At 34.1% G+C, this 57,671-nt stretch carries 49 protein-coding genes, 2 pseudogenes and 1 riboswitch (1 of these 52 running past the window's edge); of the genes and pseudogenes, 8 read left to right on the top strand and 43 right to left on the bottom strand.

Annotated elements, in window-relative coordinates:
• From BM183_RS10960 to BM183_RS10940, 5 genes are all read right to left on the bottom strand, one after another.
• Positions 1–541, bottom strand: partial view of a LytR/AlgR family response regulator transcription factor gene (locus BM183_RS10960; protein ID WP_091686929.1) — the 5' portion only. 182 nt of this gene lie to the left of the window's left edge; only the first 541 of its 723 coding nucleotides appear in the window; its start codon is at positions 539–541; the stop codon falls past the left edge of the window.
• A 49-nt stretch (positions 542–590) separates the two neighbouring features.
• Positions 591–2,312, bottom strand: a complete 1,722-nt coding sequence (locus BM183_RS10955; protein ID WP_170847968.1) for a LytS/YhcK type 5TM receptor domain-containing protein — start codon at positions 2,310–2,312, stop codon at positions 591–593.
• Positions 2,313–2,580: 268 nt separating this feature from the next.
• Positions 2,581–3,714, bottom strand: a complete 1,134-nt coding sequence (gene wecB / locus BM183_RS10950; RefSeq protein WP_091686926.1) for a non-hydrolyzing UDP-N-acetylglucosamine 2-epimerase — start codon at positions 3,712–3,714, stop codon at positions 2,581–2,583.
• Positions 3,715–3,775: 61 nt separating this feature from the next.
• Positions 3,776–4,885: a polysaccharide biosynthesis C-terminal domain-containing protein gene (locus tag BM183_RS10945; protein WP_091686924.1), complete on the bottom strand. Its 1,110-nt coding sequence runs from the start codon at positions 4,883–4,885 to the stop codon at positions 3,776–3,778.
• Positions 4,882–5,904: a polysaccharide biosynthesis protein gene (locus tag BM183_RS10940; RefSeq protein ID WP_091686922.1), complete on the bottom strand. Its 1,023-nt coding sequence runs from the start codon at positions 5,902–5,904 to the stop codon at positions 4,882–4,884. Before BM183_RS10940 ends, BM183_RS10945 begins: the two co-directional genes overlap by 4 nt.
• A 328-nt stretch (positions 5,905–6,232) precedes the next feature.
• Between BM183_RS10940 and BM183_RS10935 the strand changes: the two genes are divergently transcribed.
• On the top strand, positions 6,233–6,559 hold the full coding sequence (locus BM183_RS10935) for a hypothetical protein (RefSeq protein WP_091686920.1): 327 nt from the start codon (positions 6,233–6,235) through the stop codon (positions 6,557–6,559).
• A 129-nt stretch (positions 6,560–6,688) separates the two neighbouring features.
• On the opposite strand, the gene BM183_RS20720 is transcribed toward BM183_RS10935, so the two are convergent.
• The 27 genes and pseudogenes from BM183_RS20720 to BM183_RS10805 form a co-directional block, all read right to left on the bottom strand.
• Positions 6,689–9,433 (bottom strand): glycoside hydrolase family 88 protein, encoded by a 2,745-nt coding sequence (locus BM183_RS20720; RefSeq protein WP_170847967.1) that lies wholly within the window; start codon positions 9,431–9,433, stop codon positions 6,689–6,691.
• Positions 9,434–9,486: 53 nt separating this feature from the next.
• A complete protein-coding gene (locus BM183_RS10925; RefSeq protein ID WP_091686918.1) occupies positions 9,487–10,632 on the bottom strand; it encodes a polysaccharide pyruvyl transferase family protein in 1,146 nt (381 codons plus the stop codon).
• Between the two features lie 177 nt (positions 10,633–10,809).
• Positions 10,810–11,790, bottom strand: coding sequence for a glycosyltransferase family 2 protein (locus tag BM183_RS10920; RefSeq protein WP_091686916.1), 981 nt, complete (start codon positions 11,788–11,790; stop codon positions 10,810–10,812).
• 38 nt (positions 11,791–11,828) lie between these two features.
• Complete coding sequence (locus BM183_RS10915) at positions 11,829–13,064, bottom strand: hypothetical protein (protein WP_091686914.1); 1,236 nt, start codon at positions 13,062–13,064, stop codon at positions 11,829–11,831.
• 312 nt (positions 13,065–13,376) lie between these two features.
• Positions 13,377–14,555, bottom strand: a complete 1,179-nt coding sequence (locus tag BM183_RS10910) for a glycosyltransferase (protein WP_091686913.1) — start codon at positions 14,553–14,555, stop codon at positions 13,377–13,379.
• 70 nt (positions 14,556–14,625) lie between these two features.
• A complete protein-coding gene (locus BM183_RS10905) occupies positions 14,626–15,735 on the bottom strand; it encodes a glycosyltransferase family 4 protein (RefSeq protein WP_091686911.1) in 1,110 nt (369 codons plus the stop codon).
• A complete protein-coding gene (locus BM183_RS10900; RefSeq protein WP_091686909.1) occupies positions 15,732–16,928 on the bottom strand; it encodes a glycosyltransferase in 1,197 nt (398 codons plus the stop codon). The genes BM183_RS10905 and BM183_RS10900 overlap by 4 nt, the downstream gene beginning before the upstream one ends.
• Positions 16,925–17,932 carry an acyltransferase family protein gene (locus BM183_RS10895; protein WP_091686907.1) on the bottom strand — a complete coding sequence of 336 codons (1,008 nt, stop codon included), beginning with the start codon at positions 17,930–17,932 and terminating at the stop codon, positions 16,925–16,927. Before BM183_RS10895 ends, BM183_RS10900 begins: the two co-directional genes overlap by 4 nt.
• A 12-nt stretch (positions 17,933–17,944) precedes the next feature.
• Complete coding sequence (locus BM183_RS10890; RefSeq protein ID WP_091686906.1) at positions 17,945–18,622, bottom strand: acyltransferase; 678 nt, start codon at positions 18,620–18,622, stop codon at positions 17,945–17,947.
• Between the two features lie 193 nt (positions 18,623–18,815).
• Positions 18,816–18,959: pseudogene (locus BM183_RS21685) on the bottom strand (DapH/DapD/GlmU-related protein); the annotation flags it as partial.
• Between the two features lie 462 nt (positions 18,960–19,421).
• Positions 19,422–20,036 (bottom strand): annotated as a pseudogene (locus tag BM183_RS21680) (glycosyltransferase); the annotation flags it as partial.
• Between the two features lie 508 nt (positions 20,037–20,544).
• Positions 20,545–21,522, bottom strand: a complete 978-nt coding sequence (locus tag BM183_RS10880) for a hypothetical protein (protein WP_091686903.1) — start codon at positions 21,520–21,522, stop codon at positions 20,545–20,547.
• Positions 21,512–22,210 (bottom strand): WbqC family protein, encoded by a 699-nt coding sequence (locus BM183_RS10875; RefSeq protein ID WP_091686901.1) that lies wholly within the window; start codon positions 22,208–22,210, stop codon positions 21,512–21,514. The genes BM183_RS10880 and BM183_RS10875 overlap by 11 nt, the downstream gene beginning before the upstream one ends.
• A 41-nt stretch (positions 22,211–22,251) precedes the next feature.
• Positions 22,252–22,878 carry a sugar transferase gene (locus tag BM183_RS10870; RefSeq protein ID WP_242960970.1) on the bottom strand — a complete coding sequence of 209 codons (627 nt, stop codon included), beginning with the start codon at positions 22,876–22,878 and terminating at the stop codon, positions 22,252–22,254.
• A gap of 172 nt (positions 22,879–23,050) precedes the next feature.
• The gene (locus tag BM183_RS10865) at positions 23,051–23,713 is read right to left on the bottom strand and encodes a PIG-L deacetylase family protein (RefSeq protein WP_170847966.1); all 663 of its coding nucleotides are present in this window, start codon (positions 23,711–23,713) and stop codon (positions 23,051–23,053) included.
• Between the two features lie 121 nt (positions 23,714–23,834).
• Positions 23,835–24,908 (bottom strand): lipid II:glycine glycyltransferase FemX, encoded by a 1,074-nt coding sequence (locus BM183_RS10860; protein ID WP_091686898.1) that lies wholly within the window; start codon positions 24,906–24,908, stop codon positions 23,835–23,837.
• The gene (locus BM183_RS10855) at positions 24,909–25,997 is read right to left on the bottom strand and encodes an aspartate aminotransferase family protein (protein ID WP_091686896.1); all 1,089 of its coding nucleotides are present in this window, start codon (positions 25,995–25,997) and stop codon (positions 24,909–24,911) included.
• On the bottom strand, positions 25,981–26,517 hold the full coding sequence (locus BM183_RS10850; RefSeq protein WP_091686894.1) for a GNAT family N-acetyltransferase: 537 nt from the start codon (positions 26,515–26,517) through the stop codon (positions 25,981–25,983). The genes BM183_RS10855 and BM183_RS10850 overlap by 17 nt, the downstream gene beginning before the upstream one ends.
• A 35-nt stretch (positions 26,518–26,552) precedes the next feature.
• Positions 26,553–27,680, bottom strand: a complete 1,128-nt coding sequence (locus tag BM183_RS10845) for a DegT/DnrJ/EryC1/StrS family aminotransferase (protein WP_091686893.1) — start codon at positions 27,678–27,680, stop codon at positions 26,553–26,555.
• 117 nt (positions 27,681–27,797) lie between these two features.
• Entirely contained in the window at positions 27,798–28,901 is a 1,104-nt protein-coding gene (locus BM183_RS10840) for a UDP-N-acetylglucosamine 4,6-dehydratase family protein (protein ID WP_242960969.1), read from the bottom strand.
• Positions 28,902–29,456: 555 nt separating this feature from the next.
• On the bottom strand, positions 29,457–30,230 hold the full coding sequence (locus BM183_RS10835; RefSeq protein ID WP_091686889.1) for a CpsB/CapC family capsule biosynthesis tyrosine phosphatase: 774 nt from the start codon (positions 30,228–30,230) through the stop codon (positions 29,457–29,459).
• Positions 30,160–31,602: a tyrosine-protein kinase domain-containing protein gene (locus BM183_RS10830; protein ID WP_170847965.1), complete on the bottom strand. Its 1,443-nt coding sequence runs from the start codon at positions 31,600–31,602 to the stop codon at positions 30,160–30,162. Before BM183_RS10830 ends, BM183_RS10835 begins: the two co-directional genes overlap by 71 nt.
• Positions 31,603–31,802: 200 nt before the next feature.
• The gene (gene gdhA, locus BM183_RS10825; protein WP_091686886.1) at positions 31,803–33,137 is read right to left on the bottom strand and encodes an NADP-specific glutamate dehydrogenase; all 1,335 of its coding nucleotides are present in this window, start codon (positions 33,135–33,137) and stop codon (positions 31,803–31,805) included.
• 203 nt (positions 33,138–33,340) lie between these two features.
• A complete protein-coding gene (locus BM183_RS10820) occupies positions 33,341–34,114 on the bottom strand; it encodes an N-acetylmuramoyl-L-alanine amidase (RefSeq protein WP_091686884.1) in 774 nt (257 codons plus the stop codon).
• A 53-nt stretch (positions 34,115–34,167) separates the two neighbouring features.
• On the bottom strand, positions 34,168–35,052 hold the full coding sequence (locus BM183_RS10815; protein ID WP_091686882.1) for a GNAT family N-acetyltransferase: 885 nt from the start codon (positions 35,050–35,052) through the stop codon (positions 34,168–34,170).
• A gap of 64 nt (positions 35,053–35,116) precedes the next feature.
• Positions 35,117–35,719 (bottom strand): LysO family transporter, encoded by a 603-nt coding sequence (locus BM183_RS10810; RefSeq protein WP_091686881.1) that lies wholly within the window; start codon positions 35,717–35,719, stop codon positions 35,117–35,119.
• 29 nt (positions 35,720–35,748) lie between these two features.
• Entirely contained in the window at positions 35,749–36,009 is a 261-nt protein-coding gene (locus BM183_RS10805) for a LysO family transporter (RefSeq protein ID WP_091686878.1), read from the bottom strand.
• Positions 36,010–36,575: 566 nt separating this feature from the next.
• On the opposite strand from BM183_RS10805, the gene BM183_RS10800 reads away from it, so the two are divergent.
• Both BM183_RS10800 and BM183_RS10795 read left to right on the top strand, forming a co-directional pair.
• A complete protein-coding gene (locus BM183_RS10800) occupies positions 36,576–38,114 on the top strand; it encodes a DUF1538 domain-containing protein (protein ID WP_091686877.1) in 1,539 nt (512 codons plus the stop codon).
• 2 nt (positions 38,115–38,116) lie between these two features.
• Positions 38,117–38,815, top strand: coding sequence for a P-II family nitrogen regulator (locus BM183_RS10795; protein WP_091686875.1), 699 nt, complete (start codon positions 38,117–38,119; stop codon positions 38,813–38,815).
• 148 nt (positions 38,816–38,963) lie between these two features.
• On the opposite strand, the gene BM183_RS10790 is transcribed toward BM183_RS10795, so the two are convergent.
• On the bottom strand, positions 38,964–41,405 hold the full coding sequence (locus tag BM183_RS10790; RefSeq protein WP_170847964.1) for an aryl-sulfate sulfotransferase: 2,442 nt from the start codon (positions 41,403–41,405) through the stop codon (positions 38,964–38,966).
• 282 nt (positions 41,406–41,687) lie between these two features.
• Here BM183_RS10790 and BM183_RS10785 point away from each other — a divergent pair, with 282 nt between their 5' ends.
• Positions 41,688–41,867, top strand: a complete 180-nt coding sequence (locus tag BM183_RS10785; RefSeq protein ID WP_091686871.1) for a hypothetical protein — start codon at positions 41,688–41,690, stop codon at positions 41,865–41,867.
• A gap of 183 nt (positions 41,868–42,050) precedes the next feature.
• Here BM183_RS10785 and BM183_RS20715 read toward each other — a convergent pair whose 3' ends face one another.
• The 5 genes from BM183_RS20715 to BM183_RS10765 all read right to left on the bottom strand — a co-directional run bounded on the left by BM183_RS20715 (position 42,051) and on the right by BM183_RS10765 (position 48,316).
• Positions 42,051–42,194, bottom strand: coding sequence for a hypothetical protein (locus BM183_RS20715; protein WP_170847963.1), 144 nt, complete (start codon positions 42,192–42,194; stop codon positions 42,051–42,053).
• Positions 42,194–42,877 (bottom strand): HDIG domain-containing metalloprotein, encoded by a 684-nt coding sequence (locus BM183_RS10780; protein WP_091686869.1) that lies wholly within the window; start codon positions 42,875–42,877, stop codon positions 42,194–42,196. The genes BM183_RS20715 and BM183_RS10780 overlap by 1 nt, the downstream gene beginning before the upstream one ends.
• Before the next feature lie 141 nt (positions 42,878–43,018).
• Positions 43,019–43,678: a hypothetical protein gene (locus tag BM183_RS10775; RefSeq protein ID WP_091686868.1), complete on the bottom strand. Its 660-nt coding sequence runs from the start codon at positions 43,676–43,678 to the stop codon at positions 43,019–43,021.
• A 193-nt stretch (positions 43,679–43,871) separates the two neighbouring features.
• Positions 43,872–43,955, bottom strand: a riboswitch (cyclic di-GMP riboswitch).
• Between the two features lie 330 nt (positions 43,956–44,285).
• Positions 44,286–46,751, bottom strand: coding sequence for a DsrE/DsrF/DrsH-like family protein (locus tag BM183_RS10770; protein ID WP_091686866.1), 2,466 nt, complete (start codon positions 46,749–46,751; stop codon positions 44,286–44,288).
• Positions 46,752–47,077: 326 nt separating this feature from the next.
• A complete protein-coding gene (locus tag BM183_RS10765; protein ID WP_091686864.1) occupies positions 47,078–48,316 on the bottom strand; it encodes a [Fe-Fe] hydrogenase large subunit C-terminal domain-containing protein in 1,239 nt (412 codons plus the stop codon).
• Positions 48,317–48,742: 426 nt separating this feature from the next.
• Between BM183_RS10765 and BM183_RS10760 the strand changes: the two genes are divergently transcribed.
• A complete protein-coding gene (locus BM183_RS10760) occupies positions 48,743–48,934 on the top strand; it encodes a ferredoxin (RefSeq protein ID WP_091686862.1) in 192 nt (63 codons plus the stop codon).
• Between the two features lie 555 nt (positions 48,935–49,489).
• On the opposite strand, the gene sufU is transcribed toward BM183_RS10760, so the two are convergent.
• Genes sufU through sufC form a run of 5 tightly spaced genes read right to left on the bottom strand, consistent with a single transcriptional unit; the run spans position 49,490 to position 54,579 of the window.
• Positions 49,490–49,921: a Fe-S cluster assembly sulfur transfer protein SufU gene (sufU, locus tag BM183_RS10755; protein ID WP_091686860.1), complete on the bottom strand. Its 432-nt coding sequence runs from the start codon at positions 49,919–49,921 to the stop codon at positions 49,490–49,492.
• Positions 49,911–51,143 carry a cysteine desulfurase gene (locus BM183_RS10750; RefSeq protein WP_139221513.1) on the bottom strand — a complete coding sequence of 411 codons (1,233 nt, stop codon included), beginning with the start codon at positions 51,141–51,143 and terminating at the stop codon, positions 49,911–49,913. The genes sufU and BM183_RS10750 overlap by 11 nt, the downstream gene beginning before the upstream one ends.
• Positions 51,124–52,368, bottom strand: coding sequence for a Fe-S cluster assembly protein SufD (gene sufD / locus BM183_RS10745; protein WP_091686856.1), 1,245 nt, complete (start codon positions 52,366–52,368; stop codon positions 51,124–51,126). Before sufD ends, BM183_RS10750 begins: the two co-directional genes overlap by 20 nt.
• A 16-nt stretch (positions 52,369–52,384) precedes the next feature.
• Positions 52,385–53,812: a Fe-S cluster assembly protein SufB gene (gene sufB / locus BM183_RS10740; protein WP_091686855.1), complete on the bottom strand. Its 1,428-nt coding sequence runs from the start codon at positions 53,810–53,812 to the stop codon at positions 52,385–52,387.
• Positions 53,813–53,823: 11 nt separating this feature from the next.
• Complete coding sequence (gene sufC, locus BM183_RS10735) at positions 53,824–54,579, bottom strand: Fe-S cluster assembly ATPase SufC (RefSeq protein WP_091686853.1); 756 nt, start codon at positions 54,577–54,579, stop codon at positions 53,824–53,826.
• Between the two features lie 290 nt (positions 54,580–54,869).
• On the opposite strand from sufC, the gene BM183_RS10730 reads away from it, so the two are divergent.
• The 3 genes from BM183_RS10730 to BM183_RS10720 form a co-directional block, all read left to right on the top strand.
• On the top strand, positions 54,870–55,394 hold the full coding sequence (locus BM183_RS10730) for a peptidylprolyl isomerase (RefSeq protein ID WP_091686851.1): 525 nt from the start codon (positions 54,870–54,872) through the stop codon (positions 55,392–55,394).
• A 134-nt stretch (positions 55,395–55,528) separates the two neighbouring features.
• The gene (locus BM183_RS10725) at positions 55,529–57,319 is read left to right on the top strand and encodes an aminopeptidase P family protein (protein WP_091686849.1); all 1,791 of its coding nucleotides are present in this window, start codon (positions 55,529–55,531) and stop codon (positions 57,317–57,319) included.
• A gap of 121 nt (positions 57,320–57,440) precedes the next feature.
• Positions 57,441–57,671, top strand: a 231-nt coding sequence (locus BM183_RS10720; RefSeq protein WP_170847962.1) for a transposase zinc-binding domain-containing protein, incomplete at its 3' end; no start/stop codon positions are given.

Below are 57,671 nucleotides of genomic sequence, written 5' to 3'. Positions count from 1 at the left end.
TTTCTTCAAAGTAATTCAGAGGATTATTATCTTTGTAGCTTTTTTCTTTCGTGTGAATGATACAGACCCTGTTTTGAGATTCAATGTAAACAATAGATGGAACCTCAACTAAGAGAATCCTTTTATCCACATTTAAAGGAATTTTGGATATATACAGATTATTGTAGTCATGGCAGCACTTCCCATGTTTTTGAATATATTTATCTAACATCTGCTTAACTTTTTCTTCTGAAAAAGGTTTTAATAAATAGTACAACGCATCTACTTCAAAAGCTTTATCCGCATAGTTATTGTAAGCTGTTGCAAATACAATTTCTACTTCCGGAATTAATTTACGAGCCGCCGCAGCAAGAGAGATACCGCTTATATCCCCTAAATTAATGTCGATACAAAGTAAATCAAACCGTTCTGCGGCAATGAGTTTCAAAGCTTCTTCTCCGCTTTCCATTTCCTGTATTACCGCATTTGGCACTATTTCCTTAATAAGGTACATTAATTCACTTCTTGCAGGTTTTTCGTCATCAATGATTCCTATTCTCATAGCTTTATCTCCAATTCTTAAAATTATTATATGAATAAAATTACAGGACTTAAACTACATTCTTATAGGCAGGCAAATTTTTTGGTTCCAGTTTATTCGAAATATCTTTCGGTATGGTTATGCTAACTATAGTGCCATTGGTTGATGTATCAATATCCAAGCCATTATTTTCTCCATAAATATAACATAATCTTTTTTGTACATTTATTAGTCCGATTCTGCCATTGTCAATGGTGTTATACTTTAACCCATGTACCACATTCTGTGGAATTCCTAACCCATTATCCATTACTGAAATTTTAATTGCTTTATCTGCTTCCTTAATTGTAATTTTAACTTCTCCCTGTTTCTTCTTCATAGCACCATGTTTAATTGCATTCTCTACAATAGGCTGTAAAATCAGACAGGGCATTTTACAATCAATATCTTCCGGCATATCAATAATGATATTCAACCGCTCATCAAACCTTGCTTTTTCAAGCTGTAAATAAGCCATAACATAATCCATTTCATCATAAATACTTACAAATCCATCTTTTGTTTGTATGGAATTTCTAAAATAGGTAGCAAGGGCAATTAAAAGTTCCCTTGCTTTATCCGGTTTTTCTCTGCAGAAAGCACTGATTGTATTTAGGGAGTTAAATATAAAATGAGGATTAATCTGTGTCTGTAAGGCTTTAAATTCTGCTTTCTGTAAAAGTGCCTGCTGCTTTTCCATTTCCGAAAGTTCAAACTGTACAGAGAATAATTTACTTAACCCTTCTGCAAACTGAACCTCCGAATGGTAAGAAATTTTAAATTTATTTGCAAATATAATTAGACATCCAAAAGGTTGTCCGTATTTCATTAACGGTGCACCTATAGCAACCATTTTTTCCAAAGATTTGTATAATACATCTTCTTCAGGTACCTGTTCAGCAATACACACTTTCTTCTTAGTTAGAACCTCATTGGCAAGGCCTGGCAAAAAGCGGTTTAGTCCTATACAATTTAAAGTTTTTCCTTTTACACAGATAATATTTTCTTTATCTGTAAAAATAACAGCTAAGTCTTTGGAATATTCTAAAATCACATCGCTGATTTTACTGCAATTCTCCTTATTGTAAATACCCGACTGTAAAAGTGGCAGACATTTTTTAGTTATTTCAAATATAAGATTTACTTTACTTCCCACCTCATATTCCATTTCTTTAAAAATATGATTAAAAACACTTACAAACAATACCATACCCATAGAGTTAAAAAATACCATAGGAACTGCAATCACTCTTACCAAGGTAACAGCTTCCTGATAAGGTTTGGCAAATATTAAAATAATAATCATCTGCAACAGCTCGGCAAAAAAAGTAATAGCAAATAAATCGGAACTTTTATACTTATTCTTTTTAACATATTTGGCAGTAACTGCACTAATGATTCCTTCTGCCAATGTTGAGATTGCACAGGCAAAAGCAGTAAAACCATTAATATCTATTATATATCTATGGATACTTCCAATTATAGCTGCACCAATGCCAACAATCGGCCCTCCAATAAATCCTCCTGCCATAACACCAATAACACGAGTATTAGCAATAGCCCCATTCACCCCATAACCTGTATAGGTTGAAATAACACTGATGATCCCAAAAATAGCAATTAGTATAATATATTCTTTTGTTTTGTGTTTTTCCCTAACAATATACTTTTTAACCAATTTCACCCTTGCTAAAATTTGAGCCAGAATAACAAGCAGTCCTATATTCAATACAATACTTTTTATAACTTCCACACACATTCTCCTCATAACAGGTATACCACTACCCTGATATCTTTTTATATTTCTACAATAAAAAAAGGCAGGGAACTCCATAGGAGCTCTCCACCCTAAAGCTCAAAACTTGAAACAGATAAAACTGCCAACCGGAAAAAACATATATATAATGTAATTTTGTAATAATAATTTATTACTATAATAGCTTAAAAATGTTGAAAAATCAATATTTCCTTAATCTTTCATTATAAATTTTTATTAAATATCACCAACTCTTTCAAATACTTTAAACGTCCTTACTCCCCCATACTACCCTGTTTACATAGTTGGTATAGGATAAAATAATTCTGAGTACTTTATCTGAAACATTTTCCATACTATAATCCCTTACGATTCTCAATGAATTTTTTTGCTGGTGTTCTAATATGGTAAGTCCCTGAAGGATTCTTTCTTTTGTAAGGCCTGTCATAATTACAGCTGCCTCTTCCATGGCTTCTGGTCTTTCATGAGACTGTCTGATATTAAGAGCCTTAAATCCAAGAATAGAGGATTCTTCACTGATTGTACCACTGTCGCTTAATACAGATTTTGCATTTACCTGAAGATTAACATAGTCATAGAATCCAAAAGGCTTCATAATTTTAACATAAGAATTTAATTCTATATTATCTTCATAAATTTTCTTTTTAGTTCTGGGATGTGTACTAATAATGATTGGAATATTATAAATTTCGCCAATAGCATTGATACTGTCTATTAAGTTTCTGAAATTTTCTTCTATGTTTATATTTTCTTCTCTGTGTGCAGATATTAAAAAATATTCTCCCATTTTAAGATTTAATTTTTTTAATATTTCTGAATTCTTAATTCCTTCTTTTCCAGAATGTAAAACTTCAAACATGGGGCTCCCTGTCTTAATAATCCGATCTGCCGGAATTCCTTCATTTAATAAATATTCCCTTGCTATATCACTATAAGGCAGGTTAATATCGGATATATGGTCAACAATCTTTCTGTTTGTTTCTTCAGGTACCCTTTGGTCAAAGCAACGATTACCAGCCTCCATGTGAAATATGGGAATATGCCTTCTCTTTGCAGCTATTGCCGACAAGCAGCTATTGGTGTCTCCAAGTATTAAAAATGCATCCGGTTTTCTTTCATCTAAAATAGGTTCTATTTTAATGAGTATATTTCCGATTGTTTCCACAGCCGAACTGGTAGCAGCTCCCAAAAAATAATCCGGCCTCTTTAACATAAAATCCTTAAAGAATATATCATTTAATTCATAATCGTAATTCTGTCCAGTATGTACCAGGATGTGTTCTATGGCATCTGATTTTTGTAATTTTTGAATAACCGCTGATAATCTTATTATTTCCGGGCGGGTTCCAACAACTGTCATTACTTTTAATTTTTTCATTTCTGCTCCCTGTTTTTCTAATTAAAGATCAATAAAAGATTCTTTAAACATGACTTCTATTCTATAACTCCATAAAGTAAGTATCCGGTTTCCGGGGATTAAAACTTTCATTTGCCCATATAATGGTCACCATATCTGTTTCACCAATATTTTCAATATGGTGGATATAGCCTACCGGTATATCAACTACTTCCAGTTTGTCTCCGCTTACATAGTATTCTATCACCCGGTCTGAATTCAGTTTTCGAAACCGTATTACACCTCTTCCGCTGACTACAAGAAATTTTTCATTTTTTGTGTGATGCCAATGGTTTCCTTTTATCATTCCAGGCTTGGATACATTTACTGAAATTTGTCCCTGTCCTGCGGTTTTAATGAACTCAGTAAAAGACCCTCTATGATCTGCATTCATTTTTAAGGGATAAGTAAGATTGTTCTCCGGCAGATAACTTAAGTAAGTACTGTATAGTTTTCTGGTAAAATCCTCAGACATATCAGGAATGGAACAGTTAATACGGCTATCCTTAAAAGACCTAAGTAAATTTACCACTTCTTTCAGTGTAATTTGATATACTACAGGTATTTCACAAAAATCACCTTTCTTATTGCCTTTATCCTTTAACAGACTTATTAATTCTTCTACAACATCATCAATATAAGCCAGATTTAAGACTGTTTCCGGATCTTTGACCGTAACAGGTAAATCTCTGGCAATATTATGAGCAAGGGTTGCTATAAAACTATTATAGTTGGGCCTGCACCATTTTCCGAATACATTTGGCAGCCGGTATACAAAAACTTTCGCCCCTGTCTCTCTGGAATAATTAAATACCGCATCTTCCCCTGCTTTTTTACTTATTCCATATGGATTATCAAAAACAGCCTGTATGGAGGATGATATGGTAACCGGGCAATTATTTTTATGTTTTTCTAAGGCATCCAAAAGAACCTTCGTAAATCCTAAATTCCCCTCCATATATTCCCTGTCCTCATTAGGGCGATTCACTCCTGCAAGATGATATACAAATTCAGCTTCCTCACAATATTGGTCTAACAAAGAGAGTTTTGTATTTTTATCAAACATTAAGATGTCCGTATAATTTAAATTTCTTAACTGGGCGATTAAATTTTCTCCGATAAATCCTCTTGCTCCTGTTACTAATATCTTCATTCATGACACCCGCCTTTTAATTCCTTCTGGACATAGTCAATAGTTAATAGAAGTTCTTTAATCTGTTCTATATTTAATCTTTCTGTATTATTGGAGTTGTATTCTTTGTAATCAGAAAGTATTTTGCTTCCCTGGTGATAATATTTATCATAATTCAAGTCCCGCTTGTCTGCAGGTACACGATAAAATTTCCCTTTATCCTGAGCTGCAAAATATTCTTCTTTTGTTAACAGGGTTTCATATAACTTTTCTCCATGGCGGGTACCTATAATATTTAGCTTGCTATCACTGCCAAATAATTGGATTAATGCCTGTGCCAGATCCCCTATTGAGGAGGCAGGTGATTTCTGTACCATAAGGTCCCCTGATTCTCCATTTAAAAATGCATAGATTACTAATTCCACAGCCTCTTCAAGGCTCATTAAAAACCGGGTCATGTCAGGATTTGTAACCGTTAAGGGTTTTCCAGCTTTAATTTGTTGTATAAAAAGCGGAATGACGGAGCCCCTGGAAGCCATTACATTTCCATAACGGGTACCGCAGATTGTTGTCCTGTCCGGGTCCACCGTCTTGGATTTTGATATAAATACCTTTTCCATCATGGCTTTGGAAATCCCCATTGCATTAATCGGATAAGCGGCTTTATCCGTAGACAGACAAATTACTTTCTTTACTCCAAATTCTATGGCTGAAGTTAAAACGTTATCCGTTCCTAAAACATTTGTCTTTACAGCCTCTAGTGGAAAGAACTCACAGGATGGAACTTGTTTTAAAGCAGCAGCATGGAAAATATAATCAACGCCGTACATGGCATTTTTTATGGATTGTATATCCCTGACATCGCCGATGTAAAATTTCACTTTATTATTTTTATAAAGGTTTCGCATCTCATCCTGTTTTTTTTCGTCTCTTGAAAATATTCGGATCTGATCAATTTCTGTATCTAAAAATCGTTTCAGCACAGCGTTTCCAAAACTGCCAGTACCCCCTGTTATCAAAAGCTTTTTATCTTTAAACATTTTTACTCCTATTTAAAGCCTCTATCTTTTTATTGTATGAATTTTATAATTAAGTAGAACAAAGAAATTTAAGGTATAGGGTGACACTATTATATATTATTCTTTTTGTTTTTTACTTTTACGACATTTTTTGTAACATTTTATAGGTTTGTTTCATAATATAATAATATAACTTTTTATCAGATGTCAGTTAGTCATAATACTACCATTTGGATAATGGTTATTAATGGCTGCTGCCTCAAAAGATAAGTTTAAATAAATTCCAATTCAGTTCAAAATACACCCGAATTGAAGTTTTACCTGATTTTATAATGAAAGGAGACGAATTATGGACTTTATCAGATTCTTTTTAATAATGTTAGTTCCTGGATTAATTGCAGCTAAGGTATATGGAAAAATAGGATGTGTAGATGGAGAACCCCGGATAACAACTGCTTTAATATTTGATTTATTTATTTTTTTAATCAATATTACGGGATTGTATTTTTTCAAAGGTATTTATACCATGACAGCTCTTCTTACGAGCTTTAATTGTTTAAGTTTTACTAGAAGGTATGGTCTTTTGAGCATATTTATCGGTATCCTGCTTGCAATAATGTCTGGTACTCTATACAGGATTTTTCATATCTGTCATATCTTTAAAAAACGCAAATAGAGTGAATCATAGTTTTATCCGGTATAAAGGCCGCATTTCAATTTACAGAGGAAAGGCGGCCTGATTACATGTTTTGCAAGAATACGTTCTTATTTTTTAAAATCCTTCCAACTACAGAAAAAGGTTCTGTTATTCATTATTTCTAATTGCATCCAGCGATAAAGCTGCTAACGCAGTGGTTGGACCTTGAGACCATGGAAATACATCATATCTTTGAGGGTACATGCTAAATCCCATACATTCTGCTGAAGAATTGGTTACCAGACCATCTATTACAGAATTCCGAAGAGCCTGAAGCCCTAAATTCGAATAATATAAATAAGTTTTATTCAGTATACCTATTTTAACTCCCCTATGAATGGCATAAGATATCATGGAAGTTGATGATGTATCAATGTGTCCCTCTAAAGCTGTTAACTGCCAGGAGTAGTACCCATTATCCTTCTGATACTTTATAGTGGTTTCAACAACTTTAATAAAAGTTCTAACTAAAAAATTATAGTTGGGGTTCATGGAATCAATATATTCAAGGCTGTCTACCATGCCTATCAATAACCATCCTACTCCTCTGCCCCATCCAATGATTCCTAATTTGCTGTCTTCTTTTAAATTGTACCCATGATATGGAAGAAATGTATTCCTATCAAATCCAAAATGAATAAAATTGATAATCTGTTTTACAGCTAAATTTATAGCCTTTTCATCATGATATATTTTTCCATAACGGCATAAGAAAGGACATATCATGCCTATACTATCGATATAAATATCATTAGGACTGTTTTTTCTATAGGGAAAACTATTCTTTTTATCTCTTGGATAATCATATAAATAATTGATAATTTTTTGAATGGCTTCTTTGTAAATATCTTTTTTCATTTTTTGATGTACATAAATTAAGGAATAACCATTTATGGCATGATCAGGATTTACAATAGGAATACCATTTTGAATCCATTTATCATAGTATTGTTTCAGTATATAAAAGTCCTGAATATCCTTGCTTGCATGGTAAGAGCATTCTAAAGCCGAAGCTAAAAGTCCATTGGGCCAGAAAAAATGATCTGCTCTGGTCAGCTTCCTTGTGAAAATAATACTGTAGATATTAGTTCTTATCATCTGCTTCGTACTAATCTCCGGATAAGTTAGAATCTGAATTCTTGTGTTTTTACGCAGATTGTTGAATATAGCAATCCACTCTTCTTCTATCTTGTTAGAATCAGAGGATAATGGAGCCTCTTCACTTTTATCCGTAATATCCTTTTTAACGTAAACTGTCTTTTTATTCTTAATGAATCTTATCTTATTTCCGGCCTTTAAGAGAGTATTGGAATAGAATTTATTAATATTATTAAACTTATCTGGATAGGATTTTAAAATTTCCTGCATATATACGAATTCCTCCCGTTTACGAAACAAGATGAAAAAAGACAAATTTGGTATTGTAATTACCAGTATAAATAAAACAAAAAGGCTTACTGGTGTTATGTTATTACAAAATGATTTCCTTACTAATTGGCAGATAAAAAACACCATGATGATGGTAATAAGGTAAAGAAAGGAATCCTTGTAATATTCATGGGCTTTTTTATTAAATATCATATTATATATAATAAAAGGCCTGGTAAAATTAGAAATTAAACCGGATACTATAGTTCCAATAAATACGCCATTTATTCCAATTAATTGAACCAGCAGTATGGAAATAATTAAGTTTACAATCCCTTGAATCAGAGCAATGTATTTATCCGCATCAAAAATACCAGCTGCTGTTTTATAATTATTTACCGCAATACGATGGGCTTTAAAATAGTAGTCCACCATAATTAATAGTATTGCTGTATTACTAATAACCATATCTTCTCCAATCCAAAGGGTAATAAAGGGAGTCAGCATAAAATATAAAATAATCAGGACCATTCCATAGATCCAGAAAGCAGAAAAACGATAAACTTTAAATAATTTGTATTGCTTTTCCTTACTGTCTAATGCAATCAAATTGCCGAACCCAGAGATCAGAGAATTAAAAATTATATTAATAAAGCTAATTACCGAAAAAATAATCAGATTATAATTGGATAATAATCCAACAAAAGTTACATTAACAAATGAAGAAAGAATAATATTATCCGTTTGATGTATCATAACATCTCCAAATTTATGATACATTAAAGCGGTCATGTTTTTTTTAATGGGTTTCATTTCTTCTTTGGATAAAGGAATATAATCTTTTTCTAAAAGATAGGGATATTGCTTATTCAAATATAAATGAACGAATACTTTTTGTATCACTCCAATAACCGCTCCAGCAATTAAATAGAGCATAAAGCTTTTAAATATTTTCAGGATAATAATCTGTGATATTAATACAGCCACTGAAGTAATGACTTGAATATTAGATTGTATATAATTCTTTTGCTCTGCATTTACTAAACTGTATTTATATGATACAAAATAGGTACTGACTGTGTTGAACAAAAATATGAAATAATATAGGAACAATTCATTTTGACTGATGTTTCCTGGGTCTTTTATGATGAATTTTAAAAAGGGCAGCAGAATTAATCCTGCCACTGTTATAATTATGGCAATAATACGATAAATCTTTTTATATAACTGCATCAGTGTCTTTATGGTCTCATAATTATTTTCTGCTACAGGTTTATAGAGACTATAATTCATTGCTGTACCAATACCAAGTTCTGCTAATGATAATACAGATAATATATTCGTATATAAGCCATTGACACCAAGATAGGTTACACTCAGGTTGTGAATAAAGACTGTCCTTGATATAAATCCCAGGATAAAGGATACAATATTTCCTAAGATACCAAAGAAAATATTCCGTTCTGCATTTTCGATTCTCCCCATATTGATACCACTTTCATAGAACTTTTCATATTAAATATAAAATTTGATCTTTATTAACTTAATGTACCTTTTAGATAATTAATTGCTTTGTTACGTTCATTTTCTAAAATAGGCGCAGTCTGTGAATAATCTAATTGAAAAATTTCATCCTTTCTTAAAACCTCCCATTTCCTTGTTTGTAACCGGAATGTACCAAGAAGCGTATCGATTCTGGAATTCATGGAAGTCCCGGTCCCAATTCTGTCAAATACAACAAATGGTTTTTCAAATAAAATGGCAAATACACATCCATGAAAAGAATCTGTAAAAATAACACTGGAAGATTGTATATACCCAATAAATTCGCCGGGATCAGCCGAATATCTTTTTGGATCCTTCATATCTGCTAGATTCACTACAATTAAACTATTCGCCCTTGCTATTTCTTTTATTTTTTTCTTTCTATCCAGTGTTTGTTCTCCCAAAAAGTAGGTTAACAGATAGCACCTTTTCGGTTTATAGACAGGTTCCTTAGATATTAAAAGCCAATTTTCTTTTGTTAATAAAAGAGTGGGGTCAATAAGAACCTCAGCCTCCCTCCCTGTTAAATTTCTTATAATATCTGCTCCGGCCTCTTCTCTTACAGATAAGCTGGCCATTTCAGAAAGCCATAGTTTATAAGCTTCTGAATATTCAGTGGGAATATGAGAGATACCAAAGCTAGGGGAATAAGCAATTCTTTTCTTCCCGGGAGCAAAGGTTAAAAAATAAATGGATGAATTATGAATATAGTCCGGATTCCATACCTGGTCACTCCCAGCAACAAAATAATCATAACAGTGTGCTAAATTCTCCGGTATATTTTCACTGGATATACAAAATTTCGTTTCTTTAATATACTTATTTGAAAAAGCTTTCAATCGTTTTATCCGCTGCATTCTGGACTTTACGATTTCCTTCTTATGAATTTGATTCCACAATATTGTAATAATCTTGTAAAGCACTTCAGAAAGTTCCATATCTTTTTTCTTTCTATTTTTAAAAAATATTCTATTCCTCATAGGAATCGGAGATGTATTTTCAGATTGATTTGTTGTATCAACTAATATGGTTTCCACTTGAAAACCCAAAGATTTTAATACTTCTTGTAAAGCATAATTTTGTAAGCGGTTTCCGTAATTAAAATAACCATTTAGGGTAATTATTCCAATTTTTTTCATTATACACCCATTGCGTATCACAACCGTTTGCAAATGTGGTACTCTGTTTGCAGATGTGATACCGCCACAAAAGATCAAGTTGAAAGAATTATGATGTGGCATTCTTTCTATACTTTATTTTCTTGCAACCTTCCCCGCATGATGTGGCTTTGCCACATCTCAAATCTGTCCCTGCTATTAACTCCTTCTATTCCTTGTCTGGATACCCTTTATAGTCCGGTATACCTTCCAAAAAATCCTGGCATCAATAACACATAAAATAATATAAATTTTCATTAAAAGTCTAATATTTCTCGATTTTATTGCATATAAGAGATATTTTCTTGCATTTTTTGTTATTGTTTTAAAGTATTTTTTATGGACAATTTCAGATTTTGATAAATAGCCTATAACAATTTGTAAAAAGACTGTATAAAGCTCTCTTGATTCTGCCTCATATTCCGGATAATTACTAATTATAAATCTGTTAACGTAAGGAGCTATTTTTAAGCATGACATTACTTTGTCATTGATTTGCTGATGATTGGCACTCTCATTCCTTTGACGGTAATAATACAATGGATAATCATAGATTGAAATTAATTTTGCCCTATCCAGTACCCGAAGCTGAAATTCAAAATCTTCCCAGTAATGGATTTCTTTATTCAGGTAAAGATTTTTAACTAAACTTCTTTCATATAGACCAGAACCCAAAGAAGTTGGAAAGTTCATTTGCAGCAATTCCATAATAGCCTCTTTGTTTGTAATCTGGTTTTTTCCAATATTTGAATTTTTTAATATTCGGTCATGAAAGATATGCTTTGTGCATACGCACATCTGTGAATGATGGACATGTATGGTTTTTAGCATCTCTTCATACATGCTGGGGACAATTTTATCATCTCCATCCACAAAACCGATGTAATCACCGGAAGCCCGTTTTAATCCAGAGTTTCTTGCAGATGAGACACCTTTGTTTTTTTGATGAATGACAACAATTCTACTATCACTTTTTGCATATCTGTCACATGTTTCTCCGCTGCTGTCTGTAGAGCCATCATCAACCAGGATGATTTCCAATAAATTGTGAGTCTGGTCCTGTATGGATTCAATACACTCACTTATATATTCCTCCACATTATAAACCGGTACAATAACACTTATTAAATCTTTATTCATAATGATCTCGCTTCTTTTTTATGGCTTTTAATCAGTTTTTAGCTGTCTCTGGCTTCCAGATATTTTTGACTGGATGAACATGCAACTAACAGCATTACAATACCCATCATTTTTATTTCTCCAAGGAGGATATTAACAGTAAAGCCTATTAATATAGACAGCACCCAGATATATTGTTTCAGACCGGTTCTTTTTCTTTTTCGAAAGATTAAATACATAAATAGAACGTATGAAATAAATCCATATCCAAGAATCCAGTAAAAATGTCCATTGTGAGGAGAAAATTTACTTCCATCCACTAATGTAACTCCACCTTTACCCCAAAATATATATTCCAGGAAATTAACTTTCTCAATTATAAACTGCCATATTCTAATACGGGAATCTCCTGAATTTCTGTCAATCCGCTCTAATGCCTCCAGAGCAACTCCAGTTTCTAAATACTTTGGTATCTGCGGAATGATATAGATCAGTGATAATACCGTAATCAGAAACAAAAACAAAGAAGTGGGGGTAATGTGAAACTTTAACTTATATTTTCCTTTTAGTAACTGGATTAGCTCTACAATAATAAATACAATAATATTAAAAACAAAAACTAAGAATCCTCCGTTGCTCATGCAGGATATCAGCACAAACAGTAAGGATAATAAGGAAAATGTTTTGGTAAAAAAACTGGTTTTCTCATTACACCATAAATACAATACAATTGCATTCATCATATATCCTATGTTATTGGCATCCATCCATATAAAAGAATACCGGTATCCAACAAAATTGGTATAGGAAAGTTCGTTGATGGAAATTCCGGAGCGGTGATTCCAAAACAGTACTACTTTGTGGTAAAAAGATTTATCAATATTATAGAATACGGCTAATATGACTGCAGATACAATAAATACAATTAAAAAATTCTTCCCCTTAAAGTCGAATTGATTCAGATAATACACAAATATAAAATAATACAAAAACATAGTGGTAAACTGGATTAAATATACCAAATTTTTATATATATACTGGGGAGCTAGAATAAAGCTGAACATTGTACTGATACTCATAAATATAAAAATTATAAGAAATAATTTGTATTCTTTTGATTCATTTAATTTCTTATATCTTCTTAATAACCAATAAAATGTCAGAGGCATTGTATAGGGAACTGATATAAACCAAAAATAAGGCAAAAAAAGTGTATCAATAACACAGGCGTAAAACACAAACTTATCAAAATTGTCTGTTCTATTTTCACTGGGATTCTTAATAATTTCTTTCATATTCAGTCCTCCAAGCCAGGCAGAATCAAACTGCCCTGATTCTATCTGACATAAACTTTAAGTGGGAAGCTTTTCCTTCACACTTCCATATTGTTGTCGCTTCGCGACATCTAAATAATAGAGAAGAAGTTCAACGTGAGAATTCCAATGGATTCTCATGTTGGAGTTCTTCCAAGTGGGAAGATGCTTTTCCTTCACACTTCCATATTGTTGTCGCTTCGCGACATCTCAAATAATAGAGAAGAAGTTCAACGTGAGAATTCCTATGAATTCTCATGTTGGAGTTCTTCCAAGTGGGAAGATGCTTTTTCTTCACACTTCTTCTTTAATAAATTCATATATTTTTTTACATTGCTTTTCCCATGTCTTATTTTCTAAAACAAATTGTCTGGCTAACAATGCCTTTTTTCTTAAAACACTCCTTGGCAGCCCCATTACTTCATTGATTTTACCGGCTAATTGATTGGGTTCGTTATTCTCTACAAAAAACATTTTATCGTAATATTCTTCTGTAAAACCATTTAGTCTTGTGGTCAGTACCGGAGTTCCGCTGACCATATATTCAAATATCTTGGAAGGAAATGTAACTTTAGAGATAAGATTTTCAACCGGTCTGGGATTAATGAGTAAGTAAGCTTCCCTTTGGATTCTCTTCATGGAATTGTTATCAACTTTTCCCCAATAGCGGACGTTATTCATTTTCTCCGCGCATTGAACTACATACTCCGTAATCTGTCCACTACCATAAATATTAAGAATGACCTCTTTATCCTCTACATATTCCATAGCCTTTATTAAATTGATAATTCCACTATATTCAACAAGAGCTCCTGAATAAACTAGATTCTTTTTTACAGGTATTTTTACTGGTATATCATTAATATCACGGGGATCCAATCCCCCCTCCATTACAATATAAGGCTTATCAGGTGCATATAACTGGATTGCATATTTATTTAATGTGATTATTTTGTTACAGAATGAGATTCCCTTCCAGGTTAAGTGATCAAATATCCGTCGAAGCACCTTTGAAATACCCTTTCTGCCAACCGTATCATCAATGGGCAGATCAGCAAGAAGTGTCACTATGTTACAGTCATATTTCTTTTTGAGCCATTTTGCAGGTAATCCCACTTGAGGAAACATGTTAAAAGTAAAAATAGTTTTTATTTTATATTTTTCAATAAGTCTTTTTCCTTCAATATAGGTAGAAAGGGTTTCACATACTTGTTTTAGGAATGGTAAATTAAGAAATCCTATTTTAAGGGAATAAAATGAATCAAATAGGCAGATTCTCTCCCGTTTTATAAATAATTTTCCATTAGGGTAAGCAGCAACAGGGTATATTGTAATACATTTCAGATCAATATCCGGATACTTGGCTAACTGCTCCAATACATTGACCTGCATTTTATTACCGGCCACCGATGCACCATATAATTTTGAAGCAGTTTCCCGGCTGACCCCATACCCTAAAAATAAAACTTTCATTTTGTATCATATCCTCTCCTAATCAGAATGGATGCAATAGAGGTAATAATTAAATATTTTGAAAAATTAATTATTTTTCTTCTTTTAGAGTCATAAATACATCTATATGTCGCTTTACCATGGTCTCAATGGTATATTTCCTGATTTTATTTCTATTGTTATTTGACATTTTTAATCTTAAATCCTCATTTTCCAGAATCTCATTTATTTTTTGTGCAAGTGCTTCTGGATCTTCTGAAGGAATAAGAAAGCCATTCTCATAATCCTCAATTAACTCTGTTCCCGCTATACATTTTTCAGTAGTTACCACAGGTAAACCATGAGCCATAGCCTCATTGATCACTAACCCCCATATATCCTCTCTCGTTGGCAGAACAAATAAATCGGCCATCTGATAGTAATTTCTTAATTCTTCTCTGGATTTAAATTCTACAAAATGAACATTTTTTAGATCTAATTCTTTTAGAAGACTGATATATTTATCTGTGGGCTTCCCACCAACAATGTAGATATCCACGTTGGGACGGATATCTTTGCAGGATAGGAATAAAATATCATAACCCTTTCTGTCAATAAATTGTCCTACAGATAAAATTACCTTTTCTCTTTCAGCACCCAGTTCTTTTTTTAATTGGAGTTTTTCCTCATTCTCTGCTATGTGAGAACTGATATCCTGATCTTTTAGGGAGGTAAAAGGATAGCGGAATATTTTTTCTTTCTTGGCTCCATAGGTAATAAAATATTCATCGTGATTTTGTGAAGTACTGAAATAACCGGCTGCACCTTTTATTAAATGCTTTTTATAAGCTTCTTTCAGCCCCTTTCCATCCTTAGAAAATCCACCATCGCCTTCCAGTAAATATGGAATTTTACGAAACTTCATATATTCAATAGCAATAATTCCAGTTGGAGTTGCTATATTGGATACGACTATATAATCATACTTTTCTTTTTTTAAATACTTTATCATTCCTAAACAAACAGCTTTATCTACATCAACGGGGATTCCTTTCATTATAACTCCGGTAAAATTAACAAAATGATGATAGCTCCAGCTTTCATCCCGTTCTGTTGATGTAAATTTTTCAAATAGTACCGTTAGTTCACAGTATTTTCCCAACTCCGAAAAAAAATCCACTCTGTATGGGGAGGGTATATTGATTAACCATAAAATTTTCATGGAATCACTTCCTTATATAAATCTAAATAAGCCTGATAACATTTATTCTTATTGAATTGTTTCGCCCATTGAACGCAATCATTTGCATCCTTAGGCATTTTTTTTAATTCTCTGATTGCAGTCATATACGATTCTGCATTGATATCTTCTACGATCATTCCACATTTTTCGTTAACCAGTTCCGGATTAGCGGAATATTTATTGGTAATAACTTGTGTCCCACATGCCAGGGCTTCCAATGATACCATTCCAAAAGTCTCTTCCATAGATGGATTAAGAAATATATCCGCTGCGGAATAAATTTCTGCCAATTCTGTTAATTGGTTAGTACGGCTTACAGCCAATATATTGCCGGAAAGTAACTTTCTTTGCTTTTTTTCCATTCCCACAAGCACAATTTTATAGTTATTGTCTAATTTTTCTGCTAAATCATTGAATAACCCTAACCCTTTTCTGTCACTCCATATGGATGCTACTCCCAATAGTATTGTTATATTTTCTAAATGATTATTTTGCCGAAAGCTGCTTATGGAAGGCTTAAATATATTGAGATCAATTCCATTTGATATTACTCTAACCTCATAATCCCTTAGGAAAGAATTCTTAACTTCATCCTTTAGCCAGTTAGAGACCGTAACTATGGTTAAGTTTTCTACACCGGTAAAAATTTCTTTTTTTAAACTATAATTCTTCTTTGAATTATCAAATAAGTAACTAGCCGGGTATAAGGTCTTTTGGATGCAATTATGACATCCTGTTTTCCATCTATTACAATTCACAAAGGTATAATGGGCACAATGACCTGTATAAGCCCAACAGTCATGCAGTGTCCATATGACAGGTATCCCCATTTCCTTTATGTATTCAAACAATAACTTAATATTAATATAACTTCCATGAATATTATGGAGATGAATCAGGTCAGGGCGGTATACTTTAATTTGCTGTATAAACTTCCTTGTTGCCTTAACAGACCCAAAACCCTGTAAGTCAAACAGCCTTGTTTTTAATGCATGAATATAAACATCCAATTGGTTTCCTATTCTTATATTACCGGTCAGATCTTCCGTACATTCTCTTCCATACCCTATTCCTGCCTCATTTTCAGATGCTATTATGGAATGATACAGATCACTGGTAATTCTTCCTGTGCTTCCATATCCAATGTCAGAATTGATTAATAAAATTCTCATGTCCGGCTCCTGTCTGTCTTATAGACTCCAAGTAATATATCTGCAATTTTATTTACTTTGATTTTTTTAGATAGATACCGTACTATTTCAATACCTAGTAGAGTCATTAATATAACAATCAAAGGCCTGAATAATGTAAAATACCAAAGATGAAAATGATTAAACAGGTTCGTAATAATTCCTGCAAATGGTGTATGCAATAAATATATGGAAAATGACATCTTACCCAGGTAGACAAACCAATTTGTTTTTTTCATACCGGAGCAATAACTAGATATTCCCAGTACTAAAGCAATTGCAAACAGTTCAGCAATTATTGCAGCATGTTTCCAATAACTGATGTATATGCCCCAAGACAGATAGATAATTAAAATAATTACATATACACAGCTTATCATTACAAGCCATTTCTTACAAAACAAAGCCAATTTTTCAAGAAGATCATACTTTCGGATAAGCAAACCAAGTATAAAGTAAAGGGCCCAATTCAAAGGGTTAATATATGGATAAATATCCAGTATTTCCTGTCCGGTTAAAGTAATGCTAATTATGGATAAACAGCTGAAGAAGATTAAAAAACAATTATTATTTCTTAACTTCCAAAACAATAAATAAAAGATCATTAAAACTGTCAAATAATATAAATGACTAAATACAGTAAGTGTCGTAAACCAATTATATAAATTTAATCCACCTTTACGTAGAACAACATACAAAAACAGGAAAGTTCCGCAAAAAAACCATGGAATTAAAATGGTCCTGATTTTGGAATAAAAAAATTGGCAGAATGTTTTAGTAGTTCGGAAGTAAAGATATCCGGAAAGTAAGAAAAATACGCCAACACCAATTGAACCAATGCTGCTTAGGATATATCCCAATAAAACAGTCCATGGTGGAGAATTTTGGGGTACAGTTGCAACATGTGCAGCAACAATACTTAATAAAGCAAATGCTTTTACAACGAATATATAATCTCTTTCAGAAAAGCTTTTCGATTTATTCATATACTCACCAGATTATATCCTTCTTTCATCCCAGTTAATGCCCCTTTTTATTACCTTAGCCGGAATCCCCCCTAATATAACATTGGGTTCGTCAAATTTTTCTGTAACAATTGCACCCGTTGCTGCAATAGAATCCTGGGCTATTTTTGCTCCTTTTGTTACTATGGTTTTATTACCAATCCATACATGATCTTCTATTCTGATATCCTTTGACTGGTTAATACGTTTCCCCTGTAAATCAAGAATAGAATGACTGTCTCCTGTCCGAAAAACAATATCTGAGGAGAAAAGACATCTTTCCCCTATTGTAATTTTACTTCCTTCCATACATGCTAAGTGAGTCCTTCCGCTGATATGTGTTCCCATCCCAATCCATACAAGATTGTTATTATCCTCTATATGTATTTCACAATCTACAGCAGATACCCTGCTGCCTATAAATATCTTATTGTTATCTCCGGTAATATTTATCTTACATCTGGATAATACACATTGATTATCTGCAAATATTTTATTATTCCTGCCTTTTATTTTAATCTGGCTGTTTTTCATGAAACAGTTTTTAAGGTGGATCTGATTCCTATTTTTCCCTTTCATTCTGTTCAATCCAAACAGATGAGTATAAAAATAGGCAAAGACTAAGGATAGTTTATGATTCTTTAATAATATTTGTTTAATAGTATTGATCATGCAGATCTTGTTTCCTTCTTCCATATTCAATTACTTTACCTAATTCAATATATGCATAACCCTCTTTACAGGTTTTTATTATTTTCGCTTTTTGACCTTTTGATAATTTCCGGCTATTGCTATAAGATTTGTTAAACACCGGCTTTGTTAATAATTCTTTTTTGTATTTTATAAGATAATCCCCAGTAGTCCCAATTACTCTGGCAGGTACACCAACTGCAACTGAATTGTTAGGAATACTTTTTGTTACCACACTCCCGGCACCAATAATTACATTGTCTCCAATTATTACTCCAGGTAATATTAAAGTCCTTGCACCTATGAATACCTTATTTCCGATAACTACTCTTCCAACTTTACCATACCCCAGGTGAACTCTGGCAGACTGGTCATGGGCAAGAATCTGAACATTATTAGCCACTGTTACGTTATCTCCGATCTCTATAAGATAGCAATGGGCAGGATCAAATTTCGTTGCTGTCTGTCTGTGAAAATTGCAGCCTATCTTCATGCCCTTTTTCAAATAATAAGTGGTTGGTAAATCTCCATAGCAGATAAAATTAACAAGCTTAAAGATTGAAGACAAAATAAAACTCTTTATTGTTTTTATTGAACTCATCCTCCCTTCATGATTTTTTGCTCTAATATGCCCATTCATAATCTTATCCTGCTTTTCTATTTGCTCTTCTATCTGTTTTTCTACTTGCTCTTTTATTTGCTCTTCTTCCTGAAAATGCTCCATGATTATCTTATAACTCTTATTCGAGGAATATTTATCCAAAAACAGTTGGTACCCATTTTCCCCCATTAACTTTCTGGTCTCTTCTTGTTTCATTTTTTCTGCCGCCTGCCTGAAACCATCTATATCCCCATGGTAGGTTTTCACCCCGCAGCCGGCGCTTTCAATAATATCACCAATATCCGTAGCTTTATCAACAGCAGCAATAATTGGGATTTTAGTGTTCAGATAAGTCAGCAGCCTGGATGGAAAATTAGGTACTGTATTTTTTTTATCCAGCAAGATGAGACCTATATCACAGGCCTGAATTAACTGGATAAAATCTTTTTTATGAATCCATGGTAATATTTTTGCATTTTGGAAGGGCATACTGTTTATTATCTTGTATAAAAAATCATATTCGGTACCAGACCCTACGATTAAAAAGAAATAATCGGAGTCTTCTTTATAGGAATGTATGATATCAATTAAAAACTCTATTCCCTGAGATTTTCCCAGATTTCCGCCATATACAAGAATAATTTTGTCTTTTGGCAAATCATATCTTTCTCTGATAAAATCTCTGTCTACAATTGGTAAGTCTCGTACTTTCTGACTATTTGGACACACCTGAATAATTTTATCTTTTAGATATTTATTGTTTCTTTTTACATATTCTACATTTGCCTTTGACATGCACCCAATATAATCCGAATTTTTATAAGTGAACTTTTCTAAATATCGAAAAACTAACCAGACAATACCACCTTTTTTCATAGCGCCCAAATCAACCGTGTCCTGAGGCCATATATCTTTTAACAAAAGATATAGTTTAGCATTATATATTCTTTTTAACAGAACCACACTTGGCGATAAAGTAATAGGCGGTGTTGTAAAAAGAATTAAATGAAAGGTCTGTTTTCTTAGATACTTATGTGCAGCATATATAATCTGTGGATTTGCAAGAAATGAAAATATGACCTTAGAATATTTATTGGTTTTTTGTATATTTCCAGTTCTTATATGCAGAATCTGTATCTTATCTACGTAGGACAGATTTGATTCCTGATTATTTTTCCTATCATTTACAGATACCACAGTAACCTGATGCCCTTGTTCAATAAATTCCTGCATAAGATCTGTATACAGATTATATTCCCCTCTGTCAGGCCATGACATTGTTATCAATAATACTTTCATTGAATCATAATTCCTTACTTATAATATTAAAAATATATTTCATTTCATTTTCACCATATCTTTGGTCTATGGTTATCGGAATCATATATTTTGACATATAGTATTCAAAAGAATCAGGATCCGTTTCCGCTAAAAGATAATTCCACCAATGTCCCTGGAATACTTTATGTTTAATTAATCCGGGCAATAACTTCTCATCTTCCACTACCAATGGATACACCATGGGAATACAATCATCGGAATAGAATACACCCGGATTGATTTTGTTGATGTTGTCAAATAAGTTACAGGCAGTTTTGAAGTTTTTCCGCCGTTTGCTCTTTATATGCTCATAATCCGTTCCATCTAATATAGCATGTGTTAATTTAGACATTCTCTTTATATCGGATTGATTTATCCTGGCTTCATTGGCTTCCCTGGCTTGATATGCCTTCCCCTCACATCCATATTCGATACGCTGTAATAAAAACAGACTTGTATCGGAAGAATAATCCAGTTCATATTTCTGTAAATAATCCTCCGCATGATTCCCAATAACATAGGCACCATCCGGTACCCCAATAAATTTTCTTGCAGAATATACATTCATGCAGCCTTCTATAGCTGGTGAAAAAAAGGCCTGGGAATTATCAATAATCACATTCTGGTAATTGGATGATAAATGGCTCATTCTATCATGCCCCATAATTCCAAAGTAATTAACAAGTACAATTGCCGTATTCTCTGGACAGGCTTGTATCTTTGGGCTAAATTTCCTATCTATTAAATAGTAAAGAACCTTTATCCCCTTTTTTAAAAGAAAATCCCTTACCGTTTCACATTGGTAATAGGGGAGTAAAACAGTATGACAATTAAGTACACGTGCAGCATGATAAATACCGGCCCTGGCAGAATTTAAACGTGCAGCATTGCCTTTATAATATTCAAGTCCCTTGAAGAAATCCAACTCAAGGAAACTTCCTATTTCTTTTTTAACTTCCATGGTTCCTCCCCCTTATTTGCACTTTAATAGAATCCCAGTCGTAACCATGATTAAACAGGTAGTCTATTATCGATAAATCAGGCAGGAATTCTCCCCATAGCTGTTCATAGATAATGGAATGGTAATCGGTATATCTAAGCTCTATACCAGATTCAAGAAAATGTCCGCTGTCCTGGTATACCCTGGCTCCCTTTCCGGATAGATAAACACTGCCTTTTAGCAAAGTACATATGTCTAGTATCCGCTCCTCTTTCAGAGTTGTAATACCTAAGGAAGAAGAACGCTCAAACCTTTTGGTTATACCAAGTTTACGGCAAAAAAGTTGAATAATTGCAATATTCATATCTGCAATATTCTCATACTCAGGAAGTAAAATACTTTCAAAATCCGAATAAACCGGTTCAAAATATTTAGCTCTTTTATAATTCATCCATAAAGTTTTCAGTTGCTTTTGTTTCCATCCCAGATAATCTCTGGTCTTTACTTCCTGTATAAGGTTTCCTAATGTCTGCTGTACAGGAGCCTTGAGCCGGAGTTCTCCCTGAGGTGACTTGATCCGGTTCCAATTGCTAAAACCTTCATTGGAATACTGGGCATCGTCAAGAAAAACAAAACAATCGCATTGAGCAATCTTATAAAAATATCCCGGATAAGGTATATAATCTGGCTGGTGAATAGCTATTATCATAAATCTAATTCTCCTTATAAGTAAGAGCATCCTTCTATGACCTAGTCTTTCTTTTCCTTTTTACTCCTTCTCTCCTGAAAAAAGGATTCTCTATTATAATTACCATAATGAATTGAGTTTCTTTTAAAAACACTTTTTAGGGATGCTATAATAATTTTAAAATCCAGGAGAAAAGAAACATGGCTGGCATAATAAATTTCATATTCAAACTGCTGCTGCCATGTAGGTGTAATGTCACCATACAAAACTTCCGGTGGAATCAAACCGCCTCTTACCTTATGCCGCTGCAGCTCATATTCCGTATAATAAGGTAAATACTCTGGAATAAGGGGTCTTGGACCAACAAAAGAAATATCGCCTTTTAATATATTCCATAACTCAGGAAGCTCATCAATAGATGTGGAGCGAAGAAAACTTCCAAACTTTGTCTGTCTTAATTCATTAGGCAGCAAATTCCCATTGGCATCTCTGATATCCCTCATGGTTCTAAATTTATACATAGTAAAAATTTTATTATCCTTACTAACTCTAAGCTGTTTAAATATAATTGGCCTGCCAAGGTTAATCCAGACAAATAGTGAAATAATCATAAAAAAGGGTATGCACATTATAATTGCCAAGATAGAACTGCCTATATCAAAAATGCGCTTAATATATTTACTGTACAAATCAATACCTCATTATTCTTCAAAGGGGATATTCCACTTGCTGCAAGCAGGTTTTGCCCACAGGCAAGTTTATCCCTTGCGCTACCATCTGCCTCATTGCCACTAGGTGGTATTTCAGCAGGAGACCGACTCCTGCTGAAACAGATAAGTCCTCTTCCCTGATGGGGGTAACTTACAACACCTGTCTGATTAAAGCAAAGGCTTCCGCAGCTCTTACATTTATGGCTGCACCTCTGTGTTTAGCCAGGGCATCTAAGGCTTCAATGGAACGGGCATTTGGAAAATCGGATAATTGGGACTGATATTTTTTCATTGCTTCCATCTTCTTTTGAAGATAAGGAGTAATATCAATATAAACATTTGGTATAAATGCATTTGCCGCATGGGGTATATTACACTCTGTTTCCGAGAGGGTTTCATAAGAATATATTAACTTTACCTTATGATTATATTTAGGCCTTAAAACTACCATAGACGCCTTTGCTATTATTTCATGATCTTTTTGCATATCACCGTAATGGGGAATAAAAACAATATCCGGCTGAACTTTGTCTATTACTTCATATAGTTTATCATTTATTTCACTTCGATTTACTTTTTCTAACATGGAAGCAGGAAAATCAAGATAGAACGTCTCCTTAATTCCTAATAATTTATGGCATTCTTTTGCCTCCTTCAGAACAGTTTCTACCAGTTCTTCAGAAAACAAAGGCATATATCCCCTTGATGCAATGCATACAAAAACATTATGGCCTTCATGGATATATTTTGCTATTGTACCTCCTACACCAAGAATTTCATCATCTGCATGGGGAGCTATTACTAATATATTCATGATCTCCTCCAGTCTGTATTGGGATGCTTACAATTTTGCAAGACAGGCCCGGGGTAAATATTTATAATATAATTCATACTTTTCACATAGCAATATTATGTTATGGGATTGGTATGTATTATTACAGATACTCACCTCTATATACCGGAAAAAAATCAGTATCTAAGTAATCGGAATTTTGCATTTCCCTTTTTCTAATTTCTATCAGCTGGTCATATTTTTCCTGGTTAAAAATCTTAGTTCCAATAGTAAACGTATAATCTGAATCTCTGTTAAAACTGCTCTTAAATCTATATAAACTATCTTCCTTACTGCCTAATCCTCCCCCTAAATGAAAGGTCTTAAAGCCATTATCAAAGCCCCAGCATGCGGCTTCGTATAATAATAAATTGGTTGGTGCAAGATGCTGGTATTCTTTCTGAGATGCAGAAAGGTGATAGTTCATATGACCATTGGTAAGCAATAGGACCGCCATTGAAATAATACGAGTCTGATATACAGCATAAAATAAAACTGCTTGATTTTTTAAATCATATAATATGCTGTTAAAGAAATCTTTTCCGAAATAATAATATGGTTTTGCCTTATCTTTATCCATAGTTGCCTTATATAAAGGAATAAATGATTCAATTAATTCTTTGCTTCGTCCCCAATAGATTTCAACCCCTGATTTTACTGCTTTTCTTACCATATTCCTGTTTTTACTGGTAAGATTATTCCATATCTTTTCCTTGGAGGCCAATGGAATGACAATGGTTTTACCAAGTTTTGAAATATGATAGAACTTACCAAGTGTTTTGTAATCGCTTAGGAGGGGATGAAAGCGTACGAACTCGCTTATGATGCCTTTATTAATACAGTAATTTGTGTATTCCTGTTCCAACCGTTTCATACTTTCCCGGGTAACATTTCCTTCAATTAAAAAACCTCCATAGCCATATGGCGTGGTGATATCAAAATAAGTACCTTGAAGAATTTGATTTTTAAACCTCTTGTCTGCCTCTATATCTCTTAAAATAAATACATTTACTGCTTTTATTTCATCATCTTCATAATAGTACAAAACAGGTTCTCCATCACCATGAATCTGAAAAGCCTTTACGTATTCAGACAGATAGTAAACATCATATTTATGAAAACCGGTAACAATTCGGTTCCATTCTTCCGGTTTATTTATCAATATTTCCTTTCCCATTTATTCACTTCCCTTGATTAAAGATCTGTCATTTTCTAATTCACCAAGTACAGATATTACTCTGTCCATATCCCTCCAATCGTATCGCTGGTCACATGGTATGGATAGAATCCTGTTATAGACATTCCCAATATTCTTAAAGCTATTTACAGAAATCTGTTTTGGCCTGCTCCAATGTATGGGACAGTAAATTTTCCGGCTGCTAAGCTTTTCTCTGATTTGGTCACGATTATTATTAAGATAAACCGGATAAAACATAGGGCACGTATTTCCCGGAACATTTTGAAAAACAGGTTCTATGAATTCAATCCCATTCAAACCTTTCTTTAATATCTGATAATTGTTTTTTCTTATTTCAACTAATTTATTTACATCCGTTCCATTCATAATATTATTTGATAAAGAATCTATCCTATAGGGATAAGGTTCTTCTGAAAGTATCCTCTCCCCATGTGAAAACAAATTTAAATACTGTTTTTTTAATAGTTCATCTTTCTTATGTATATATTCTGCCTTAAGTAAGAGTGCCTCTTTTCGGATTGAAGCAAAGGATTTATCTTCCGGTAATGTACCTTTTATTTCCCATACTGGTGAAGCCAGCAGACCACCGCTGGGTAAGCCCATCCATTTTCGTACACTGGCAACATAGTAGTCATTCTCTTCGTATCTCTTAAAATCAGAAAATAATGTTTGGGTCACATCTTCAATAATAATGGCAGAGTTTCTTTTGAATTCCCTGATCACTTCCATTAGATTGCTATTTGTAGAGAACCCAAAATAACCCATATGAAGGAAAATTCCTACTTCTCTGTTCTCCCTTATGGTTTCGGTAATGGGAGACAAATCTTTGTTAATATCATAAAAGCTGCATTGATAGCCATTCTTTCGAAATGGTAAAATCAAGGAATCGCAGATATAAGCCGGCAATAAAACGGATTTAAATCTAGGATTTACTTCTTGTAATAATAGGGATATAGCACCTCTTCCAGAAGTAGTAAGTACCGTATTACCGAATTTTCTTATCCACTGTGCTTCCATCTTTTGTTCTGCCGAAGGGTCATCTAACCAAAATTCACTCCCTATTTCCATAGGAATCCTCTTTCAAAATGGAATATACAAACAGGTTATGATAAGTACCATTCTTATATATTCTGCTTCGCAGTACCCCTTCTTTAATAAAACCTGATTTTTCAAATAGCTTATGGGAGCCAATATTATAATCATTAATGTGTGCATAAATACATTGAAGACGAAGCTCAGAAAAAGCATATCGGACCATTGTTTTAATGGTATCCGTACCAAAGCCCTTTCCACGGAAACTTTTCAATAATTTTATATGAATCTCGGCGGTACCATTGATATAATCTATATCTGACAGGATTACTGTACCGGCAGTCGAATGTTCTTGTTTGTCATCAATCATACAACGTAAAACATAAGGTTCGGAATCAATGGACTTAATCCATTCTTCTTGCTTCATTTCAGATACAGGAAATGACCATCCCCCAAGGAGATATTCCATTTCACCATCATTTATCATGTTTCTTAATATATCCTTATCAGAAAGTTCAATGGCTCTTAATATTACCTTCTCACCTGATAGAAACAATTGATTTCCTCCATATTACTATTTTTTAGTTACCGTTAGATCCACAGCCCTTTTATGATGGAAACTGTACGGTTCAAGTCTTCATCTGTCATCTTTGTATCACTTGGTAAGCAGACTCCATCTTCAAATATAATTTCTGAAACCCCTGCCCCAACAAAATCATATCCTGAATAAAATGGCTGCATATGCATAGGTTTCCAGATAGGTCTGGATTCAATATTGTTTTTTTCTAATGCCAGTATAATATCAAGAGGCTTTACTTTACCTCTTAACAGGATACAGCTTAACCAACAATTTGATTTACTCCAATTATTCACTGGCATCATGTGGATACCCTCCATATCTTTAAGCATCTTCTTATAATACTCAAAGATATACCTTTTCTTCTCAATTCTCTGGTTTAATATCATAAGCTGACCTCTTCCGATACCGGCTAAAACATTGCTCATTCTATAGTTAAACCCCAGTTCACTATGCTGATAATGCCTGGCTGGATCTCTTGACTGGGTTGCCCAGAACTTTACTTTATTAATACTTTCTTCATTATCCGAAATGAGCATACCGCCGCCTGAGGTAGTAATGATTTTATTCCCATTAAAGGAGAAAACACCGTAATCACCAATGGTGCCAGTATATCTGCCTTTATATAGGGTACCTAAACTTTCTGCCGCGTCTTCGATTAAAGTTACGTCATACTTATTACATATCTCTGATATTTTATCCATATTTGCCGACAAACCATATAAATGGACAACGATAACTGCTTTCGGCTTTTTTCCAAGCTTTCCATATTTCTCAAAGGCTTTCTGAAGTGCTGACGGACTCATGTTCCATGTTTCATAATCGCTGTCAATAAATACAGGCACTGCTTTTTCATAAATAATAGGATTAGCAGTGGCAGAAAAGGTTAGGGACTGACAAAACACAATGTCTCCTTCACTGACTCCTGCTGCTTTTAAGGCCATATGAATAGCAGCTGTTCCAGTGGAAAGGGCAGCGGCTGATTTAATTCCAACCATATTGGCCAGCTCTCTCTCAAATTCATTAACATTCCTGCCAAGGGGAGCAATCCAGTTAGACTCAAAGGCTTCCTTGATAAAATTCATTTCATAGCCTTCATCACTCATATGTGGTGATGAAAGATATATCTTTTCCCCGCTCATATTTGCAACCATGCTCCTTTCAAAGTCCTCATACCCTTTAAATAATATATTCCCACGTATTTATTCTGTTACTTTCATTCAGCTTATTCCATGCATAGGATAATCCTATGGAATAGCCTAATCCGTTACATTATTATTTATCATAAAGCTAGGTACAATCTTTATAAGGGATTGACGAATAATACTCCCATCCTTTGTTTCCAATGCCTTCCTTAATATTTCCATTTTTTCTTCGATTTCTTCCGGCGACATTGATTTCTGTTTTTCAATAAAAATCTTTTTATTTTCAGTCATTACAAGTTCTTCCTGCATAAAAAGTTCTTCATTGATTTTTTCTCCAGGGCGCATACCTACTTCTATTATTGGAATCTCAGAATATGGAACATAACCTAGTAAACGGATTAAATTTTCTGCCAGCTTCAGGATATTTACCGGTTTCCCCATATCTAAAACATAAATTTCAGAATGGGAGGCCATAGTACCTGCCGTCAATACAAGCTGAACTGCTTCCGAAACTGTCATAAAATATCGTTCAACTCTTTTATCTGTAATGGTAATGGGCCCTCCATGTTCAATTTGACGTTTAAACAGAGGTATTACCGACCCACTAGAACCTAATACATTACCAAAACGGACTGCTGCGTATTTTGAATTACTAATATTCTTCATACTCTGAATAATCATTTCACACATTCTTTTACTAGCGCCCATCATACTTGTTGGATTTACCGCTTTATCTGTAGATATAAGAACAAATTTTTCAACATTCCACTGATTTGCTGCCTGAACTACATTATAAGTTCCAAAAATATTATTCTTAATTGCTTCTTCCGGACATTGTTCCATAAAAGGTACATGCTTATGAGCTGCAGCATGAAAGACTATTTGCGGCTTATAACGCTGAAATAACTGATTCATCTTGTCTCTATCCTGCACGGAGGCTATTTCAACTGCCAAATTAAGGCCATCTTTATATTCATATAACAATTCCTGTTGTATGTCATAGGCATTGTTTTCATAATAATCGATAATGATTAATTGAGCAGGGTTGGAACTGGCAATCTGTCTGCATAGCTCGGATCCAATGGATCCCCCTCCTCCAGTTACCATAATCACTTTTTGATGAAGGAACTTATCAATTTCTTTCTTATCAAAAGAAACACAATCCCGTTCTAAAAGATCATCAACTTTAAACTCCTTATTTATTCTTGTGAATTTCATTCGGTATATTCCATAAGAAAAGCGGATGAGCAACATAAAAAGAATAGATAAAGAGCAGGTTATTACAGAAAAGATCAAAGACGTTTTCTGGCTAAAAAATATTAAGTTTATTACAAAGTATAATAAAAAGCCTGATAATACACCTGTCATTATCTTTACATACCCATTGTATCCGGCATATCTCCATATATTGACATAGGTTTTTAATAAGTACTGGCATAATGATACACATAAGAGTAAGGTAATAATGTGCGGAATAAATAGTTGAATGCCTTTCATACCTATTACAACTGGTATTAAAATATAACAAATAAAACATGATAGTATAATAAAAAATAGATCTGTTATAAAAATAATCTTATTTCGATAATTATTAATTCTTATCATAGGAGTACCTCTGAACAGACCTATTCATTTTGTTGTTTTCGTCATGTTTCAATAATTCTATAGAAAAGTCGCTCTTAGTTAATACAAAAGGCGACAAAAAAAAGTAATTCCACTTCATATTTGTCACTCCTTTTAAAATCTTAAATAAATCAATCTTTGGTTTTTTCTTTATTTTATAAGGAACATGGGTTTTTTATTAATTTCAATCCCATTCACAATACACTCTCCCTTATATTTTAGATTGCTGCAACAATTATTTCCAATTTCCTGTGTTATGATATCTAATGCCTGTGTAATCACAGGGGGCCTATTGCTCATATTATGGCAATCACTTCCCAGTACATCAATCAATCCATCCTTTAAATAACGGACTGCCTGGTTTCTTCTTTTTTTCTCTATTAATGAAGTTGTATTTAATTGAATTACACATCCCATTTCCCGTAATTTTTTTATGATCCTGTAAGTTAAATCATATCTTTCTATATGGGCAATAACTGGAATGGTGTTATAGAATGAAATCAGTTTTTCAATTGTTTCATATATTCCATCCTTTTTTTTACTGTATGGCAATTCAATTAACAGATATTTTGTATTTCCTATACATAACTCACTAAGATCAGGATAATGAAATAAATAAGTGTGAAGCATTGTTTCGCTCCCGGAAATTAGCGCAACCTTTGCTTCATTCATCAGGCTCATTGCAGCTGTTCTCTTATTTATAAATTCTTGAAGGGAGACCTGCATAGGATTAAAATGAGGAGTGCACACTGCCTTATTAATGTTCTGATCCAAAAGAGATTTCGTCATTTCAACTGCTTCAGTGATGCTTCTGGCTCCGTCATCAATACCTGGCAAAATGTGGGTATGGAGATCAATCATTATAATTATTGTAATAGTAGTAATGATATTTTGATTTCTTTTCCTGATTAAGAGAAATCCCATTAAGTATAAATCCTAATACTTTGATCTCCATATACTTACACTTCGATAAGAAGTTTGTTATATCCGAATGAGAGGTAACTTCCTCTCTTACAACTATTAGTACACCATCCGCTGCCTTCATCAGGATAAGAGCATCGGATACAACCCTGACCGGAGGTGTATCAATGATAATATAATCGTATTCTCTTTCCAGCTTCTTTAATAATTCTTCCATTTGGCTGCTGGCCATCAGTTCGGAGGGATTAGGCGGAATGGTTCCTAATGGCAGTACATATAAGTTATCATATGTGGTCTTTTGAATTGCATTCTCTATATCAATCATATTGGACAATACATTGGTGACCCCAGGACTGCTTTTTATATTGAAAAAATTGTGCAATCTTCCTTTTCTCAAATCACAGTCCACCAATAATACTTTCGAACCGGTCTGGCCAATTACAATACCTAAATTGGTAGTAATCGTACTCTTTCCATCCTCTGGGAGTGAGCTGCTTATTACAATCTTCTTACATCCCTGATGACGTAAGGTAAACTTCAAATTGGTTCTTAGAGAATTATAAGCTTCTGTTATAATGAATTGTGTATCCTTCTCCGCATTTTCTTTTATATTTTCACTTTTACCTGCCTTTTTATTTTCTTTCGAATCTATTTTCTTATTTAGCCTTTTTGCAATAGAAGTTAGCTTTATTAATAATACTTTTTTCTTTTTATTGTTTTTATAATTTGGTATTACACCTAAAATAGGAACTTGATACTTTCTTAATAAATCATCCTGATTCTTCACATTTACATCCATAACTTCCCCTAATAATGAAATAAGTATAGTAATAATAAATGTAATCATTCCTCCAATTAAAGTATTCTTAAATATATTAGGACTGGATGGAGAAGTTGGTAAAGCCGGAGGATCAACTATACTGATCTGTGCTGTGTCTTTAATACTTTTTATTAATTCAGGTGCAATTTTCTCCATTGATTTAACTAATAAAAATGAATGGTTGGGGTTCATAGAACTTACACTTATTTCAAAAATTTCTGTATTGTTGATAGATTCAATGTTGGTCATGTTTTTTAGCTGTTCTCTCGATAATCTTAAATTACTTTCTTCTATTACCTGTTCATAAAATTTCTTTGTCTGCAAAAAACTTATATAAGTTGTTACTACTTTCTGAGCGTAATTTAATTCATTTAGATCAGCGGAAGAAGTGGAATCATTGGAATTAACATACATTTGTACCGATGCGATATAGGTTGGTTTTATAATATATTTACTATATAGAAAAGAAACACATAAACCTCCTATGGTACAAACTGTAATAAAAACAATTCGCTTCATAAATATTTCAAATATTTCTTTTAGTGTAAACTCCATATATGAAATTCCCCCTTGAGCACTGCTATTTTTTTCTGATATTGATACTGCTATCTCATGATTCTTTATCTTATAATATGACATTATTTTAATTTAGTGAAAATTGCTTTACTTGTAGAAACAAAAAAATTAAGGACCAGAAATGATAATAATCATTCCTGATCCCTTCTATTTTTCTTATAAAATTAAATATTCACATTTTACCAAATACCCTGAGCCAACATAGCGTTAGCAACCTTTTCAAAACCTGCAATATTAGCGCCTGCAACGTAATTACCCTTTTGATCGTAACGTTCTGCAGCATCAGATAAATTATGAAAAATATGAACCATAATCTGTTTTAACTTAGAATCTACCTCTTCAAAAGTCCAGCTTAATCTTTCGCTGTTTTGTGTCATCTCAAGTGCGGAAGTGGCAACACCTCCTGCATTAGCTGCTTTACCCGGTGCAAATAAAACACCATTTGTCTGAAGAAATTCTGTTGCTTCTAAGGTAGTAGGCATATTGGCGCCTTCTGCAACTGCAATACATCCATTGGCAACCAAAACTTTTGCATCCTCTAAAAGTAATTCATTCTGTGTTGCACAAGGAAGAGCAATATCACATTTCACACTCCATACTCCTCTGCCTTCATGATATTCGGAATTTGGCCTGTATTTCTTATATTCCGTAAGTCTGTCTCTTTTTACTTCTTTAATTTCCTTTAATGCAGTCACATCTATGCCCTCCGGATCGTAGATCCATCCATCGGAATCACTGACAGTAAGGACTTTTGCACCCAGCTGTCCAGCCTTTTCCACCGCATAAATTGCCACATTGCCGGATCCGGATACAACCACTGTTTTACCTGCAATATTATGACCGTTACATTTTAACATTTCTTCGGTTAAATATAGAAGACCATATCCGGTTGCTTCCGTTCTAGCCAAAGAACCGCCGTAAGTTAAACCTTTTCCGGTTAGTACTCCTTCATATCTGCCGGTAATTTTCTTATATTGACCATACATATAACCGATTTCTCTGGCCCCTGTTCCAATATCACCTGCAGGAACATCTTCATCTGCTCCAATATATTTATAAAGTTCCGTTATAAAACTTGTGCAGAAAGCCAGTACTTCCCGGTCCGATTTGCCTTTGGGATTAAAATCCGAACCACCTTTACCACCGCCGATGGGTAAACTGGTTAAAGAATTTTTAAAGATTTGTTCAAATCCGAGAAATTTAATAATACCAATGTTCACAGAAGGATGTAAACGCAGTCCCCCCTTATAAGGTCCAATTGCATTATTAAACTGAACACGGTAACCAGTATTAACTTGAACCTGACCTTTATCGTCAACCCAAGGAACCCGAAACTTAATTTGTCTGTCTGGTTCTACTAATCTCTCTAGTAACGCTTCTTTTCTATATTTTTCTTCATTCATATCTATAACCGGTCTCAAAGATTCCAGTACCTCTTTTACTGCCTGATGGAATTCAGGTTCACCCGGGTTTTTCCTCATTACCAATTCAATAACTTCATCAACGTATCCCATATAATTTCTCCTTTATCTTTCATACAGATTTACAAGCACACAAAATTAATTTTGCACAAAAAAAGAGCAAAAAACAGGCGATTTAGTTTAGGCAAATACGCCTTTGTTTTTGCTCTTAATGAATTATATCACTTTAACGCAGAAAAGTAAATATATTTTTTTAAATTTTTTTACACAAAATGTGAATTGTTATACAACCAACCCTATTCATCCCGCACAATTAATGTATTATATCCAATCCGTTTTAGTTCCTGTTCTAAAATCACTGCTTGATCCAAACTTGGAAGTTCCCCGATCTGCACTGCATATAACTCTCCTTGAGATACAATAAGTGGTTCATATCCAAGAAGAAACAATTCATATTGAAGATTTACTGCGTTTTCTAATACTCGGAATAATCCTACCTGTACGCGATAAGTATGCGTATTATTTACAGTTTCATTCATCCTGTTCAAAGTTTCTAAAATAGCTGTTGCAATTCCATAGGCAATATTTTCAAATTGTTCATCAAATAAAGCATTATCTGAGTCTGTATTAATAAATCCAACATTAACATATAAGGCTGGCATATTCGTTCTTTTTAATACAGGTATATCTTTTCGTATATCTATACCTAAATTGTAAAATCCTATCTTCTCCAATTCTCCGTTTATAAGCTCTGCTGCTATAGGCTTTATGCCTTCTTCATCATATATAAAAGTTTCCACACCACTATAAGTATTGGGCAATGGACTTGAATTTCTATGAAGTGCTATATATAAATCGGCATTTTCAGCATTTGCCACTTGGGCCCTGCTAATGGGCGAAGAATAGACATCTTCCGTTCTGGTATATAAAACATCAACACCATAATTGGTCAAAATTTTGCCAACTGCCAGGGCTAAGTTTAAATTATCATTTTTTTCCAATCTATCACCATATACCGCACCACTGTCAACCCCTCCGTGACCCGGGTCTAAAACTACTCTGTCTGCCATAACATCCTCAAATACCTTGTTTTACATTATTTTATGCCAAAGGGCAGACTTAGTTACTCCTCTAATTCAATCTGACAACCATAATAATCATACTGGGTTACTATCTGAAATCCTAAATAATTATATATTTTCATTGCATTTTTACTATTGCTGCTTACTTGCAGCGTGACTTCACTGACCTTATCCTTAATTAATTGCCTTAGCACATAATTAATGAGTCCTTTTCCATAACCTTTACCCTGGAACCTTGGTATAACTCCATATCCGAATATAGAAGCCTTATTCTTTCCATAGTTCACATTACAAATACCTATAAGTTCTTCTTCTAATTTGGCACCGTAACATACCATACAATCGGACTCTAAGATATTTTGTATCAGTTCTTCCGATTCTTGAAATTCCGTCTTAAAAATCTCGGAATGAATATATGCTGCCTGCATAATATCTTTTGATGTTAAGGGCTTCACTATGAAATTTAAGTTCGATAAAAATTCACTGTACTTTTTTGTATAATCCTCAAGCTTTAATCTTAATAAGTATTCCGATTTTATAAAGGACGCTCCTAACGATAAGGCTGCCATTTTACCACTGGTACTGTTTGGTTCTGCTACAAATACCATATCATAGATATCAAAATCCAGCAGTTCCTCTTCTGCGGCATTAAGCAAAGCTGTAAAATAACCTTTCTTTCTTTTGTCAGGCAACGTATAACCAGATATTTCCGCTTCTCTTTCATTCATTTGAAATATAGTCAATACACTGACTAATTGTTTCTGGTCATATAACAGAAAAAAGCTATCTAAATTTTCATAAAGATTCATATCATTATCTAAGTAAAGTTCTCTACTTAATCCATCCGCTGTCAAACATTTACTTACTAATTTCTTCACTTCAATCTTCTGTTGTTTATCTAATTGGTGGAGTTTTTCTAAATGCATAATAACCTCAATTCCGGCACTTTAGCACCATTTAATTCGGATTACTGTTTCTATGGCTTATCCCTTAACGGAAGAAAATGTATATGTATTTTATTAATACAGGAACCGCAACACTACATAATACACCGTGAAAAATCGCCATTACTACCACTTCCTCGTTAGTAAATTTTATAAGCATGGGAAGGGAGGTATCTTCACTGGTAGCTCCCGCCGGTGCTATAGCGGTATATTTATTAAAGGTTCTTGCAACATAGGGAATAATAATAAATGCAATAATTTCCCGCATAAGATTACTCATAAAAGCTACCGTTCCTAATTGTATTCCTGCCAAATCCGTAATCATAACACCGCTAAGACTGTACCAGCCAAGACCTGAGGCAATGGCCATGCTGTCATACCAGGATACATTAGTCAATAAGCTGGCTGTCAAACCTCCAATCAAAGAACCTATAATAGTTCCCATAGGCATCAGGAGTATCTTAAGGTGGTATTCCTTTACCTTTTGAAATACCTGTTTATTAAGACCAACACTGATTCCAACAGAAATTAACAATATATATAATACATACTGAGATTGATTCGTAAAAAAATGAATCCATCGTTCATTAAAAATCCACTGTCCACATACGATTCCTGATATTAAAGAAATAATTGCTATATAAACCATATTAAGCCTCCAAAAAAACTGTTCCTATTTTATTTAAAAAAATATTTTGTTATAAAATAGACAAATAGTACTGAAAATATTATTGGGATAATTGCCAGCAAAAGGCTTTCAAGTCCCAAATGTAAAAAATCAGTCAAAAAATTTGGCCTGCTTCCTAAAGTAACTCCCATTAGAAAGATAAGAATAGAAATACTTATTACCTGAATTCTCTCATTCCATTTTTTCAGTTTCAACGGAAACCATTTAAATCCTATTACTATTCCAATTAACATATATATTAATACTTCCATTAATTTCTTCCTTTGCATTCATATTTTTCACAAGTTTCCTATAACGTAAAATAAGAGGCTGCTGCAAAATTAGTATTTTGCAACAGCTTCTTTTTGGAAACTCATTGTCATAATTTATTTATAACGACAAGTATAGGTGAATACTTATAAGATGTCAATATTTATTCATAGGAGAAGTCAAAATTTCATAAAGTTTCATAAAATTCCACCATGTTTTATCCTGAATTTTGTGATGTATTAAACTAACCTTTATTCTATATTATCTTACTGGAAAATTGTTTTAAGATTATTTTCCAACAATGAAAATTTTTGCAAATAAATCTTGTGTATTCTCATATATTCCTATAAAATAATATATATTAGGGCAGCTAATAACTATCAATTAACTAGAAGGGGCTCATTTTTTCTAAAACATGTAATAGGAGGTAACTTTGTATTGAAAACGATAGATATTTTTTCATATTTCCATGTTTAACTATTTACAATGTTTAAATGATTATTTTAATGTATTATCCATATAATACCATCAATGTAACTCGTTAACCAAGCTCCAAAGGTGGTGTCACATGAATAAGAATTTTCTAATGAAGTTAAAAGAATCTTTAACTTCTGTCTTACCAATTACTTTAATAGTTTTACTATTGAATTTTACTATTGTACCGATGCCTTTCGGTACTGTTATGATGTTCATAATAGGTTCCTTATTATTAATTATCGGAATGGGACTATTCACATTAGGAACGGATGTATCCATGATGTTCATCGGTGAAAGAATCGGTTCTTATCTAGCGAAATCAGGAAAAATTAAACTTATAGTAATTCTAGGTTTTTTTATGGGTTTAATAATAACCATAGCCGAACCTGATTTACAAGTATTAGCAAAACAAACTCCCGGTGTACCCGATCTGGTTATTATCCTGTCCGTTGCTCTTGGGGTAGGTTTATTTTTAGTAATCGCCCTGCTTCGTACTTTATTTCAGATAAAACTTTCCGTTATATTTATTGTTATGTATGGACTTGTATTTTTGTTAGCAGCTTTTGTACCGTCTGATTTTATTCCGGTTGCATTTGACTCTGGAGGAGTAACTACCGGGCCTATGACAGTACCATTTATTATGGCTCTTGGTATCGGTATGGCTTCCCTAAGAAGTGATAAAACTTCTCAGGAAGATAGTTTCGGACTAGTAGCCTTATGTTCTGTTGGTCCAATTCTTGCTGTATTATTACTGGGTATCTTTTTTAAACCTGGTGCAACTGAATATGGTGAAAATGTTATTACGGAAATCAATAGCTTTTCAGCAGTACTGAAAGCTTTTTTATCTGATATGCCTATTTATATAAAAGAAGTAGCACTAGCGCTGCTGCCAATTATCGCTTTTTTTATTATCTTTCAAATATTTAAAATGAAACTGCCTCGAAAACAAGTTTTAAAAATTGTGATTGGTTTAATTTATACGTATCTTGGCCTTGTCCTTTTCTTATCAGGGGCAAACATTGGATTTATGCCTGCCGGCTCCTATTTAGGCAGTGAATTGCTTAGCGGTCCTTATCGGTGGCTAATTATTCCTCTTGGAATGGTAATCGGATTTTTTATTGTAGCTGCTGAACCTGCTGTTCACGTATTAAAAGAACAGGTGGAAGACATCTCAGAAGGCAATATATCCGGAAGATCAATGCAATTAAGTCTCTCTATTGGTGTTGCTGTATCTGTGGGGCTGTCTATGCTTCGTGTATCTACAGGGATATCCATTTGGTACTTAATTATTCCCGGTTATTTAATTGCTCTTACTTTGACTTTCTTTGTCCCAAACATATTTACGGCAATTGCCTTTGACTCCGGCGGAGTTGCTTCCGGGCCAATGACTGCAACCTTTCTTCTCCCGCTGGCCATGGGGGCTTGCGAAGCTGTAGGTGGAAATATATTATCCGATGCATTTGGAACAGTTGCCATGGTAGCTATGACGCCCTTAATAACCATTCAAGGTTTGGGACTTTTGTATAAATTCCGCACCAGACGTAATTTAAAACTGGAGAATGATACTTATAAACCGGAACAGCTCTTATCCGATGAAATTATATATTTTGATATGGAAGAAAGGTCATAATTATGGAAAACAAAGCACCTGAATATAAAGTCTTAAAAACTCTTATAACTATTATTGATTATGAATATGAGCAGGAATTGCTTAAATTATTTAATGAGAATCATATTCCTTTTAATTTAATTACCCATGGCCAAGGTACTGCCAGTTCTTATATACTGGATTACTTAGGTCTTGGGGAAACTAAAAAATTTGTTATTATAGGTATAATACCGGATTATAAAACATCAAAGATATTTGATTTATTAGAAAATAAAATGCATTTCAATAAGCCCGGAAGGGGAATTGCATTTACAATTGCAGTAACCGGTATTAGCAGTATTATATGTAAAATCATTGCAGAACAAGAAAACCGTATGGATATAAAAAATAAATATGAGGTGAACCCTATGAAGCAGGAACAATTATATGAATTAGTCGTTACAATCGTAAATCAAGGTTATTCTGACCAGGTAATGGATGCAGCCAAAGAAGTTGGTGCAACAGGAGGAACCGTAGTTCATGCAAGAGGTCTTGGCAGTCAAGAAGCAACTAAATTCTTAGGAATATCCATTCAGGAAGATAAAGAACTGGTACTGATACTTGCCAAAAAAGAAAATAAAAAATCCATAATGGAGAATATATGTAAAACAACCGGTTTAAATTCCCCCGGAAAAGGGATTACTTTCTCTCTTCCCGTTGACGAACAGATGGGATTAAATTAAATATTATAGGATGCAAGACACCTAAGTACCTGCAACCGGGTGCAAATACTTAGGGTTAGGCTCTTAAGTACCTGACATCCCTTTTTTAAGCAAAAACAGTGCCGGAGCCTTAAGCACCCAGCACTGCTTTTGTTTTTATAATAATATCTTATAGTTCTATCTTATAACCGGAATTATAAATAACTCCATTATTTCGAATATAAATATCATAAGAAGCCTCTTCCAGCCCTTTTGGTGAAAACCACATTTTAAAGTTTACTGTATCACTTTCTTTTTTCTCAATCATTAATTCCGGGATGGAATATGCTTGAATATTACCGTCACTTCTTCTTAAAATCAGTGTAGCGTCTTCGGCTACAAAAGGCCAGGTTCCTACGATAACAATTCTATCGGGATTCTGTACCACATTAATCTTATAATTAGTACTTATACCCGCATTGGTATCCAGATTCTCGAAAGGAACCGTTGTTGTTATACCTAAATCACCTAAGTATTTACCCTCTATGGAGGGATCAAAGTTTTTCTTTCTGGAGTAAATAGCCATTCTACTACTTCTGTTAATCAAATGATTCAGTTTCAATTCAAATATTATTTCGTCATTCTTAATCTGTGTTATATAAGCAGTTTTCTCACTGCCTGTAATATCTTCTTTAGTTAGATCATAGGTCTCTTTCTTTGGATCAAAGAGATTTCCTCCTGATGTTAACAAATAATTTCTTCTGTCTTGGAACTCTGCACCACCATGGAAGGAGGAATACCATTCCTGTCCTCTTTCTTTTCCATAATCCCATATCTGACGGATTGTCATATCCGCTAAATTGATACGGTAGATAACTGCTCTTGAATAAACCTGTTCTCCCGTTAAAACTCCAATGTCTTTGCCTTCTTCATCAAATGCAGGACGGCCCACACCATTATCAAATACCAATATATCTCCATTATATAACATAGAAATCTGATGAGGTGCATATATCCATTGAAATTCTTCTTCCGATGGGGTGAAGAAAAGACTTGGATCTGCATTTTCCCATATTCCCGGATCACCCATAATCCACTTTAATGTTTTATCCGTTTTATTTACCGCTATAATTGAATTCACATTGCCGCCGGATAAAAGGATTGTATCGTTTTTTCTATCATACCACAATCCGTTACATTGGAACCAATCCTCTTGGGTAACATCCATATTTTTTCCCATAATTGGTTCCAGAAGATTCTTTATATCAAGATCATAAATAATTTCTCCTGTAGTTCTGTCTATTTCGTAAATATGATCGGACAATGTCTTAAGATCTATAGAATTACCAATGGCTAAAAGATTCCCGTTTTTTAGTTCCATAAAATCATTTACATAACCGCCTGGAATAATATAGTCATTGTAAACCTTCCCGCACAGATCTATTTCAATCAAACCGGTGTAATGGTTTGGTGCTTTTAATAATCTGGAGGAAGCTACCATAATATTACCATTTTTTAATCTCTTAAATATGTCTGAATATCCTTTTAAAATATATCTTATATCTCCTGCACTGTCATAAGCTGCAATACCATACCCGTCCTCCCTGGATTCGGAAGATACGAATGTTAATTTGGAATAATTATAATATTTGCTATCCAAAATCTTTACTACCCCAGTATCCAAATCAGCCTTGATACTATCCGTTTTTACGCTTACTGTTTTTTCACTGCCATCATCCAACAGGAAAACTAGTGTTGTTGTATCACCAGGATATAAGCCATAAACAGGTAATATATGTGTAGTTTCCTTATCGAAGACTGTAGTAATATCATCCTGGGGCTTTTTACCTTTCACGGTTAGTTTTACAGAAGTTTCTTCCTCTGTTTTAAATATGGCTATGGCTGTAAGAGGTGAATTACCGTAAGGATTAACAACAATCAGTGGATTATCAAGACTATAGCTTTTCTTGGCTTCATCTAACAGAGCATCGTCAATATAATTCTGGTCTTTTAAATAATCAGATTCGGTAGGAAGTAATGTATTACTTGTTTCTTCAACCGTTCCTTCGCCAAAGATAATACAGTCCATACGAGCTTTTTTAAATTTATAGTTTAATCTCAGCTGATTATACCCCTCTTTTATCTCAAACATAATCCAGCCTTTTTTAATACCGAAGTTTAGGTCCATTCCGGTCATACGTGCAACACCTAGATCCGATAAAAAAGAATCCTCTATTCTAGTATAAGTATTGCCCGAATCATCTGTCAGATAGAACTTGTCCCATTGAATCTGTTCCATACTGTCTATCTTTTCCATACTAAGCTGCACAAGTACCAGCTCGTATCCTTCTTTTGCTTCTGCTTGTGCCATATCCTTGTCTATCTTCTTAATTCCTAAATCTTTTTTTATATCATGTAATGAAGTTGCAATCTTATAATTTAAAACATCCATCTTCCAGCCAGCTGCTTCTACTGTCTTTTTCTCCGGAACTTTTTCTTTCTCTTTTTCTTTATTATCCTTATTTAATAAAGGGGGTGTAACAATAATATTATTAGGTTTATCCTTTGAACATCCTGTAAAAATCATCATCATAAATAACATGACTATAAAGGTAATAAATCGCTTTCTCATAACTTCCTCCATTATATTATAAAAGCCTATTTTCCTCATTTTAATTTATGTACATCCTACACAATATCACAAAATTGTGGCAAATATGTGAAATGTTTTATGAAAGATTCTGAAATCCAGCAGGAAATAAGCTTACATAATTTTACTTACTCATTAGTCCTAGCTATAGTATTATCACGAATTCACTACATAATCAAGTTATTTTTTATGTATACTTGTTTGATTTTTATGTATACGGATCTCTTTTATACAAATACTATATCAAAAAAGGAGGAAAATACTATGGAGCCGTTAAAAGATAACAAAGGAACACCAACCAAAAGAACTGCTGTAAAAGATGGTGTAGACATGACGAACAGGGATAACACCACTGGTGCCGGTGAAGGATCTGATATGGACAAGGAAGGAACTAAAGTAAACGAACTGGTGGATTCAGGTTTAAAAATCACCAAAACTCAATAGTTTTTTCTATCAGCAGAATCCTAATTGTGACTGCTATCGAACAATAAATTGCCATGGGAGTATAAATTCAGGCAGTTTTCATTTTCAGGGCATTAATTTAAAAACTGCCATTTGGAGTGCATATAGTGCATACCAAATGGCAGTTTTTCATAATCTTTACTGTCTTTTGCTATCTATAATAATTTATTTATTACTTCTATTTTGAATTTTATTTTCTGCTTTATCTTCAGTTTTATCGGTACTACAATCTGTTGAAGGCTCAATTTTTAATTGATGATCTTTCTTATTGATATTATTTCTGCCTTTATTATCTTTTCTTTCCCGCATTATTTTGCCATTCCTTTCAATCCTTTAAGTTTAGTGAGAAAAAACTGAATGGTTTCTTCCTCTTTATTCTTATCTGCATTTTCTCTTCCCAATCTGTCACACAAGCCTAATAAAGCTATTTCATTCATATCAACATGCTGGATCATCTCTTTTGGTTTCGCAAAAGGTAAATCTTTGGTGACATACAATATATGCATATGATATCTTACAAGGCTTACTACATCATTAACAAACTCTTCTTTACAAGGAAAATAAGACAAAAATCTTTTAGTTAATTCTGCTCCTACTCTATCATGATCATATGCAGTAATTCTTCCTTTTCTCTTTCTTGTTGTATCCGGTTTCCCTAAGTCATGTAATAATGCTGCCCACATAAAGGCTTCCGGATTCTTACTGTTTCCTCTTACTTTGGCAGCTTCCTCTACAACAAGCATGGTATGATTCCATACATTTCCCTCCGGATGATGTACGGGAGATTGTTCTGTTTCCTTTAATTTTAATAACATAGAAAAAGGAACGTCTTGAAATATATGATTATTAGATAAACTATTTAAAAAGTCTGATGGTTTTTCATCTTCCATTAAATGTTGATGGATTTCGTTAAATAAATTAACTTTTTCTTTGGAGTAATTATCTCCTGCGTCATTTAAAACCTTCCTACTATCTAAACCAGTAATCTCCATTTTTCTGCACTCCTTTTTCTATGTGATATTATTGTTTTCACAATATATAAATTTTATGTAAGTTTCTTTTTATATAATACATGAAAATATAGTTATAAAACCAAAGAAATGGCAGTCTTTTGACTGCCATTCCTTATCTTCTCATGATGTAACAAGAAGTTCAAAAATAGAATATGAATTGGTTTCTTTAAGCTTTTTAAATTTATTTTCAAAAGATGCTAGATCATCATAGGTTAAATCTAACGCAATATTATAAAGTTCAGAGAATCCATCTTCTATATCGTAAATATCCTCTTCCTTTAATAAAGTATCCAGTTTTTCTACACTTAGATTGGTAACCTTTTTAAATACATCCAAATCCATGTTACACTGTCTAAATTTGTTTTCTTCCAAACCTTCTCCAATGGTATATCGGGTAATGATCTTTCCCTTTTGAAATAATAAGATACTAAAAATATCATCATCGAAATTACCGGTTCCAATAACCGGGGTTTCTAAATATTTTGATAAGTTAATTCCTTCTGTTTCTATATTCTCTAAAGAGTAAGATTCATCATATACAGAAATGAATTTATTATTTATCAGCATCAATTTAGGGGTATTCTCAAATAAATCTTGAAGATAATGTAATAGACTGAACTTATTATTTATAGATTCATCATAAATAGATTCTGATAAACTTTCCCGGATATTACCCTTATTATTGGAGGTGGTATCATTGCTGAAATATTGCTCCACCTGTTTTAGCGTTTCCTTTGTATTTTCTGCAATAATATGAAAACTTGCATAATTTTGTCCCATTGTATTCTCCTATCTAACACTCTAATGTTGACTAAATAAGAACAATAAAAAATCCGACTATCCTGTCTGTTTACTCGGAATAAAATAATACATATATTATTTTCTAAAATCATGGGGCTTATGCAAGAAAGGAATGCAAAGGAAAGAGATATTTATTTTACAAAACGTAAAATAAATGTCCCTTAATAAAGTAACATAAAATCGCCGGTTGCACTACTTGCTATCTATACCCCAAGTGCCCAAATACAGGATATATCATAACGCATCAATTTTATTGAATTATATTCAATTTTGTAATAGATGTTTACTGTTTACCATTCTATACCATAATAATGTATTTATCAAGCTATTTTAATTATGCTAAACTTTTATTCATACCTATTCTAATATGGCTACTTCCAAAAACTTTTATTCTTAAGCATAAATTCAGCACAACTGAATTTTTTACAACTTCACCTTTATAATGAGAGTTCTTCATTTAAAATTCAGTATAGCTGAATTCACGCTTAAAAATGACTGCCTTCATGGTTTATTTTATAATTCCTTCTAATTCTTTCATCTTATGCTTTGTACAAATGATTTCATCTGTTTCAAACCTATCCAACAATCAGGATATGAATAAGGACATATCCGATTCTTCTGCATTAGCAAGCATTGCTGCCGCGCCGCCAGGTTTTACACCGTCTATTAATTCTTCCATTTTAATTCCCATTACATCCATACTCATGGTACAGGCAATCAATTCGATTCCGTTGTCCATTGCAGCTTGAATCAAGCTCTCCAAACTCTCCACATTTTTATTTTTCATTACATTTCGAATCATTTTTGGGCCCATACCTGCCATATTCATCTTTGATAAAGATAATTTTTTACTTCCTCTAGGCATCATAAATCCAAACATTTTGCTCATAAAATCTTTTTTTACAGAAACTTTTGTTGGTTTTCTTAAAATATTCAATCCCCAGAAAGTAAAGAACATGCTTACTTTTCGTCCCATAGCTGCAGCTGCATTGGCTATTACAAAAGAGGCAATTGCTTTATCTAAATCTCCTGAAAACACAATAATATTTTTGTTATTTCCTTCTGAAGGGGGAGTACTGCAATCTCCTCCTGATTTGGTATTTACACATCCTTTTTTGACAGAAGCTTTAGTTATTCCCTTTTCAGATGCAATACCCAGGAAGGTATTCCCAGTTCTTCTGCACCAAGCCTCAACATCTGCTGCAAATGCCTGATCCGTAGTAGTTATTTCTATTACGTCATCATTCTCTGCCTTTTTTATTGCCTCTGATAACTTCATAATCGGCCCGGGGCATTGAAGGCCACAAGCATTAATCTCAAGTTTATTTACCGGTTTATCAGATACAGAGGCAGCTTCCAGTTTATCCGGTACCATTCTTTCTTCGTCACGTACAATCATTGGTTTATTATAGTAAATAGTGTTATATAAACGATATCCGCCTGATAAATTGTAGCATTCATATCCGTTCTGTTCTAATATACGGCAGGCAAGATATCCCCGAAGGCCAATCTGACAGGTTACGTACACCGGTTTTGACTTATCTAATATGTGCAGTTTCTCACGTAAGTCATCTAAGGGGATATTCATAAATCCATCTATAGAACCATTTTCATACTCCATATTAGTACGAACATCCAGTAAACTAACGCTGCCGTCTCTTGGCAAGTCTTTTACCTCATTCCAGTGGAAGTTTTTTACCTTTCCGGTCATTATATTCTCTGCCACAAAACCTGCCATGTTAACCGGATCTTTTGCTGATGAGAATGGTGGTGCATATGCCAGCTCTAATTCTGTCAAATCATATATGGTCATTCCTGCTCTTATAGCAGTTGCAATAACATCCAGTCTCTTATCTGTTCCTTCATAGCCAACTATCTGAGCACCTAAAATCTTGCCACTGTCTTTATCAAAGATAAGTTTAATTGACATATTTACTGCACCGGGATAATAGGAGGCATGTGAAGCAGAATAAGTAAAGGATTTTTCATAATTTAAATTCAATTCCTTTGCTCTTGCCTCGGTTATTCCTGTATTGGCTATTGTTAAATCAAAACATTTCAGAATTCCTGTTCCCTGAGTTCCCTTATAAGTGCTTGAAATTCCAACTATATTCTCTGCTGCAATTCTTCCTTGTTTATTGGCGGGTCCTGCCAAAGGAATATATCCATCATCACCTGTAACAAAATCTTTAATCTGGATTGCATCACCAACTGCATAAATATCCCTATTAGAGGTCTGCATATTGGCATTCACTATAATTGCACCCTTAGGACTTACTTCCAGACCTGCATCTTTGGCTAATGTACTTTCCGGTCTGACACCAACAGACATAATTACCATATCGGTTATGATTTCACCATTCCCAAGGATTACTTTTAACTGTTCTCCCTGGTCTCTGATCTCCTTCACACCATCTTTTAGAATTAGATTCACACCTTTACTACGGATATGATTATGAACTTCACAGGCCATATCATAGTCAATGGGTGCTATTACATGATCTGCAAATTCTACTATGGTAACTTTAAGGCCGGCGGCATGAAGATTATCTGCCATCTCAACTCCAATATAACCGCCGCCTACTATCACTGCGCTTTTTACATGTCTTTTATCTGCATAATCCTTAATTCTATAGGTATCCGGTATATTACGAAGGGTAAATACTTTTTCATTATCCCCGCCTTTTATATTCGGTTTTGCAGGTGCTGCACCGGGGGATAGTAATAGCTTATCATAAGTTTCTTCATAAGTTTCATTGGTTTTAAGGTTCTTAACCCTAACCAGTTTTTTATTTACATCAATGGATATTACTTCCTGTAACACTCTAACATCCACATTAAATCTGCCATGAAAACTTTCCGGTGTTTGTAATGTCAATGCTTCTTTTTCCGTAATTTCTCCACCTATATAATAAGGTAATCCACAGTTTGCAAAGGAGATGTATTCTCCTTTCTCGAACATAATTATTTCTGCTTTTTCGTCTAATCTCCTAAGACGTGCAGCGGCAGAAGCTCCTCCAGCAACCCCGCCAACAATAATTACTTTGCTCATATTAACCCTCTCTTTCTTATAAAAAATCAACCGGTCAGAAATAAAATGTCTGCTTATTTCAATTAATTATATTGGTTTTTAATATATGTTTATAATATCACATAATCAACATGGTAACTGTGACAAAGTCACAGTTACCATGAAAGAGTTGGTATTAAAAGAGTCTTTATTGGAAGCAAAGGTTATCCCAGTTTGTCACCTTTTTCGACCTTTTGTTGAGGAGATATAAAATAACTCCATTTTTGAAATAAACACCAAGTACAAGTGCCTCTGAATAAAATCTGCAATCTGTCTTGGAGGAAAGTTTACAACTCCCAAGATATTTGTTAAAAATACCGGGTAAATATATCACTTTTTTCCAGCAGACTTTCCACGGTATCTAATCCCAATCTATGGAGGAGTTCGATAACGTAAGGATTATCTATTGGTGTAGGATAACTGGCATCTTCTCCATATTGAATTACATTTTCACGTCCAAGGTTACGGTCAATCATTACTTTTGGTCCGCCAACACACCCCCCTACACATCCCATGCCTTCATAGAAGTTAGCCTGAATCTCACCCTTTTGTATTTGTGCAATCATTTCACGGCAGGCCGGTACCCCGTCTGCCTGTCTGGTACGTACCGTAATTTTACGATCAGGGTTCAGGCGCTTCACTGTACTGGATACTGCTTCACTGACTCCTCCCGTTCTGGCATAGATTCTTCCGGCTCTGGAGGAATGATCTTTTTCACTTTCTTCCATCTTGGCCGGATCAATATTGGCAAATTCAAATATATCCTGCACTTCCTGGAAAGTAAGTACGAAATCCACTGCATCTGCTATGTCTTTTTCCTTTGCTTCCGCTTTTTTCGCAATACAAGGTCCAATAAACATGGTAAGTGCATCCGGGTGCAGTGTCTTTATGGTACGCCCTGCTGCCACCATTGGTGAAACAGCGCCCGGTACATGAGGCATTAATTCATGATAAATTTTACGAATCATACCAATCCAGATGGGGCAGCAACAACTGGTTAATTGATAATCTGCTTCAGTAAGAATATTTTTATCAAATTCCAAGGCTTCTTTCAGGGTTAATATATCTGCAAATAAAGCAACTTCAATCATACCGTCAAATCCAAGTTTCTTAAAAGCTGTACGTAACTTCCCCGGTGTAACATCATTACTGAATTGTCCTAAAAATGCAGGTGCAATCAAAGCATATACCGGGCCTTTCGCCTTGCGCATGGCATCTAAGGCAGGTAATATGTCACGGCTTGCCGTTAATTTCTTGGAATCACAGTTGTCAATACAGGCATAACAGCCTACACATTTTTCTTTATCTATACGAATAACCCCGTCTTCATCCTTTGTAATCGCGTCAAATATACAGCTTTCTGAGCATTTGGCAGGCCCATCGATCGGACATTCACAATTACCTATATGAATTACAGATCCATATTTTTCAGGATATAATAAGCAATCTAAATGATGGGGATCATATTCCGTTGATAATTGGGGTGATCCATTGGTTTCCAGGGATTCTTTTACTAATTTACGATATAATTCTTCAAATGCAGCCATATAATACCTCCTTATAAGCTTTTGTACTGCTATAACTTTATTTAATTTGTCATTATCTTCATCTTTTGTTACATTATTCTATTTTATCACAGGTTTCGAATAATGAATAGAAATTATTTATAATATAGCCTTACCATGAGAATCTGACACTACTATTTTTATCTTATTTATTATGCTGATTATAATAAAAAATATGTACTTTAAACTAATCCCGATTATAAAGATCCAAATCAGAGCAGAAAAGGAAAGTCTTGCTTACAGGTTTTGATATGTTAGGTCTTATGAAGAATTAGTACTATTCCCATATTAATATTTCAATGCCACAAATACTTTTATTATTGAAAATTATAGTACCATCTGATAAAATGTTGATATCTGGTAACCATATTTTAACCAGTATACTTACATAGAATGGAGGAATTATATATGAAAGCTTTTATAGATCAAGATGGCTGTATTGGATGCGGTCTTTGTGCAGACACCTGCCCATCAGTATTCCAAATGGGTGATGCAGGAGTTGCAGAAGTATATGTGGATGAGGTTCCGGAAGGTGATGTATCCGCAGCAGAGGAAGCCAGAGACAGCTGCCCTGTATCTGTAATCTCTTTGGAAGATTAATTTATCTGGTGTTGCTATAGGGAGTGTGCCCATAGTATTATTTTAAGGCTGTCTTAATAAGGCAGCCTTATTATATTACAGGCCGCTGGTGAGACCGCCTAATGGGGGTAATATTATCGGCATTGAACATATGTTCTTTGTTGTGATATAATAGAATTTAGGAAAAGTAGGTTCTATTATGCCATCTTAATAAGTATTTGAATCTAATATATCTGCATTAAGTAGTATCTAACTTTCTTTGTTGAATCATTTAAGGAAAAATATATATGCATTGGAGGTGTATGATGAAAGTTCTGTGTATTTCTGCATCAAATATTATGAATAAAGGTTTCCCAGTAGCAAATGTTGTAAATAATATTGATGATATTTTTCCTTAACAAGAGTATGATTGGGACAAAATAAAAGATATCATTGTAAAATACATTTCTAAAGTAATTAATTGAAATATCCAATAAAATCTTTTCAAATTTATCCTTATATTTGTAGAGCAGAGGGCTCTTAAAAAGACTTTAATAAATACATATTGTTTTTAATAAAAAAATAGGTGCCTTGCACCTATTTTTCTTTACCAACAACATCCTCTAAGGTATGCCAGCCCAGTACCGCACATTTTACCCTGGCAGGCATATGACCAATATCTTTTAATACAATGGCGTCTTCTAATATTTCTAATTGTTTTTCATCCGTAATTTCCCGTTTGATCATTCCAAAGAAAGTCTTAGCTAATTCCAAGGATTCCTCTACAGGTTTACCTTTAATTAAGTCAATCATAATAGAAGCAGAGGCCTGGGAGATGGCACAACCTACACCTGTAAAGGCAGCATCTTCTATAATTCCGTCTTTTTCACGTATTTCTAATTCAATCTCATCACCACAGCTGGGGTTTACCCCTTTACATACGTGGGTTGGATTATTAATATGGTGTTTGTTTCGACTGGATGTGGTGTGCTCCGTTAATACTTCGTTATATATTTGTTCAATCCCCATATCCCAGCCACCTCCTGACTTTATTTAAACTATTGATAAATATGTCTATTTCTTCTTTTGTATTATAAAAGTATAAACTTGCTCTACAGGTTGCTGCCACTTTCATATACTTCATAAGAGGCTGCGCACAATGATGACCTGCACGAATGGCTATTCCATCGGCATCTAAGATGGACGCCACATCATGTGGATGTACATCATCTACATTAAAGGATATCACACCACATCTTTCTTTGGTGATGTCAGTTTCACCGTATATGGTAATATGGGGTATCTCTTTCATTTTCGTTAATGCATAATCAGTTAATTCATCTTCTATTTTCTTAATATTATCATATCCAACTTTTTGAATATAATTGATGGCTGCTTTTAAGCCAACTGCTGCGCCAACGTTAGGTGTTCCTGCTTCGAATTTATTAGGAAGGGGAGCAAAGGTTGCTGTCTGTTCATAAACATATTCAATCATTTCGCCACCGGTTAAGAAAGGGGGCATTTCATTTAACAGATTTTCTTTTCCATAAAGAACTCCAACTCCCATTGGGCCTAACATTTTATGTCCGCAAAATACGATAAAATCAGCATCCAATTCCTGCACATTTACTTGGTAATGAGGAATACTTTGGGCACAGTCTAATACAACAACTGCTCCTACTTCATGAGCTCTCTTAATAATGGATTCAACCGGATGAATGGTTCCTAACACATTGGATACATGTGCTACGGTAACGATTTTGGTGTTTCCTGTAATCTTTTGTTCTATTTCATCTTCTGTTATATGTCCTGTTTCATTTAAATATAGATAGGATAATACTGCACCTTTTTCTTTCGTAATCTGCTGCCAAGGTAGTATATTACTATGATGCTCAGAGATTGAGGCAACTACTTGATCTCCCTCTTTTAGTACCATTCTGCCATAAGTATTTGCTATGAGGTTTAATGATTCTGTTGCATTTCTTGTAAATATAATTTCTTTGGAACTTTTAGCCCCTATAAAATCAGCAACAGTTTGGCGAGCTCCTTCATAAGCATTCGTTGATTCTACGCTTAATCCGTATAAACCTCGATAAGGATTAGCATTCTGTTCCTGATAATATTTGCTTATAGCTTCGATTACAGCTACCGGCTTTTGTGTGGTTGCTGCATTATCAAAGTAAACTAAATCTTTATCATTTATTTTGGTATTTAATATTGGAAAATCACTTCTATATGGATTCAATGTTATTCAACCTCTCTTTCACATATTCAGATATTTGGTCTTGTAAGTTAGTAAAAGGAATTTGCTCCATTGCAGGACGAAAGGCTGCTTCAATCATTAGTTTTTTGGCAGATAATTCATCCAGGCCTCTTGACATCATATAAAATAATTTATTTTCATCAATCTTACCGCTGTTAGCTCCATGTTTTCCTTCTACATTCTCTTCCTCACAAAGGATTAGAGGTGCTGTCAAGTTTCTTATTTGGGGGCTAAATAACAGGTTATATTCCTCTTCTTGGCCTATAGAACCAGCTGCTCCCTTTTTAAAATCAATGGTTCCTCGAAATGTTTTACTGCTTTGGTCTAATAATGCACCATTTACATGAATCTGGCTGTTAGAGTTCTTGCCATAGTGATTCATTACATAATTCATATCAATGGATCTATTTTTATCTCCAAAATATATTGTTTCTATATTAATCTTACTGTTACTTCCCTTCAAATCAGCTTTACAACCGTTGTAAGCTTTACTACCGCCTAACTCTGTATGAACCAGGTTAATGACTCCCCCGTTTTCGATAACTGCTCCTATATCATTTAAATGAAGTGCATCTTCACTTAATAATTGTATTTGTAGTAAATTAATGATTGCATTTTTCTCTGCAAAAAGATAAGTTAAACCACTGTGAAAAGCGGGAATGCCTTTTTTTGATTTGTAATGCATCACTACTGTTACTTCACTGTCTTCTTCCGCATATATGGTATTCAAGTCAACTACTGTTTTGTTTTCTTCATCTAAATCATATTCTAAGAATATAGGTTCTTTGTATTTTTTACCGGAAGGTATTCTTATAAATAATCCAGTATTATTATTGTTTTTAATATAATTAGCTGTATTTTCTCCCATACCCGTTGGAATGGATGATACTTTTTCTTTTGTACTTTCTAAGTATTTACTTTTCATATTATTACTCACATCTGTGTAATATATACTGTTATTCATGTCTTTGTAATTTACATTGCTATTCTTGTCTGTATCAGTAGCAACATTGTCTAATTCTACTTTATATCCTGATCCATTATTTATGGCAAATAAAATATCTTTCTCATTATTTATATCCTTTGTAATCAAAGGATCTTTTTTATAAGGAAGAATTTCCGGTATTTCTTCCTCTATGGTTCTATCATTTATACCAAGCCAGCTCCAGGTTCGAACCGGCAACGCATTCACTTGCTCTATATTTAAATTCATGGTTCTCTCCTTTCTCTTAACCAATGGTGCCTTCCATCTCAAGTCGAATTAAGTTATTCATTTCAACCGCATATTCCAATGGAAGTTCTTTTGCAATAGGCTCTGCAAATCCGCTTACAATCATAGCTCTGGCATCAGCTTCACTAATTCCACGGCTCATTAAATAGAATATGGTATCATCACTGATTCTTCCGATTTTTGCTTCATGGCCTACATCTACTTCATCATTACGAATATCCATAACCGGTATGGTATCGGAACGAGAATTGTCGTCTAACATCAATGATTCGCAGGATACTGCCGATTTAGAGCCAACCGCATTGGATGCTATACGGATTGCACTGCGGAAGGTACTGGCACCACCATCTTTAGAGATGGATTTGGAATTCATAATGGAAGATGTATTTGGTGCCCCATGAACTACTTTTACTCCCGTATCCAGGTTCTGCCCCTTACCTGCAAAGGTAATACCCGTGTATTCCATCTTAGAATTTTCTCCTTTTAGAATACTCATTGGGTAAAGGTAAGAGATATGAGAACCGAAGGAACCGGATACCCATTCAATCTTTCCCTCTTTTTCTACCACCGCTCTCTTGGTATTTAGATTAAACATATTCTTGGACCAGTTCTCAATGGTGGAATAGCGAAGTCTTGCTCCTTCTTCCACGTATAGTTCCACACAGCCTGCATGTAAATTGGCTACATTATATTTTGGTGCAGAACATCCTTCAATAAAATGCAAATCCGCACCTTTATCCACTATGATTAAAGTATGTTCAAACTGGCCTGCACCGGGAGCATTCAGTCTAAAGTAAGATTGCAGCGGGATCTCAACTTTAACCCCTGGGGGTACATATACGAAAGACCCACCGGACCAAACCGCTCCATGTAACGCTGCAAATTTATGATCATTTGGGGGAACCAATTTCATAAAGTGAGAACGAACCATATCTTCATGCTCCCTTAGAGCACTTTCCATGTCCGTATAAATAACTCCCTGACTTTTAACTTCTTCCCTTACATTATGATAAACTACTTCGGAGTCGTATTGGGCACCAACCCCGGCAAGTGACATTCGTTCTGCCTGAGGAATACCCAGTCTCTCAAACGTATTCTTTATATCAGAAGGTACCTCTTCCCACTTAGCCTGCATGGCTGTATTTGGACGAACATAAGTTACAATATCATTCATATTCAGTTCATCTAAGTTTGGTCCCCATTTCGGCAGTTGTATACTGTTATATAAATTTAATGCATTCTGCCTGAATTCCCGCATCCATTCCGGGTCATTTTTTTCACGTGATATTTCATCAACAATTTCAGGGGTAAGTCCTTTGTGGCTTTGATAAGAAGCATTTACTTTATCCTTCACATCATATATACTTCGATCTACATCTTCTACAAAGGTCTTTTTACTAGTTGTATTCTTTTCTAAATTATCCATAGGTAACCTCCTTACGCACTTAAATCCGAGGTTATAAAATCTTTATATCCGTTTTCATTGATTTTTTTGATTAAGGAACGATCACCGGATTTTACGATCTTACCCTCCACCAGAATATGAACATAGTCAACAGATAAATATTCCAGTATCTTTGTATTATGGGTGATGATCAATAGGGAATTGCTGTCATTCTTAAATGCTTCTACCCCTTTAGAAACCAGCCGAACAGCATCCACATCCAGTCCGGAATCGGTTTCGTCAAGAATTGCCAGTTTAGGCTGTAACATAAGCATCTGTAAAATCTCTGATTTCTTCTTTTCCCCCCCTGAGAATCCTACATTCAAATACCTGTTTGCATAATCCTTATCCATGTCCAAAGCTTCCATTACACCATAAAGTTCTTTACGAAATGTCATAAAGCGGGCTTGTTCTCCGGTTACCGTATTCTTTGAAGTTCTTGTAAAATTCTCAAGAGTAACCCCGGATAGCTCTTCCGGATTCTGAAAAGATAAAAAGATTCCTTTCTTAGCTCTGGCATCAGTTTTGTAATCCGTAATGTCTTCACCTTCAAATATGAGATTTCCCTTGTCCACCCCATATCCTGGATGTCCCATTATGGTATATCCTAACGTGGATTTACCGGCACCATTGGGTCCCATTATAACGTGAACTTCTCCTTCTTTAATGGTAAGATTTAAATCCTTTAATATTACTTTATCTTCTACACGAACTTGCAGATTGTTAATATCCAATAAATTACCAGACATATCAACACCTCAAACTTTCTTTATTTTTTATTCTGTATTTTATTAATTCAATATATCTGTTATTAAGTCGGAATATAGATATTTTACTTATATTATATCCCACTAATTCATTTCCTACTAATTCAATTCCTATTATATTACTCGGATATACAAAATGCAAGGGTTAATTTTCATTTATTAGCAATATGTACATTTAATTAAGAAAGTTACAAAATTAATTTATTAGACACATTTGAGAATATATGTTATAATTGTCCAACAGACATTTCATAAAGAAAGGATACAAAAAAATGGCAACGACAAATCCTATTGTAACAATTGAAATGGAGAATGGAAGTATTATTAAAATGGAATTATACCCTGACATTGCTCCAAACACAGTAAAGAACTTTATTTCTTTGGTACAAAAAAATTTCTATGACGGTCTTATCTTCCATAGAGTGATTCGCGGCTTTATGGTTCAGGGAGGAGACCCGGAAGGAAGCGGAATGGGCGGCCCTGGATATAGTATAAAAGGTGAATTTTCCTACAATCATTTCGAAAATAATCTAAAACATACTGCTGGTGTGATTTCCATGGCCAGATCACAGATGCCTAATTCAGCAGGTTCTCAATTCTTTATTATGCACAAGGATGCACCACACCTAGATGGTTCCTACGCTGCATTTGGTAAAGTTACTGAAGGTATGGAAGTGGTAAATCAGATTGCAGATGTTAAAACAGATTATTCCGATCGTCCATTAGAACCGCAGGTAATGAAGAAAGTTACTGTTGAATTATTTGGAGAGGTTTACGACGAGCCAGAAAAGATGTAATAGAAATTAACAGACTGATTGTTATATAACTTATGCATTTTAAGGTTTCATAAATAAAAGGATTTTTGCGACATATGCGCCACAAAATGCCATATGCCGCATTTTTTAACAGCAACAACGAAAGGAGACCAATTATGATAAATGAAAGAGTGCATCATTTAAGAGCTTTAATGGCAGAAAATCACATAGATGCCTATATCATACCTACAGCAGATTTTCATGAATCCGAATATGTAGGAGATTATTTTAAAGCCAGAAAATATATGTCAGGTTTTACAGGGTCTGCCGGTACTTTAGTGGTGACATTGAAGGAAGCAGGCTTATGGACTGACGGAAGATATTTTATACAGGCTGCAAGACAGCTTGAGAGCAGCGGTATCACTTTATACAAAATGGGTGAAGAAGGAGTTCCATCCATTGAGGAGTTTCTGACAGACAAAATGCCTGAAAATGGTGTCCTGGGATTTGACGGCAGGGTTATTAATACCAGATTTGGTATTAAATTAAAAGAGAAATTAGTGCATAAAAATGTTACCGTCGCTTACCAGAAGGATTTGGTGGATTCCATCTGGACCGACAGGCCAAGTCTGCCTAAAGAACCGGCTTTCTTACTGGATGTTAAATATGCCGGCAAATCTTCTAAAGAAAAGCTTTCTGAATTAAGAAAAGAAATGGATAAGCAAGGTGCAACGGTGCATATTATCACTTCTTTGGATGATATTGCATGGCTTTTTAATATCAGAGGAAATGACATTGAATACAATCCTGTTGTGTTATCCTATGCCATTGTTACTTTAGATAAGGCTTACTTATTTGTTGATAGAGATAAGTTGACTTCTGAAATTCAGATGCAATTCACTGCTGACAATGTGGAAGTAAAAGATTATAACGACATTTATGAATTTGTTAAAACATTTACAGTAAAAGAAACTATTTTACTGGATACCAATAAAGTAAATTATGCCATCTATCATAGCCTGAATGCTGATATTAAGGTTATTGATACTAAAAATCCTACCATTCTTATGAAAGCTGTTAAGAATCCGGTTGAAATCGAGAACTTAAAAAAAGCCCATATTAAAGATGGAGTTGCCTTCACTAAATTCTTGTATTGGTTAAAAACTAATATCGGCAAAACAGAAATTAATGAAATCAGTGCCAGCGATTACCTGGAAGCCCGCCGCAAAGAGCAGGAAGGCTTTATTGAATTAAGTTTTGATACTATCTGTGCTTATAAGGCAAACGCAGCCATGATGCACTACTCTGCCAATGAGGACAGCAATGCCCTATTAAAAACGGAAGGCTTATTATTAGTGGATTCCGGCGGACAATATTATGAAGGAACTACCGATATTACAAGAACCATGGCTCTTGGTGAAGTGCCACAGGAACAGAAAGTTCATTTTACTGCCGTGTTAAGGAGTATGCTAAATCTGTCCAACGCCAGATTCTTACATGGTTGTATTGGTCAAAACCTTGATATTCTGGCAAGAGGCCCAATCTGGGATATGGACTTGGATTATAAATGCGGTACCGGCCACGGCGTAGGCTATCTGTTAAATGTTCATGAATCTCCAAATGGTTTCCGTTGGAAGAAAGTACCGGAACGTGATGACGGATGTGTCTTAGAAGAAGGCATGGTCACTACCAACGAACCAGGTGTATATATCGAAGGAAGCCACGGTATCCGTATAGAAAATGAGCTGGTTTGTTTAAAAGGTGAGAAGAATGAATACGGTCAATTCATGTATTTTGAACCTATTACTTTTGCGCCAATTGACTTAGATGCTATTGATATAGACTATTTATCTCCTATTGATAAGAAGAGATTAAATGAATACCATAAGAAAGTGTATGAAAAATTGTCACCATATCTGACTGGTGAGGAGCAGGCTTGGTTGAAGGAATATACACGTGAGATTTAATATTTAAGCAATTTTGAGTTTAGATAAAAAAGTGTCTTCGGCACATCAGCTCCCCTAGCCCCTCATTCATGAGGGGAATCTGGGGGTTTCTTTTTTTGTCATTCTGTTTCATAATAGTCATATGAATATATTACAGAAGATTTTCAATGACAATTATGAAATAATTAAATATTCTCTTCATCCTCGCCATGTTGTTATGGAAAACATTGAAAAGATGATTAACTGCGGCGATCCTTCCTTTGGCGGTGCCATGTACGGCTGTTCCCATTGTGGTGAACTTAAATTCGTTCCGTTTCGCTGTCACTCCAAGTTTTGCCCTACCTGTGGCAACAAGTACTCCAACGACCGCTCT

The organism is Anaerocolumna aminovalerica, assembly GCF_900115365.1.
In the GTDB taxonomy this organism is placed as follows: domain Bacteria; phylum Bacillota; class Clostridia; order Lachnospirales; family Lachnospiraceae; genus Anaerocolumna; species Anaerocolumna aminovalerica.
The sequence above is the reverse complement of the archived record's forward strand: the minus strand, read 5'-3'. Positions and strand labels throughout refer to the sequence as shown.

Coding starts and splice junctions, on each gene's coding strand:
- wecB (WP_091686926.1), bottom strand. CDS start 3,714: ATGAAAAAATTAAAAGTAATGACAGTTGTTGGAACCCGCCCGGAAATA.
- BM183_RS10945 (WP_091686924.1), bottom strand. CDS start 4,885: ATGAAGATATTAGTAACAGGAGCAAGAGGATTTATCGGAGAAAATTTA.
- BM183_RS10940 (WP_091686922.1), bottom strand. CDS start 5,904: ATGTTTAAAGATAAAAAGCTTTTGATAACAGGGGGTACTGGCAGTTTT.
- BM183_RS10935 (WP_091686920.1), top strand. CDS start 6,233: ATGGACTTTATCAGATTCTTTTTAATAATGTTAGTTCCTGGATTAATT.
- BM183_RS20720 (WP_170847967.1), bottom strand. CDS start 9,433: ATGGGGAGAATCGAAAATGCAGAACGGAATATTTTCTTTGGTATCTTA.
- BM183_RS10925 (WP_091686918.1), bottom strand. CDS start 10,632: ATGAAAAAAATTGGAATAATTACCCTAAATGGTTATTTTAATTACGGA.
- BM183_RS10920 (WP_091686916.1), bottom strand. CDS start 11,790: ATGAATAAAGATTTAATAAGTGTTATTGTACCGGTTTATAATGTGGAG.
- BM183_RS10915 (WP_091686914.1), bottom strand. CDS start 13,064: ATGAAAGAAATTATTAAGAATCCCAGTGAAAATAGAACAGACAATTTT.
- BM183_RS10910 (WP_091686913.1), bottom strand. CDS start 14,555: ATGAAAGTTTTATTTTTAGGGTATGGGGTCAGCCGGGAAACTGCTTCA.
- BM183_RS10905 (WP_091686911.1), bottom strand. CDS start 15,735: ATGAAAATTTTATGGTTAATCAATATACCCTCCCCATACAGAGTGGAT.
- BM183_RS10900 (WP_091686909.1), bottom strand. CDS start 16,928: ATGAGAATTTTATTAATCAATTCTGACATTGGATATGGAAGCACAGGA.
- BM183_RS10895 (WP_091686907.1), bottom strand. CDS start 17,932: ATGAATAAATCGAAAAGCTTTTCTGAAAGAGATTATATATTCGTTGTA.
- BM183_RS10890 (WP_091686906.1), bottom strand. CDS start 18,622: ATGATCAATACTATTAAACAAATATTATTAAAGAATCATAAACTATCC.
- BM183_RS10880 (WP_091686903.1), bottom strand. CDS start 21,522: ATGGAAGTTAAAAAAGAAATAGGAAGTTTCCTTGAGTTGGATTTCTTC.
- BM183_RS10875 (WP_091686901.1), bottom strand. CDS start 22,210: ATGATAATAGCTATTCACCAGCCAGATTATATACCTTATCCGGGATAT.
- BM183_RS10865 (WP_170847966.1), bottom strand. CDS start 23,713: ATGAATATATTAGTAATAGCTCCCCATGCAGATGATGAAATTCTTGGT.
- BM183_RS10860 (WP_091686898.1), bottom strand. CDS start 24,908: ATGGGAAAGGAAATATTGATAAATAAACCGGAAGAATGGAACCGAATT.
- BM183_RS10855 (WP_091686896.1), bottom strand. CDS start 25,997: ATGGAAATAGGGAGTGAATTTTGGTTAGATGACCCTTCGGCAGAACAA.
- BM183_RS10845 (WP_091686893.1), bottom strand. CDS start 27,680: ATGAGCGGGGAAAAGATATATCTTTCATCACCACATATGAGTGATGAA.
- BM183_RS10840 (WP_242960969.1), bottom strand. CDS start 28,901: ATGAAATTCACAAGAATAAATAAGGAGTTTAAAGTTGATGATCTTTTA.
- BM183_RS10835 (WP_091686889.1), bottom strand. CDS start 30,230: ATGGGATTTCTCTTAATCAGGAAAAGAAATCAAAATATCATTACTACT.
- BM183_RS10830 (WP_170847965.1), bottom strand. CDS start 31,602: ATGGAGTTTACACTAAAAGAAATATTTGAAATATTTATGAAGCGAATT.
- gdhA (WP_091686886.1), bottom strand. CDS start 33,137: ATGGGATACGTTGATGAAGTTATTGAATTGGTAATGAGGAAAAACCCG.
- BM183_RS10820 (WP_091686884.1), bottom strand. CDS start 34,114: ATGGCAGACAGAGTAGTTTTAGACCCGGGTCACGGAGGGGTTGACAGT.
- BM183_RS10815 (WP_091686882.1), bottom strand. CDS start 35,052: ATGCATTTAGAAAAACTCCACCAATTAGATAAACAACAGAAGATTGAA.
- BM183_RS10810 (WP_091686881.1), bottom strand. CDS start 35,719: ATGGTTTATATAGCAATTATTTCTTTAATATCAGGAATCGTATGTGGA.
- BM183_RS10805 (WP_091686878.1), bottom strand. CDS start 36,009: ATGGAAGTATTAATATATATGTTAATTGGAATAGTAATAGGATTTAAA.
- BM183_RS10800 (WP_091686877.1), top strand. CDS start 36,576: ATGAATAAGAATTTTCTAATGAAGTTAAAAGAATCTTTAACTTCTGTC.
- BM183_RS10795 (WP_091686875.1), top strand. CDS start 38,117: ATGGAAAACAAAGCACCTGAATATAAAGTCTTAAAAACTCTTATAACT.
- BM183_RS10790 (WP_170847964.1), bottom strand. CDS start 41,405: ATGAGAAAGCGATTTATTACCTTTATAGTCATGTTATTTATGATGATG.
- BM183_RS10785 (WP_091686871.1), top strand. CDS start 41,688: ATGGAGCCGTTAAAAGATAACAAAGGAACACCAACCAAAAGAACTGCT.
- BM183_RS20715 (WP_170847963.1), bottom strand. CDS start 42,194: ATGCGGGAAAGAAAAGATAATAAAGGCAGAAATAATATCAATAAGAAA.
- BM183_RS10780 (WP_091686869.1), bottom strand. CDS start 42,877: ATGGAGATTACTGGTTTAGATAGTAGGAAGGTTTTAAATGACGCAGGA.
- BM183_RS10775 (WP_091686868.1), bottom strand. CDS start 43,678: ATGGGACAAAATTATGCAAGTTTTCATATTATTGCAGAAAATACAAAG.
- BM183_RS10770 (WP_091686866.1), bottom strand. CDS start 46,751: ATGAGCAAAGTAATTATTGTTGGCGGGGTTGCTGGAGGAGCTTCTGCC.
- BM183_RS10765 (WP_091686864.1), bottom strand. CDS start 48,316: ATGGCTGCATTTGAAGAATTATATCGTAAATTAGTAAAAGAATCCCTG.
- BM183_RS10760 (WP_091686862.1), top strand. CDS start 48,743: ATGAAAGCTTTTATAGATCAAGATGGCTGTATTGGATGCGGTCTTTGT.
- sufU (WP_091686860.1), bottom strand. CDS start 49,921: ATGGGGATTGAACAAATATATAACGAAGTATTAACGGAGCACACCACA.
- sufD (WP_091686856.1), bottom strand. CDS start 52,368: ATGAATTTAAATATAGAGCAAGTGAATGCGTTGCCGGTTCGAACCTGG.
- sufB (WP_091686855.1), bottom strand. CDS start 53,812: ATGGATAATTTAGAAAAGAATACAACTAGTAAAAAGACCTTTGTAGAA.
- sufC (WP_091686853.1), bottom strand. CDS start 54,579: ATGTCTGGTAATTTATTGGATATTAACAATCTGCAAGTTCGTGTAGAA.
- BM183_RS10730 (WP_091686851.1), top strand. CDS start 54,870: ATGGCAACGACAAATCCTATTGTAACAATTGAAATGGAGAATGGAAGT.
- BM183_RS10725 (WP_091686849.1), top strand. CDS start 55,529: ATGATAAATGAAAGAGTGCATCATTTAAGAGCTTTAATGGCAGAAAAT.